At 44.4% G+C, this 57,671-nt stretch carries 54 protein-coding genes, 1 tRNA gene and 1 riboswitch (2 of these 56 only partly in view); of the genes, 20 read left to right on the forward strand and 35 right to left on the reverse strand.

Annotated elements, in window-relative coordinates; translation table 11 throughout:
* The 5 genes from GN277_RS23065 to GN277_RS23085 form a co-directional block, all read right to left on the reverse strand.
* Positions 1-649: the 5' portion of an ABC transporter permease gene (locus GN277_RS23065; RefSeq protein ID WP_244324994.1), read on the reverse strand. Its footprint begins 227 nt before the window's first position; only the first 649 of its 876 coding nucleotides appear in the window; its start codon is at positions 647-649; its stop codon lies off the left edge, out of view.
* Between the two features lie 335 nt (positions 650-984).
* A complete protein-coding gene (locus tag GN277_RS23070; RefSeq protein ID WP_159754319.1) occupies positions 985-2,514 on the reverse strand; it encodes a response regulator transcription factor in 1,530 nt (509 codons plus the stop codon).
* Between the two features lie 2 nt (positions 2,515-2,516).
* The gene (locus tag GN277_RS23075) at positions 2,517-4,337 is read right to left on the reverse strand and encodes a sensor histidine kinase (RefSeq protein WP_159754322.1); all 1,821 of its coding nucleotides are present in this window, start codon (positions 4,335-4,337) and stop codon (positions 2,517-2,519) included.
* Between the two features lie 104 nt (positions 4,338-4,441).
* Complete coding sequence (locus GN277_RS23080) at positions 4,442-5,107, reverse strand: DUF624 domain-containing protein (protein ID WP_159754325.1); 666 nt, start codon at positions 5,105-5,107, stop codon at positions 4,442-4,444.
* 39 nt (positions 5,108-5,146) lie between these two features.
* On the reverse strand, positions 5,147-8,305 hold the full coding sequence (locus GN277_RS23085) for an alpha-mannosidase (RefSeq protein WP_204162781.1): 3,159 nt from the start codon (positions 8,303-8,305) through the stop codon (positions 5,147-5,149).
* 208 nt (positions 8,306-8,513) lie between these two features.
* On the opposite strand from GN277_RS23085, the gene GN277_RS23090 reads away from it, so the two are divergent.
* The gene (locus GN277_RS23090; protein WP_159754328.1) at positions 8,514-8,870 is read left to right on the forward strand and encodes a molecular chaperone Hsp90; all 357 of its coding nucleotides are present in this window, start codon (positions 8,514-8,516) and stop codon (positions 8,868-8,870) included.
* A 43-nt stretch (positions 8,871-8,913) separates the two neighbouring features.
* Here the strand turns inward: GN277_RS23090 and GN277_RS23095 are convergent, their stop codons facing one another.
* Positions 8,914-10,044, reverse strand: a complete 1,131-nt coding sequence (locus GN277_RS23095; RefSeq protein ID WP_159754331.1) for a HipA domain-containing protein — start codon at positions 10,042-10,044, stop codon at positions 8,914-8,916.
* 171 nt (positions 10,045-10,215) lie between these two features.
* Here GN277_RS23095 and GN277_RS23100 point away from each other — a divergent pair, with 171 nt between their 5' ends.
* Positions 10,216-10,596, forward strand: coding sequence for a CidA/LrgA family protein (locus GN277_RS23100; protein WP_159754334.1), 381 nt, complete (start codon positions 10,216-10,218; stop codon positions 10,594-10,596).
* A complete protein-coding gene (locus GN277_RS23105; protein ID WP_159754337.1) occupies positions 10,577-11,269 on the forward strand; it encodes an LrgB family protein in 693 nt (230 codons plus the stop codon). Before GN277_RS23100 ends, GN277_RS23105 begins: the two co-directional genes overlap by 20 nt.
* Before the next feature lie 79 nt (positions 11,270-11,348).
* Here GN277_RS23105 and GN277_RS23110 read toward each other — a convergent pair whose 3' ends face one another.
* The 3 genes from GN277_RS23110 to GN277_RS23120 all read right to left on the reverse strand — a co-directional run bounded on the left by GN277_RS23110 (position 11,349) and on the right by GN277_RS23120 (position 13,962).
* Positions 11,349-11,615: a DUF2164 family protein gene (locus GN277_RS23110; protein ID WP_204162782.1), complete on the reverse strand. Its 267-nt coding sequence runs from the start codon at positions 11,613-11,615 to the stop codon at positions 11,349-11,351.
* Positions 11,616-11,628: 13 nt separating this feature from the next.
* Entirely contained in the window at positions 11,629-12,501 is an 873-nt protein-coding gene (locus tag GN277_RS23115) for a hypothetical protein (RefSeq protein WP_159754340.1), read from the reverse strand.
* A gap of 111 nt (positions 12,502-12,612) precedes the next feature.
* Positions 12,613-13,962: a hemerythrin domain-containing protein gene (locus tag GN277_RS23120; RefSeq protein ID WP_159754343.1), complete on the reverse strand. Its 1,350-nt coding sequence runs from the start codon at positions 13,960-13,962 to the stop codon at positions 12,613-12,615.
* 240 nt (positions 13,963-14,202) lie between these two features.
* On the opposite strand from GN277_RS23120, the gene GN277_RS23125 reads away from it, so the two are divergent.
* The 3 genes from GN277_RS23125 to GN277_RS23135 all read left to right on the forward strand — a co-directional run bounded on the left by GN277_RS23125 (position 14,203) and on the right by GN277_RS23135 (position 16,943).
* Positions 14,203-14,913 carry a LytR/AlgR family response regulator transcription factor gene (locus tag GN277_RS23125; protein WP_159754346.1) on the forward strand — a complete coding sequence of 237 codons (711 nt, stop codon included), beginning with the start codon at positions 14,203-14,205 and terminating at the stop codon, positions 14,911-14,913.
* Positions 14,910-16,235, forward strand: a complete 1,326-nt coding sequence (locus GN277_RS23130; RefSeq protein ID WP_244324862.1) for a sensor histidine kinase — start codon at positions 14,910-14,912, stop codon at positions 16,233-16,235. The genes GN277_RS23125 and GN277_RS23130 overlap by 4 nt, the downstream gene beginning before the upstream one ends.
* 96 nt (positions 16,236-16,331) lie before the next feature.
* Positions 16,332-16,943, forward strand: a complete 612-nt coding sequence (locus GN277_RS23135; protein WP_159754349.1) for a hypothetical protein — start codon at positions 16,332-16,334, stop codon at positions 16,941-16,943.
* A 62-nt stretch (positions 16,944-17,005) separates the two neighbouring features.
* On the opposite strand, the gene GN277_RS23140 is transcribed toward GN277_RS23135, so the two are convergent.
* From GN277_RS23140 to GN277_RS23150, 3 genes are read right to left on the reverse strand one after another with little or no spacing between them, the layout of a single operon-like run.
* Positions 17,006-18,376, reverse strand: a complete 1,371-nt coding sequence (locus GN277_RS23140; RefSeq protein WP_159754352.1) for an MATE family efflux transporter — start codon at positions 18,374-18,376, stop codon at positions 17,006-17,008.
* Between the two features lie 59 nt (positions 18,377-18,435).
* Positions 18,436-18,825: a DUF6483 family protein gene (locus GN277_RS23145; RefSeq protein WP_159754355.1), complete on the reverse strand. Its 390-nt coding sequence runs from the start codon at positions 18,823-18,825 to the stop codon at positions 18,436-18,438.
* A gap of 8 nt (positions 18,826-18,833) precedes the next feature.
* Positions 18,834-19,466 carry a GNAT family N-acetyltransferase gene (locus tag GN277_RS23150; RefSeq protein WP_159754358.1) on the reverse strand — a complete coding sequence of 211 codons (633 nt, stop codon included), beginning with the start codon at positions 19,464-19,466 and terminating at the stop codon, positions 18,834-18,836.
* 233 nt (positions 19,467-19,699) lie between these two features.
* On the opposite strand from GN277_RS23150, the gene GN277_RS23155 reads away from it, so the two are divergent.
* On the forward strand, positions 19,700-19,942 hold the full coding sequence (locus tag GN277_RS23155) for a PRC-barrel domain-containing protein (RefSeq protein ID WP_159754361.1): 243 nt from the start codon (positions 19,700-19,702) through the stop codon (positions 19,940-19,942).
* Positions 19,943-20,038: 96 nt separating this feature from the next.
* Here the strand turns inward: GN277_RS23155 and GN277_RS23160 are convergent, their stop codons facing one another.
* The 3 genes from GN277_RS23160 to GN277_RS23170 all read right to left on the reverse strand — a co-directional run bounded on the left by GN277_RS23160 (position 20,039) and on the right by GN277_RS23170 (position 21,891).
* Positions 20,039-20,224 carry a ferredoxin gene (locus GN277_RS23160; protein WP_159754364.1) on the reverse strand — a complete coding sequence of 62 codons (186 nt, stop codon included), beginning with the start codon at positions 20,222-20,224 and terminating at the stop codon, positions 20,039-20,041.
* 83 nt (positions 20,225-20,307) lie between these two features.
* Positions 20,308-21,246: a carbamate kinase gene (gene arcC / locus GN277_RS23165; protein WP_159754366.1), complete on the reverse strand. Its 939-nt coding sequence runs from the start codon at positions 21,244-21,246 to the stop codon at positions 20,308-20,310.
* A 27-nt stretch (positions 21,247-21,273) separates the two neighbouring features.
* Positions 21,274-21,891: a flavodoxin family protein gene (locus GN277_RS23170; RefSeq protein WP_159754369.1), complete on the reverse strand. Its 618-nt coding sequence runs from the start codon at positions 21,889-21,891 to the stop codon at positions 21,274-21,276.
* Between the two features lie 137 nt (positions 21,892-22,028).
* On the opposite strand from GN277_RS23170, the gene GN277_RS23175 reads away from it, so the two are divergent.
* The gene (locus tag GN277_RS23175; protein ID WP_204162783.1) at positions 22,029-22,709 is read left to right on the forward strand and encodes a PepSY domain-containing protein; all 681 of its coding nucleotides are present in this window, start codon (positions 22,029-22,031) and stop codon (positions 22,707-22,709) included.
* A 12-nt stretch (positions 22,710-22,721) separates the two neighbouring features.
* On the opposite strand, the gene GN277_RS23180 is transcribed toward GN277_RS23175, so the two are convergent.
* From GN277_RS23180 to GN277_RS23215, 7 genes are all read right to left on the reverse strand, one after another.
* Positions 22,722-23,324, reverse strand: coding sequence for a PilZ domain-containing protein (locus GN277_RS23180; protein WP_159754372.1), 603 nt, complete (start codon positions 23,322-23,324; stop codon positions 22,722-22,724).
* A gap of 15 nt (positions 23,325-23,339) precedes the next feature.
* The gene (locus GN277_RS23185; RefSeq protein ID WP_159754375.1) at positions 23,340-24,029 is read right to left on the reverse strand and encodes a metallophosphoesterase family protein; all 690 of its coding nucleotides are present in this window, start codon (positions 24,027-24,029) and stop codon (positions 23,340-23,342) included.
* A 221-nt stretch (positions 24,030-24,250) separates the two neighbouring features.
* The gene (locus tag GN277_RS23190) at positions 24,251-25,921 is read right to left on the reverse strand and encodes a methyl-accepting chemotaxis protein (protein ID WP_159754378.1); all 1,671 of its coding nucleotides are present in this window, start codon (positions 25,919-25,921) and stop codon (positions 24,251-24,253) included.
* Positions 25,922-26,119: 198 nt separating this feature from the next.
* Positions 26,120-26,761 (reverse strand): thiamine phosphate synthase, encoded by a 642-nt coding sequence (gene thiE, locus GN277_RS23200; RefSeq protein ID WP_159754381.1) that lies wholly within the window; start codon positions 26,759-26,761, stop codon positions 26,120-26,122.
* 3 nt (positions 26,762-26,764) lie between these two features.
* Positions 26,765-27,577, reverse strand: a complete 813-nt coding sequence (gene thiD, locus GN277_RS23205) for a bifunctional hydroxymethylpyrimidine kinase/phosphomethylpyrimidine kinase (RefSeq protein ID WP_159754384.1) — start codon at positions 27,575-27,577, stop codon at positions 26,765-26,767.
* Positions 27,578-27,689: 112 nt separating this feature from the next.
* Positions 27,690-28,349, reverse strand: coding sequence for a TenA family protein (locus GN277_RS23210; protein ID WP_159754387.1), 660 nt, complete (start codon positions 28,347-28,349; stop codon positions 27,690-27,692).
* A gap of 224 nt (positions 28,350-28,573) precedes the next feature.
* Positions 28,574-28,672, reverse strand: a riboswitch (TPP riboswitch).
* A gap of 153 nt (positions 28,673-28,825) precedes the next feature.
* Positions 28,826-28,900, reverse strand: a tRNA-Pro gene (locus GN277_RS23215).
* A gap of 114 nt (positions 28,901-29,014) precedes the next feature.
* On the opposite strand from GN277_RS23215, the gene dapB reads away from it, so the two are divergent.
* Both dapB and GN277_RS23225 read left to right on the forward strand, forming a co-directional pair.
* Positions 29,015-29,812: a 4-hydroxy-tetrahydrodipicolinate reductase gene (gene dapB, locus GN277_RS23220; protein ID WP_159754390.1), complete on the forward strand. Its 798-nt coding sequence runs from the start codon at positions 29,015-29,017 to the stop codon at positions 29,810-29,812.
* A gap of 80 nt (positions 29,813-29,892) precedes the next feature.
* Positions 29,893-30,207, forward strand: coding sequence for a YbjQ family protein (locus tag GN277_RS23225; RefSeq protein WP_159754393.1), 315 nt, complete (start codon positions 29,893-29,895; stop codon positions 30,205-30,207).
* Between the two features lie 97 nt (positions 30,208-30,304).
* Here GN277_RS23225 and GN277_RS23230 read toward each other — a convergent pair whose 3' ends face one another.
* The 8 genes from GN277_RS23230 to trxA form a co-directional block, all read right to left on the reverse strand.
* Entirely contained in the window at positions 30,305-31,882 is a 1,578-nt protein-coding gene (locus tag GN277_RS23230) for a DEAD/DEAH box helicase (RefSeq protein ID WP_159754396.1), read from the reverse strand.
* A 183-nt stretch (positions 31,883-32,065) separates the two neighbouring features.
* Positions 32,066-33,280 carry a MalY/PatB family protein gene (locus tag GN277_RS23235; protein WP_159754399.1) on the reverse strand — a complete coding sequence of 405 codons (1,215 nt, stop codon included), beginning with the start codon at positions 33,278-33,280 and terminating at the stop codon, positions 32,066-32,068.
* A gap of 17 nt (positions 33,281-33,297) precedes the next feature.
* On the reverse strand, positions 33,298-34,167 hold the full coding sequence (locus GN277_RS23240) for a C39 family peptidase (RefSeq protein ID WP_159754402.1): 870 nt from the start codon (positions 34,165-34,167) through the stop codon (positions 33,298-33,300).
* Between the two features lie 365 nt (positions 34,168-34,532).
* Positions 34,533-35,195 carry a hypothetical protein gene (locus tag GN277_RS23245; protein WP_159754405.1) on the reverse strand — a complete coding sequence of 221 codons (663 nt, stop codon included), beginning with the start codon at positions 35,193-35,195 and terminating at the stop codon, positions 34,533-34,535.
* A gap of 88 nt (positions 35,196-35,283) precedes the next feature.
* On the reverse strand, positions 35,284-36,099 hold the full coding sequence (gene srtB / locus GN277_RS23250; RefSeq protein ID WP_159754408.1) for a class B sortase: 816 nt from the start codon (positions 36,097-36,099) through the stop codon (positions 35,284-35,286).
* A 49-nt stretch (positions 36,100-36,148) separates the two neighbouring features.
* Positions 36,149-37,348 (reverse strand): LCP family protein, encoded by a 1,200-nt coding sequence (locus GN277_RS23255; protein ID WP_159754411.1) that lies wholly within the window; start codon positions 37,346-37,348, stop codon positions 36,149-36,151.
* A 256-nt stretch (positions 37,349-37,604) separates the two neighbouring features.
* Complete coding sequence (gene clpB / locus GN277_RS23260; protein WP_159754414.1) at positions 37,605-40,202, reverse strand: ATP-dependent chaperone ClpB; 2,598 nt, start codon at positions 40,200-40,202, stop codon at positions 37,605-37,607.
* Between the two features lie 111 nt (positions 40,203-40,313).
* Positions 40,314-40,622, reverse strand: coding sequence for a thioredoxin (gene trxA / locus GN277_RS23265; RefSeq protein ID WP_159754417.1), 309 nt, complete (start codon positions 40,620-40,622; stop codon positions 40,314-40,316).
* 251 nt (positions 40,623-40,873) lie between these two features.
* On the opposite strand from trxA, the gene GN277_RS23270 reads away from it, so the two are divergent.
* The 3 genes from GN277_RS23270 to GN277_RS23280 all read left to right on the forward strand — a co-directional run bounded on the left by GN277_RS23270 (position 40,874) and on the right by GN277_RS23280 (position 45,489).
* The gene (locus GN277_RS23270) at positions 40,874-41,371 is read left to right on the forward strand and encodes an RNA polymerase sigma factor (protein WP_159754420.1); all 498 of its coding nucleotides are present in this window, start codon (positions 40,874-40,876) and stop codon (positions 41,369-41,371) included.
* A 36-nt stretch (positions 41,372-41,407) separates the two neighbouring features.
* A complete protein-coding gene (locus tag GN277_RS23275; RefSeq protein ID WP_159754423.1) occupies positions 41,408-42,292 on the forward strand; it encodes a zf-HC2 domain-containing protein in 885 nt (294 codons plus the stop codon).
* A 284-nt stretch (positions 42,293-42,576) separates the two neighbouring features.
* The gene (locus GN277_RS23280) at positions 42,577-45,489 is read left to right on the forward strand and encodes an EAL domain-containing protein (protein ID WP_159754426.1); all 2,913 of its coding nucleotides are present in this window, start codon (positions 42,577-42,579) and stop codon (positions 45,487-45,489) included.
* A gap of 92 nt (positions 45,490-45,581) precedes the next feature.
* Here GN277_RS23280 and GN277_RS23285 read toward each other — a convergent pair whose 3' ends face one another.
* A complete protein-coding gene (locus tag GN277_RS23285; RefSeq protein WP_159754429.1) occupies positions 45,582-46,061 on the reverse strand; it encodes an NUDIX hydrolase in 480 nt (159 codons plus the stop codon).
* A 164-nt stretch (positions 46,062-46,225) separates the two neighbouring features.
* Here GN277_RS23285 and GN277_RS23290 point away from each other — a divergent pair, with 164 nt between their 5' ends.
* Positions 46,226-47,122, forward strand: a complete 897-nt coding sequence (locus tag GN277_RS23290; RefSeq protein WP_159754432.1) for an RluA family pseudouridine synthase — start codon at positions 46,226-46,228, stop codon at positions 47,120-47,122.
* A gap of 25 nt (positions 47,123-47,147) precedes the next feature.
* Here the strand turns inward: GN277_RS23290 and GN277_RS23295 are convergent, their stop codons facing one another.
* The 3 genes from GN277_RS23295 to ptsP all read right to left on the reverse strand — a co-directional run bounded on the left by GN277_RS23295 (position 47,148) and on the right by ptsP (position 51,306).
* Positions 47,148-49,226, reverse strand: coding sequence for a HelD family protein (locus GN277_RS23295; protein WP_159754435.1), 2,079 nt, complete (start codon positions 49,224-49,226; stop codon positions 47,148-47,150).
* 19 nt (positions 49,227-49,245) lie between these two features.
* Positions 49,246-49,605 (reverse strand): hypothetical protein, encoded by a 360-nt coding sequence (locus tag GN277_RS23300; protein WP_244324864.1) that lies wholly within the window; start codon positions 49,603-49,605, stop codon positions 49,246-49,248.
* 75 nt (positions 49,606-49,680) lie between these two features.
* Positions 49,681-51,306 carry a phosphoenolpyruvate--protein phosphotransferase gene (gene ptsP, locus GN277_RS23305; RefSeq protein WP_159754438.1) on the reverse strand — a complete coding sequence of 542 codons (1,626 nt, stop codon included), beginning with the start codon at positions 51,304-51,306 and terminating at the stop codon, positions 49,681-49,683.
* Between the two features lie 253 nt (positions 51,307-51,559).
* Here ptsP and GN277_RS23310 point away from each other — a divergent pair, with 253 nt between their 5' ends.
* The 6 genes from GN277_RS23310 (at position 51,560) to GN277_RS23335 (ending at position 57,135) form a co-directional block, all read left to right on the forward strand.
* Complete coding sequence (locus GN277_RS23310) at positions 51,560-52,261, forward strand: helix-turn-helix transcriptional regulator (protein WP_159754441.1); 702 nt, start codon at positions 51,560-51,562, stop codon at positions 52,259-52,261.
* Between the two features lie 201 nt (positions 52,262-52,462).
* Positions 52,463-53,251 (forward strand): ABC transporter ATP-binding protein, encoded by a 789-nt coding sequence (locus tag GN277_RS23315; protein ID WP_159754444.1) that lies wholly within the window; start codon positions 52,463-52,465, stop codon positions 53,249-53,251.
* Positions 53,211-54,080 (forward strand): ABC transporter permease, encoded by an 870-nt coding sequence (locus GN277_RS23320; RefSeq protein WP_322101268.1) that lies wholly within the window; start codon positions 53,211-53,213, stop codon positions 54,078-54,080. Before GN277_RS23315 ends, GN277_RS23320 begins: the two co-directional genes overlap by 41 nt.
* Positions 54,081-54,086: 6 nt before the next feature.
* Positions 54,087-54,884 carry an ABC transporter permease gene (locus tag GN277_RS23325; RefSeq protein ID WP_330587421.1) on the forward strand — a complete coding sequence of 266 codons (798 nt, stop codon included), beginning with the start codon at positions 54,087-54,089 and terminating at the stop codon, positions 54,882-54,884.
* Positions 54,885-55,047: 163 nt separating this feature from the next.
* A complete protein-coding gene (locus GN277_RS23330; protein ID WP_159757113.1) occupies positions 55,048-56,211 on the forward strand; it encodes a DUF819 family protein in 1,164 nt (387 codons plus the stop codon).
* A 282-nt stretch (positions 56,212-56,493) separates the two neighbouring features.
* Positions 56,494-57,135 carry a GntR family transcriptional regulator gene (locus GN277_RS23335; protein WP_159754447.1) on the forward strand — a complete coding sequence of 214 codons (642 nt, stop codon included), beginning with the start codon at positions 56,494-56,496 and terminating at the stop codon, positions 57,133-57,135.
* A 69-nt stretch (positions 57,136-57,204) separates the two neighbouring features.
* Here the strand turns inward: GN277_RS23335 and GN277_RS23340 are convergent, their stop codons facing one another.
* Positions 57,205-57,671, reverse strand: partial view of an asparaginase gene (locus GN277_RS23340; protein ID WP_159754450.1) — the 3' end only. 556 nt of this gene lie beyond the right edge of the window; the window shows 467 of its 1,023 coding nt (coding positions 557-1,023); its start codon lies beyond the right edge, outside the window; it ends in the stop codon at positions 57,205-57,207.

The raw sequence follows: 57,671 nt of genomic DNA on the forward strand, positions 1-57,671 counted from the left end.
TTCCGCCCACAGACATGATGAGAAGAATCGTGATTACAGGCTTCAAAAGCGGCAGCGTAATATATTTTATCTGCTGCCATTTCGTGGCTCCGTCCAAAACCGCCGCCTCATAGTAGGTCTTGTCAATCCCGCAGATGGACGCCAGATAGACTACGGTGTTATATCCCATTCCCTTCCACTGGCTCATGAAGATAATGATAAACGGCCAGTATTTCTTTTCTGTATACCATGAAACCGGCTCGCCGCCGAACTGCTGGATAATTGCATTAAAATATCCCTTTTCCGGATTCAAAAATGCAAACACACAATAACTTACGACTACCCATGACAGGAAATAGGGCAGGAACATAGAGCTCTGATAAATCTTCATCATTCCCTTATTCTTAATCTCATTTAACAACAGGGCCAGCACTACCGGCACCGCGACGCCTAATATAATAAACGTCAGGTTATAAAGCACAGTATTCCTCACAATAATCCACGCGTCGCCGCTGCTGAACAGGAACTTAAAATTGTCAAACCAGACCGTCTCGCTTGTAAACAGATTGTAGAAAAATCCGTCTCCAGACAACCTAAATTTCTTAAATGCTACCAAGATACCAAACAATGGCAGGTAAGCAAAAAACAGAAACCAGATTGCACCAGGCATACTCAAAATAAGCAGCTCCTTATTTGCCTTAAACCGGCTCAAAAAATTTCCCTTCGGCTTTCCGGCTTTTTTTGTATTCGCCTTCAACTCTTTACCTCCTCCTTTTCGATGACACTCCTTCCTCTCATTTTGCGGCCGCGCTTTCTGATTGGCTGTGGAATGTCCATACTGTCCGTCAACTTACCGGTTCGTTAAACTGCAGTATTTTTTATCTGTATCAACTATATCATTGTGCAGTTTGTATTGAAAGTTGAAAACTTTCAGGTTCATTGAACAAATTCTAGCATTAAAAAATCGTGAAATAATTTGTCCATCATTTCATGATTTTGTCCATTTTAATATTTTTTCATTTCCCGCATGGAAGCTGGCGACACCCCATAACTCTGCTTGAATTTCCGGTAAAAATAACTGGTATCTGGATACCCCACCTGTTTTGCGATCTCATTAATCTTCATGTTTGTGTTCAAAATTAACTCCTTGGCAATCCCATTCTTTGTATTGCTCAGATATTGTGCGAAAGAACACCCCACCTCTTTTTGGAAAAGCTGCCCCAGGTAAGATGCATTCATATGATACCGATGAGCCAATGTTTTCAGATTCATATCTTCTCTATAGTTCTTCTGTACCTCCCCAATAATCTGACGCACCACAGGAGTATACTGGGAATCCTCCTCGTGCATACACTCGATAATCTCAACAATCTCCGAGATAAACGCCGTCTTGATTCCATGAATATCGTCTGCACTGAAAATGGTTTCCATAAGCTCCGACACATCATGGAATCTTCCAGATTCCAGCTTATACTCTTTTTTCATATCCTGCAAAAGCATTGCCATTTTTACCGCCATCTGGTACAGAGAGCTTACGTCGGCATCCTTGCGTATATTATTAATAAACAAATCTTCTATATAATCAACCGCCGCTTCTTTTTCTTTTTTCAAAATAAATTTCCGAAGCTGTGTTTCATCCATACGGACTGACTCCGTTTTTCTATTCTGAATCTGGGGCAGGCTGATACAGTTTCCGTACCCTTCAATAATCAGATACTTTTGAAGCTTCTTTGCACTTCTGTAGGCTTCCGGAAGTTCTTCAAATCTCTGAAAAGATGCTCCTACGCAGATAAATGTCATAATATTAAACCTGCTCTCCATCTGGTTCTGAAGCTCTGAAAAATATTCCCGCACCTGTTCTTCACTCCTAGCCGCCTCGTCCATTCTGCCCCTGTCCAGTATCATAAGCAGGCTGTCAGGAGGAAGATGGACAATTCTCAAATGTTCTTCTTTCTTAAGCTCTACAATCATATTCGTAATCTTCTTCTCTTTGAGCCCATCTAAGTTCCATTTCATCACAGCCCCATGATAACTATGCCCCTCTGTGGCAAGACCTAACATTTCCGCAAACTTTTCTCCGTCGCTTTTCTCGGATTTTCCATTTAAGAAATGCATCCACTGTGTTTTCTCATCAATATATGTAAGCTTCTTTCTGTCCATCTCCTCAAGCTTCCTCACGGTTTCCCGAAGCTGACGTATAAGTTCTTCCTCGTCGATTGGCTTTAGTATATAGTTTTCCACATCTAACCGGACTGCTTCTCTTGCATAGGCAAATTCATCATATCCGGTCAGAATAATGAACCGCACCTGTTCCTCCTGATCCCGAAGCTTCCGAAGAAGGGTCAGACCGTCCATCTCCGGCATACTGATATCCGTCACCACAATCTGGACAGGCTCTTTTTCCCACATTTCAAGGGCCTCTGCCCCGTCGTGAGCCATATGCACCACTTTAAGCCCCAACTCCTCCCAATCCACGATATTACGAATTCCCTGAAGGATTAATTCCTCGTCCTCCACAAGCATCACTTTTTTCATACTCAATTTCCTCCCATAAATCTTAAAATGACTCGAAGTCCCCCCTGACTCCCTGTCTCTAAATGGATTCCACATTCCTTGCCATAAACAGCCTTAAGCCTTCGGTTGACATTCGCAATACCGATAGAAGAATGTTTCTCCATGGTATCATGTTCAAGCTCACGGTTCTTCGCCTCAATGGCCTCTTTTGTCATTCCTTTTCCGTTATCCTCAACGATAATACGATAACCTTCCTCACACATATCTGCTTCTTTATGACCAGCGCCCTCCCCATATCTTCTTTCTGCCTCCTTCTCAACAATGATTCTCACAAAATTGTCCGTTTCCTTCATCCGTATACCGTGGATAAAATAATTCTCAATCACAGGCTGCAAAACAAATTTAATAATCGGCACCTTAAGATACTCCTCCGGACATTCCACATTTGCCTGAAACTGGTTCTGATACCGGAATTCAAAAAGCTCCATATATTTCTTACAATAGTGCAGCTCCTGGGCCAGCGTTATGATATCCGCCTCCTTAATCTGCGCCCGAAAGGTGACCGCCAGACTGTAAAGCATCTTCCCCACCTCTCTGTCTCCGTTGCAGATTGCCTTCATGCGGACAGCCTCCAGCGTATTATACAGAAAATGTGGATTAATCTGACTCTGAAGTGCGTCCATCTCCGCATTCTTCTGCTCGATTTCCGCCAGATACTGCTTCTTAATATGCTTATCCAATTTGGCACACATTTCATTAAAATATCGGGCAATCACATCCAGTTCATCCTCCTTTTTATACCCAAGGGCACACCTGAATGCATGTCCTGCGGGCAGGCGTTCTTCGTCCAACAATGAATCAATGGGAATACGCACCGCCAAATCTCCGTCCATTACCTTCGTCATGCCGTCCAGAATCCGATTCAGCCTGTTGGCAAGCTTTTGCAGATAATATCTGACAAACAGCTCTCCCAAAGCCATCACTGCAATCCCCACCAGCACCAACATCACCACAATAGAAAATGGAACTGCCGATGCCCTGCCCTTCTCAATATAGCTTATGGTATGATACTGCCCATGCTGTGCCTGTTCCACATAGGCCCCAAGCAAAATCTCCAGCTCCCCCTTATTCTCCGCCTCCATAATGTCGGATATCTCATGCTCTTTTGAAGACGTGTATACAACCGTTTGGGAATCATGGTATACCATCAATTCTGCGCGGGAATAATACTGCCAGATTGACTCAAACTTCTTACTCCTAAACCCAAGCAGCATACAGCCCTTGCCCTGCATCGTTGACGGGTCGCGAATCTCCTTCAGATAAGCAAAGCAGCCTTCCTGCACTAGCTCGCCGTTTTCCAGCCGCTCTTTAAATTCCCCGTCTCCATCTCTCCTGTAGCTCTTTCCATCCCTTGTATACTCTGTAATCTCATCCCTTTCATAACTGAACAGCGTGATTTGACTTAGGCTTCCGTATGCCTGAAATGCATCCTGGAAAAATTCCTCAATTCCTTTATACCCATTGAGCTTATTTTCAATATAGGTATCCAGGCGGTATTTCTGATACTGATCCGGCTCATCCGTCATATAGTGAAGCACATCTTTTAACTCCATACCGGAATTGTACAAATCTTCATGAATATACTCTGCAATATCGGAGGAATCCTCCAGATAAGACAGGGCAGACTCGCTCATCATCTCCGTGTATCTTAAGCTCTGCTCCAGGAAACGTTTCCTGGTACTGTTAATGAAGAAAATGACCAACGCCGATATAACGCACACCAGAATCGCCGTATAAATAAAAAACAATTTATGGTATAGCTGCTTTGAACCCTTAATCTCCATCTTTAGATTCCCCTTCTTTCATAATGTAAACAACAACGCCAACAAGGAAATGCAGTATTTCCTGCATTTCCTTAGACTTGCTCACTCCCTAAAAGGGACTTTATTCACATATTTTCAAGCTGCCTCATGACAGTCTGATTCATAAACATTACCAGAAATCCATACGCACTCCCCATAAACAGTACCGTCGTCCCTGCCGAAATCTCAAAGGACGCAAGGATGAGAAAAAACGCCACAATGTTTCCAAGAGTAAATACTGGTTTCACAAACAAAAGTGTAACTGCAGTTTTTGCAATCTGTACTTTGCCCATTTCATAGCGGCTGGCCAGCATATAGAGATTCGGGGTGGCAAGGACTGATACCGCAAACAATAAGATAAACAGGACTGCAAGGGGGAGGCATCTTAACTGCACCGTAAAAAACTCTATGTTAGTCCAGCACATCAAAAGTACAAGCATCTGTCCTGCCCCAAGCTCTGCCTTTTGTAGAAAGTCCCTAACGTATCCCTTCTTATAATCACGCAGAGCATTTCCCTCCACTCCCTGTATCAGCCGGTTCATGGCATACATCACAGCCGACAGCGCCGGCGCCATTGGGATGAGGCACACAAGGAACAGCGGAAGACATTCCCTAATCTGCCCCGCACCCACAAACAGCAGAAACAGAAGCACTGGAATATTAGAAATGACAAACAGCACATTTACTATGAAAAAATAGCACACCTTCTCACAAAATCCTAACACCTTTTCTATGTTGAATAATTCTTCCATCCCTGAGTCCTTTCTCCAATAATTTTTATATTTTAAAGATTACACTTCAATCAATAGGGTCTTAATCTCATATGCATGAAGCTGCATCCGAATCTCGTCCCGACTAAATTCTGTGACTGGCCGTTCCCGCAAATCACATTTTGCCCATGCGTGGTAAGAGAAGCCTGGCTTCACAGTCACCTCCTGCTTTGACCCTGCAAATTCATGGAAGCGAACCACAATGTATTTCCCGTCCTCAGACTTCTTCACAGCGTCCAACTCCACCTGCTCATTGTCAAAGGAAAGAAAACTGTCGAAGGAAAGACTGCTCTGCCCTGCCACGGCCTGCATTGGCTCATTTAGCGCAAACGCCTCCTGCACAACCATTCCCTCCACAAAATCTCCCTTATGAGGAAGCAATGCATAGGTAAAGGTATGTATCCCCTGATCCTGCAGATGATCCGGATGGGTTCCTGCCCTTAACAGGGAAATCCGCAGTACATTATCCTTAATATCATGTCCGTATTTGCAGTCGTTTAAGATGCTTACTCCGTAATTTCTCTCAGACAAGTCCGCCCATCTGTGGGCTACCGTCTCGAATTTTGCCTGCTCCCAGCTTGTGTTCCAGTTGTTGGGACGGCGCACGTTTCCATACTGCACGTCGTATGTGCCATAGGTGGAGCGGATATCCACAGGGAACGCTGCTTTCAGGAGTTTGTGTTGTTCGTGGAAATCTACCTCGGTCTTAAAATCAATTCTCCTGTCATTGCTGTAAAGAAGCATGTCCTGTTTGATACAGGAGGATGGACCGTCAGACTTCTTCATACCAGGCGCAAAATCCCATTCCATATGAAGCCTCATGCGAAGCGGCCCTATTTCCGCAACCTCAAAAATGGTAAGGTCGGTGATTTCCCGCATCTTTTCCTGGTAAAAGATATCAATATCCCATGCATCGAAATCAAGCGGTTTGTCCTCAAATACCTGAAGCACATTGGCCCTCTCTCCCTCAGGAAGCACGTCGCGGGCATAGGTTTTATCATACAGCCTTGTAATCTGCCCATACTGATTCAGGGAAATCCGATAGTAAGGCGTCTCAATCTCCCTGTCCTCTATGGTAAAGGCCCCTGCTTTTTCTGAGGATTTTTCTGTCTGCCCTATTGAAATGACCTTCATCCCCATAGGCGGCACGTCCTTTACCTCTACATAGGTTACCCCCTGTCCTTTTTGGGAAATCAGTTCATTTCCGTCTTTGTCCTGGAAGCGCCCGTCTACATCGCCAGGAATCTCCACAATCTGATTCATGGTCCATCCGGAGGGGTTGATTACAGTATAGGTATGCTCTTTCTTCTCTGTGATATGTGCATACGCGCTTCTCTCCACTTCACGGGCTACCCCCTCGATATATGCATAATCTTTTCTGGAATCCTCGTAAACCTCATGAATCGAAGAACCTGGAATAATATCATGGAACTGGTCTGTCAAAATATGCTTCCAGCCCTTAGTCAACTCCTCCTGCTTGGCATCCGCCATATTGCCTGACTGTAACGCCTCCAGCACAGTAAGCCACTCGGCTCTGCGGTAAAGCAGCTCCATTTTCCGGTTCATGCGTTTATTGTATGCCTGGCTTGTGTAAGTGCCTCTGTGATATTCCAGATACAGCTCTCCGTCCCAGGTATGGACATACTCCTTTGTATGCTCTACGGTATCATGAAGCTTCCGGAAATACTCTCCTGCTGTGGACATCTTTACATTGGGAAGCCCAGGAATCTTATCAAGCCTTCTGGCACACTCAAGCATATCGCGGTTCACACCGCCGCCCCCGTCTCCGTAGCCAAAGGAAATTAGCAGGTCATGATTCATCTGCTTATCCCGATATGCGTCCCACACGCCTTTTACCGTTCTTGGAAGAAGATTTCCATTGTATGTATAGAACCATGAGTCCCTCTCTCTCCAAGGCTCAGGCGTGGTGATAAAGTGGGTCAGCACCTCGCTGCCGTCGATTCCCTTCCACATAAAGGTATCGTGGGGCATACGGTTATACTGATTCCAGCTAATCTTTGTAGTCATAAAGGTATGAATCCCTGACTTCTTTAAAATCTGGGGAATCGCCCAGGAATACCCGAACACATCCGGTAGCCACAGGTATTCTACATCTTTGCCGAACTCGTCCTTGATAAACTTACTGCCAATAAGAATCTGTCTTGTAAGGGATTCTCCGCTTGTCAGGTTACAGTCAGCCTCTACCCACATAGCGCCGTCAGCCTCCCAACGGCCCTCCTGAACCCTTTTCTTGATATTTTCAAAGATATCAGGAAATTCCTCCTTCATATACTCGTATAACTGAGGCTGTGTCTGTAAGAAAATGTATTCCGGATACATTTCCATCAGACGGAAAACGGTAGAAAAAGAACGAGAGCATTTTTCTCTGGTATGCTTCAGCCGCCACAGCCACGCCACATCAATATGGGTATGGCCTACGCAGTATACATTTACCATGGAATTCTTATCCATCCCGTCGATACTTTCATTTAACATATCATCAGCCCGATATACTGACTCATAGAATGCCTGGCTGCCTGGGCAAGTCCAGTCAATCAGACGAAACGCCTGCTCAAGCGCCTTGCGCAGTTCATGCTGAATTGGCTCAGAATCGGAAAGCTCATCCAATGTCTGGCGTACCATCAACGACATATAATAGAAATCATCCACCTTTTCATCCAGCCATGCCAGGTCGGCCCGCGCGATTCTGTGCTCTTGTTCTTTGGGGACGCCGCCTCCCTCTAAGCCTGACCACAGCCGGAAGGTAAGCTCTACGGTGGTCCCGCATAAATCCTCCTGTAAAATCAACTCTTTGTGATTCACATCCACGCCCTGATACATCTTTCCGTTCACGTATGCCATGGACTCAAATCCGGAGTTATTTCCTCCTCCTGTATTGCCAAAGTCGAATACGCCCACTACCTTTTTCCCTTTCCATTCTGCGGGAACGGCAATATCCTTATGTAACCATACGAAGCGGTCCCGTCCTTTCCATGTATCGCCTGTGTTTAATGTATACCACTTTTCTGTTCCCTGTTCATGGGAGGTTGGCAGCTTGGGATTCACTACCCCCTGTTCTTCCTCTGCTGCCGCAAAGGTCTTGAATTCAATGATATCCCGATAGCGATACTGCTCGATTTCCTCGATACGTCTCTCTAATTTTCTGTCTGTCAAAAACATAACATCCTCCTTAATGCTCGCCCTGTCTTATAGCATCATTTTATTATGGGACTTCAAATATTGCAATTCAGAAAATTCTAGTTTTGATGAACATTATCCATAAAAAGTTCTTTACCAAATTACTTCTATATAGTATAATCCATGATAATCTAAAACATTTTTATTGAATCCATCCGGTACAACAAACACGAAAGCGAGGAAAAGTAAAATGAATGTAGAAGTAAAAGACTTTGTAACCGAGAAAGTAAATGTGCTAATCCATGCAGCCACCTGCTGTGCTGAGGCAAAAGAAGCAGGAAAAAACTGGCTTGACGCTGTGGGAACAGACAAAGAAGGGGAGGCAGCGAAGAATCTGATTGCAGAACTTGAGGCGGATATTATGCCTATCGACGGGCTGATTGCTTTCGCAGGTTCAGAGGCAGGGGCCCAGGTGTTCGGCAAAGAGAAGGCGAAGAATGTGCTTGCCCACGCAGAGGAGCTGAAAACAGCAGGCGCGAAATACTGCGACTGCCCAGCCTGCGCGGCTTGTGAGGCCATTCTTGAGAAGAAAGGCGAACTTTTATAGTCTGTTTGGGGACTGTCCTTTTTGGCGGTCCCCTTTTACTGTGCTAATTTGGAAAATTTAAAATCTTCTGAATGTTTGTATGAATCAATTTCTCCAGAGCGTCAAGCCGCCATTCAGGCAGATTGTACTTCGTGTGTCTTTCAAAACGAAAATCTGATAACAGAATCAGATTCTTTCTGGTCTTAGCATCAAGGCACATTGCCGCGATCTTAATCCAGTCGTCTCCAATCCGCGGCCCTTTCCGCCTCAGATAGTCGCCGCCATATTCAAACTCACCTTCTTCTGCGTAAGGCAATAGTGAGATATTATGGTCAAACAGCGGCGCCATCCCCACGATTTCCTGCGTCCTGTTATCTACAATAAACCCAAAATTATTCTTATGCCTGTCCTCATTCAATATTACGGCGTCTATTACAAACATACGTTTCATCTTTTCTTCCAGACCAAATTCCTGCATTTTACGTAAAACGGACTCTACTGAAGAATTTCCCCTGTCAACCGCTGCATATGGAAGATACCCATACTCCTCGGATGTAAAAAGGTCGCACACCGAGCAGATTCTTCTGTTATGCATCCGCAAACCATAGGTCACAAACTCATCTGTGAAATTGCTCACTAACTGGCTTGCATAAAACTCTGAATAAGGTTCCAATCCGGCATTCCGCGCTCCCGAACTGCCGCGCTTCAGCATCCTAATACGTTCCCCCTCCCGAATCCAGCACTTGGCAAAAGACCCGTCCGTACCGTACTCCGGAGAAGTGGTGCTTAACTGCCTGCCATGCAGTCCTCCCTCGAAGGCAGTCTTGGCAATAACTTCATTAAAGGGATGTGTATACAAAGATACATTTTTCCATGCAAGTTCGCTATCTATACGCTTCACCCAAAATGTATCCACCAAAGACAATGCATGAGAAATATCCAAAAATCCCTGTAAAGTATCGCATCCGCTTAAACGCAGCAATTCTTCAATATTCTCCCTCTGCTTAGGCGCACGTCTGTTACGGATAAAATCCCCGATATTGTCAAACCAATATGGCAGTTCTACAAACTGTTCTATAATATTAATCGTATCAAATACTGTATCTACCTCAAATTCCGCAATCACCACATCTTTGTTTAGCAAAACATACTTTGCCGCCTGTTCCCCTGTAAAATGATTTCCTTCACCAGTCATACCCTTGTCCCCCATTTGATAAATTCTGTATCTGATATACTGTAAGTATAACAATTCTACCTGCAAAAAACAACGCTATTTTACTTTTTCTTGACACTGTAATAATTGTATTCTATGATGTACAGGTACTACCAGTTGTATATGCATTACCAGATAGGAGATGAAATCATTATGCTATACTTAAGACAATTCTGTATCATCCTGTTCGTTTCATTTCTAGGCGAGCTGCTTCATGTGATGATACCCCTTCCGATTCCCGCAAGCGTCTACGGATTAATCCTTATGCTTTCCGCGTTATGTACCGGAATCATCAAAATAAACCAGGTTAAGGAAGCCGCCGGCTTCTTAATCGAAATCATGCCGGTCATGTTTATACCTGCCGCAGTCGGCCTTCTAAAGTCCTGGTCATTCCTTAAGCCTGTCTGGATTCCAGTTATATTCATCACATTGATTTCTACGGTCATTGTAATGGCAGTAACGGGACAGGTAACACAGAAAATGATTCAAATAGATAAGACGATTGGAGAAAAAAATGAAAGAATTTCTGGTTGATTCCTTATTCTTCGGCGCTGTATTAAGCCTGGCGGCCTATGAGGCCGGACTTCTGTTAAAAAGGCGATTCAAGCTGGCAGTCTTTAACCCTCTGCTTATTGCCACCGTCGCCGTCATGGCTGTTCTGACCCTTCTTAAGATAGAATACAGACATTACAACGAGAGCGCTAAATATATCAGCTATCTGCTGACTCCTGCCACCGTATGTCTGGCAGTTCCCCTCTACCAACAGATGGAGCTGCTTAAAAAGAACCTGAAGGCCGTAGTAGGCGGTATCACCGCCGGAGTTCTCTCAAGCCTTCTGAGTATCTTCCTGCTGGCAAGATTATTTTCCCTGAACCATGAGCAGTACGTAACGCTGCTGCCCAAATCCATCACCACCGCCATCGGAATGGGGATTTCGGAGGAGCTGGGCGGGATTCAGACCATAACCGTGGCTGTCATCATTATCACCGGAATCTTTGGAAACGTTACGGCAGAAATAATCTGTAAAATCTTCCGGATTCATAATCCTGTTGCCAAAGGGCTTGCCATCGGAACTGCCTCCCATGCCATCGGAACTGCAAAAGCCATGGAGATGGGGGAGATTGAAGGCGCTATGAGCAGCCTTGCCATAGCCGTTGCCGGACTTCTGACCGTTATGGGGGCTTCCATTTTTGCTATGCTTATGTAACTAAAAAATAGAAAGATTGTAGGAAGACCCTCGTATACTTCGATGTTTATCTTCCTACAATCTTTTTTCGTTCAGCACCCTAAGTTCTTTCTTCTTTGTAAAGTGTATAATAATCGGATTCTACATTTTCCATCATCTGGCCAAACCATCTTTTCCCATCATCCAATGCCTTATTATAAATGATGGGCGCCAATTTTTCTTCAAACAGCTCTAATAACTGCATCTGTTCAATCATTCCGATTTCTTCGCCGCGTACATCCAAATAAAAAGATTTAATCTCGTCCTTCAGCTTTTCCTTCTGTACATCCGACAACTTTATCTGGGATAAAGACTGCCTTCTTCTCATATTCCTTCCCCTATCATGCCTTTGTATCAATCAGATTCACCGCCACTGGAATCCCACTCAGATTACTTATATCTACTCCGTAATCCGCCAGATTCTCCAGGTTATCAGTATCTACCGTCACCTCATCCCAACTCCACAGAAGGCCGTATGAACCGACTGCGTGCCCATAATCTTCTTTTGTCCGGTATTCGTACTCTGCAAGCTCTTTTCCCGTATACTCCTGGTATCTGTCCTTAAGCTCATCCCCAAGGCTGGCTAGCTGCTCCTTCGCCTTTGCAAGATACGCAAGTCCTTCCTCTATACCTCCGGCTTTTTTAAGTTCTTCTGAAATACTGCTAATCTTATCCGGTATATCCCCAAGCAGCCCTCGATATTCTTCGCTGAAGGGTTTCCCGTACACCGCTTCACAGTTGCGCAGGCTGTCGCCCAGAAGCTCTGCCGTATAGTCAAGCACGCCTGCCATATCCTGATATTCTGACGCTATCAGCTCTTTCATCTTCTCCGCATGCTTTTCGGAGCCATTTGCAGCAATCTTCTCATATTCAGACTGAAGATACAAAAGCCGCGTCTCCTTGTAGGTAATACTGTCCGCCAGAGAGCCTGTGGTCTGGTAATATGCCTCTATCTTCTGAGCCGCCTTCACAGGCACATCCTCTTTGGCCACTATAAAAGAAGACAGCGCCGCCGGTCCAGTATTCTCAAGCCCTGTATCTATCTTCTTCGTATCCCCTCCTCTTATAAGAGCCGCCGCTTTCTCCTGGATTGCTCTCTGCTTCTGTGCTTTCTGTGAATCCGCCGTTCTTGCCGCCCCTGGCAGAAATTGATTCAATGCCTTCTGACTGCCTGGCTTATTCATCCAGAACATATTCTGTGTATTAATCCGCATACTTCTCCTCCTCGTCTGCCCCACACAACTGTACTGCTGTTATTTAAATAATCGACCTTCGGGTAAAAATACTTAATGATTTATGCTGATAGTTTTCCGTCTGTCCTTTCATTAATTAATATTTTGCCTTTCAAAGTACTCATCTATCTTCTGCTTAATCTGCTCTGGCTTTAAATATTTTACCAGATACCCGTCTGGTTTTAAGGCAACCAGCTTCTTAACCGTCTCCGGATCAGCCCTCCCTGTCAAAAAAATAATCGGAATATCTGCAAATGTCTCCTCTGAGCGCATCATTTTCAATACCTGCTGTCCGTCACAAACCGGCATCTCATAATCTAAAAGAACCAGGTCCGGCTTATCCAGAATCATACACCGAAGCGCCGCTGTGCCAGACTGGGCAAGGGCCACATCATAATCCTCTGCCAGAAGATTTTTAATTCCCTGTCTCACCGTAACAGAATCATCCACTACAAGCACCTTCCATTTCCAATGACTTTCCCTCTGCATGATATATTTCTCAACCTCAGCCATTGCATTATCCATTCTTAGAGGCGCGACATTCCCTTTTTTTGATGGATGCCCTGCAGACGTACAGTATGAAAAGTATCCTTCACCAGTATCGAACAACAGACTTAACTGCAATCTTTCATTTTCAAACACATCCTGGAATTGCTCGTAAGTAAGGAGATTTTCTTCTTTTAACTCATACCCCTCCATATCCGACAGATGGTTCTTCACATGCTCTGCAAACTGACGCGCCATATACCTCGATGCATTCATCAACAAAGTATTAAGCTTATTCGTCTTTATACCCATAGATTTCCCAACCGTGTTAATCAGCAGCTTTTCTTCAAAAACTAAAAATATCTCGTATTTTTCCTCCTCCTTTTCTGTCCCATAGACCAGACGGTGGTATACCCCTTTTCCAAACTTTTCGCCTCCATAGGCGTCGCTGATTACATAAGATTCCAAATGAAACAAATCATACATCAACTGAAGAATAATCTTCTTCATTGCTTCCTGTTCCTTTTCCTGCAAAAGCCCTATCCATCTGCTTCTGCCCTTCCCCGTGATTGCGCGGTCCTCCATTAGTGTATGTCCGACCAGCCATCCGGCGCAGACTCCAAGGAAATGCTCCACAGAATCTGTACAATACTTTGTCTTTTCTAGTTCTTCTTCAAGTGCCGGAAGCGTCCTCTCACGAAACTCACTGTGAATATGTCTGTGTACTTTGAGCCTTTCATAGTTAATAGACGCCATATAATTTTCTTCCTCTGCAAAATGCTTTACCGCATGATCCTTGAAAAACTTGATTCCTTCCTGGCACGCCCACTGACTCTTACTTTTTTCGTCGCTGAATCGGAATAGTTTATTGATAATCTTAAAAAGTCTTTTGTGCTCTTGATCAATAATATCTACGCCAATATTATATTCGTCTTTCCATACAAGCTGACCATCCATTTTTGTAATCCTCCTTAAAATAAAATAGATGCATAAAATAGCCGTCTTTTGTGTATACTGTTATAGTATTCATCTAACAATATTTAGGTACTCTCACCGTTCACATCAAAAAACATCCCATTCAATCAATCTCCTTGTATCCAAATCTAATTTTTATTATAATACTCTCATCTACGTGCTTGCAGGCTAGATTTGGCCCCTTACATGCAATGCATAGTAACTATCTAAGGAGTGTGAAAATTGATTCGGATTGCAATTTGTGAGGATGAGCCGATTCTCCTGAACCAACTGGCAGATACAGTGAAAATGATATTTGACAAACATTCCCTTAGCCATACAATCGACCTTTTTACAAACGGCGGCGCCTTACTTGTCCGCGAGGCCTTCGACCTTTTGCTGCTTGATATTGCAATGGAGCCTTTAAGCGGGATGGACTTGGCAAGAAAACTGCGCACGCGGGGAGACGACAGCAAAATTATCTTCATTACCGCCCACCAGCAATACGCCATAGATGCATACGACGTACAGGCATCCCATTATCTGGTGAAGCCCGTAGATATCCCCAAGCTGGAAGCAGTTCTCTTAAAGCTCTGTTCTTCATTAAAGCTCCAGCATAAATGCGCTATTGCCATCCGCCAGGGTACGGCAGTCAGAAGAATTCCCTTTGATCAGGTATTCTATCTGGAGGTAATCAATCGAAAAATTCATCTCCACACAGAAAATGAGAGCCTTCCGTTCTACGGAAAACTAGAAGAACTAGAGCCTTCCCTGCCGGAAACATTTTTCCGGTGTCATAGAAGTTATATTGTGAATTTTGACCATGTACAGCGTTATGACAAAAAAGACGTGTGGCTTAACAATATGGAACGAATTCCCCTATCCAAACGCAGATATCAGGCGTTCGGGCTGGAATTCATGGGTTATCTGAAAGAAAGCGGGGATGTGTTTTGAGTGAGGCGGCAATCGGCTCTATGATCTGGGGGTTATTGGATACTTTTCTAAGATACCGTTTTTTTAATAAAATGCTCGGCAATAAATATCACTGTACCTTTGTATGGTATTATCTGGGTACTCTGCTCTATGGCCATTTAAATGTGCTTCTTGTGCTGGCCGGAACGCCATGGGGCAATCTCGTATACCTGTGCGGCTGTTCATTTATGCTTAATATGCTCTTGTTTCACGGAAGCATACTGAAAAAGGCCTTCTTTACCATATGGATATACTGTGTCCCTGAGACAGCCTACGGCATTTACTTCCCGCTGTTTTATAGTCTCGCCGTCTCAAGGGGGCAGACCGGCTATTCTGACACTATGCTTCAAATGGTCGAAATAGCCGCGTGTCTGACGCTGTATATCATGATGGAGGTGCTGTCTGGTAATCTCCATGTTCTCAGGCAGGATTTTGAGGACCGAGACGCCGTTTATCTGATATGCATTATTGTATTTATCTGTGCGGCGGTTGATATGATGCTGAATCTTTTTACCGGAATCAGCGGCTGGACTCCTAAAAGCCTGCTTATGACTGCCATTCCCTTAAGTCTGACTGCCCTGGGAGGCGAGATACTCTATATCTATTGTATTATCATGCTTAAGAGGCGGCTGACAGAACAACTGGCAAAACAGCAATATCAGATGCTTGGAAGACATCTTGAGGTCTCTAAAGAGCAGTACTGCCAACTGATAAAAATCCGCCATGACATCAAAAATCATGGCTTATGTCTCGCACAATTACTGGCAAACGGCAAATCAGAAGAAGCCGCCCATTATCTTCAACAGATGAATCTCCGGTTAGAGGAGGCGGACTCAATACAGACCGGTTCTGTTTTTGCAGACGCCCTGTTAAACCCCAAATATCATTATGCAAAAAACCTCGGTATTGACCTCACAATCCGGCTGTCGGTTCCTGATGAAGCTACAATCCTGCCGGTTGATCTGTGCTGTCTGCTGTCAAATGCATTAGACAACGCAGTTGAGGCATGCCAGAGGGGTATCGAAGCTGGAAATCCCCCAGGGTGGATACGGATTGTGTCTCATATGAATCCCAATTACTGGGTATTTGAAATCAGCAACAGTGTTCATTCACCTGTCAACTTAAACGGCGGGAAGCTTAAATCCTCCAAGGGGACGGCCATCTGCGGCGTGGGGCTTCAGAATATCAAGGCCGTGGTTGAACGGTACGGAGGCGTCCTTGACCTTCAAGGAGATACACAGTTTACTTTAAGCGTCATGCTGCCTTTGGCACCAAAAAAGAACCCGTCTGCGTCAAAGGAATAAATCAGCCAAATACACATGCCGATAATCTAGTGTACTCAAAGGGCATGGATTACACTGTGCCCTCCGGTATAATCAACAAGTATGGAGGTATGAAGGATGCGGATTAATTTTAACCAGACAAACCGATTTTTACAGACAGGGCCCGCGTGTCCCGGCTTCAGGCAGAACATTTCTTTAAAAGACCAGAAGAATGGCGTATTTGCACGCAATGACACGGCAGTTTTATCTCCCCAGGGGAAAGCCGCCAGCCGCCTTGCAAACCTCATGAGCCAGAAGGAATTAATCCAGATGAACAAGGATTCTCTGCTTAAGCAAGCCCTGGACGATGAGACAGGAGGAGGCAGCGCTGGTATGAAGGAGAAATTAGAGGAATACGATGAGCAACTGGATACGCTCAACGAACAGATTGCCACTGAGATGGCAAAACAAGCTGAGGATGAACAAGAAACAGAAAAGATTTACCAGAAACCGCAGAATACACCGTCTACGGAATCTGCGGACGACAGTATTGTCAGATTAACGGAATTGTCTGCGGATTTGGTCAAGGCCAAAATCTCCGGTCAGGCAAACGTCAGACGCGAGGGTGAGAAAAACGTGTGTAAAGCAGAGATTAAAATGGGTTCTACTGCGGCAAAACAAAAGCTTAACAAAATCAGCCAGATGGAGAGAACTACCGCTAATATGGCGCCGCTGTTTAAGAAAAGGTAATCGACTATAACAAGCTGTTGGGAAATAATGCTTCTATTTTCCGACAGCTTGTCAATGTAAAGCTAACCGTGTTGGGTAAGATTCTTCACCCATCCATACTTCTTATAATGTCGGTAAACCGCCGGCAGCTTCACAAACTCATCCAAATGCAGCCACAAATAAACCCACAAAACCGGAAGCTTCAGCCAGAAAGCCGCCAAAAATCCAGCAGGTATAATTACAACCCACATAGTAACAGCATCACAGCACATCCCGAATCTAGTGTCGCCTCCTGCACAGAATATCCCTGCGATTACAGTACAATTTATAGATTTCCCCACCAGATAATAGCTGCATACCCATAACATGACCTTAAGGTACTCCTGGGCCTGACTGGTTAAATTTCCTGCAAAAAAGACCATCATAGGCTTGCAGGCCGCCAGCAGTAGCAGGCCTGACAGCGCGCCTGCTGCCACGGCTGTCTGACATAATCTCCTCCCGTACTTTTTGGCCTGGTTTAGATTCCCGCATCCAAGCTCATTTCCAATCATGATTCCGCTTCCCGTCCCAAGCCCAAGGCAGAAGCAGGCAATCACATTTTTTAAAATATTGGATATGGAATTGGCGGCCACCGCATCGCTTCCCAGATGTCCCATGATAACTGAGAACATGGTAAATCCGCAGCCCCATGCCAATTCATTTGCCAGCACAGGACTCGTATAATAGAAATAATCCTTCTGAAGCTTGGCCTTTGGACTTCTAAGGTACTTCAAACGGATACGCACCACCTCCTGCCGCCTGTTCTCCCACAGAACCAGCAAAAGTTCTACAACACGGGCAATCAGCGTCGCCAAAGCCGCGCCCTTAATCCCCATCTTCGGAAATCCCATGGCTCCAAATATTAGAATAAAATTTAAAAGCAGATTGAGCAAAACGGCGACAGAACCGTAAACAGTACTTTTCAGGGTTCTCCCACTGTTTTTCATGATGCACAGATAAACCTGGGAGACTCCCATACAAAGAAAGGAGCCGCTTACAATACGCAGATAAGAAGCGCCGTAAGTAATCAATTCCGACGAATTTGTAAATATTCTCATAAGAGTCTTAGGACAAAAATATGCTGCCAGAAAAAAAAGAAACGTTATCAAAACGGAAATCCTTAATGTTACGGCCAGAATTTCTTCAACGGCCTTTGCATCACCTTTGCCCCAATACTGAGCCGCCAGCACAGTGGCGCCAATGGTCAGTGCCGCTAAAAACAGATTCAATACAAACTGAACCTGGGTCGCGAGAGAGACTGCCGAAAGCGCCGTCTGCCCCTGCATACCCAACATTAACGCATCGCTCGCACTGACCACAGCAGTCATAAAATTCTGCGCTGCAATAGGAAGCACCAGAGAAAATAATTTCCTGTAAAATTCCTTGTCAGCCTTTATTCCTTCTTTTGTCCACATACTCTTACTCCTTACGCCTTCCATAATACGGTTACATACTAATATAATACCGTAAAGCATCATATTTCGAGCATACTAACGATATCGCCGTAACCTGCCCTTCTTGCCAACTGCTTCATACCGTCAGCTACTTCTTCCTTGGAATAATTATTCTGCGATAAAAAATCTTCGTCTTTCTCACTCAGATATTGGTAAATAAGAGCAGCAGCGGCAACATCATTCTTACTGCTATAATCAATGCCGGTGAGCAGAATATCCTCCGCCTCATTTATATTCCCCTTATCAATCATTGCGAACAGATCCTCCAGTTTTTTTCCGGATATCTCACATTTATTCCGAATCTCCTGCTTGACAGACACATACTGCTTTCCGAACATCAGGGAGAATAATATTCTGACGGTTTCCTTGATAAGCCTCATAATATAATCTTTTTCGTCTTCAAAATTCATACGAAATATCATCCTTTCATCACTAACATCTCATCCACTGTGACAGGCTTAAAATCTGCCAAAGCCTTATGATTTGTCAGGGTCTTTACAATCCTCCAGCCGTCGTGGCTATGGACGGCGTTCTTAGGGATTGGCCGAAATCCAAAGTCAAGATATATCTTACATGCAAGCCATGTTGTCGTCTGTGTCGGAATCTTCGCATGTGTATATCCCAGGCCCTGCATAATCTCCAGAACGTATGAAATCAGAGGTTTGGCAAGCCCTTTTCCCTGATATTCCCGGCACACGGCAACCCAGTGAAGCCATCCGTCCCCTGACTGGTCAATCCCTCTGATATCATAATACGCTGTTGCCGTCGCAACCTTTGTGCCTTCTTTGTTTTCAATAAAAACCATCCTTTTTGTCAGTTCATGGTCTTTACCGCCGAAAAATTTATTCCACACCTCCACACCCTGTTCATAACTTGTCAATTCCTTTGCAGACCTTTCAATATTAATCCATTGCTCACGATCTCCCTTCTGAAAGAACACAAACCTGTATCCGTCTGGAAGCGGGAACCGCGGCAGATTCTTGAGATTTCTTTCCAGCATCAGTTCATAAAATTTAATCCGTTCATCATGGTTATCAAATTGTATCTCCATTTCTCTCCCTCCATAAACATTTCTTTTTGTGCCCTCTGGGTATTCACAAGGTTACACCCTGCCCATTATACCTAAAGGCGCACCGCAATACAAGCCCTTATCTCCAAGAGGGTTGGGATATTGTAACAGTTCAGCCTTCCGGCTTCACTGTTACGGGATATTCACTGACGGATAAACAAAACCAATAAAATATGCATATACTATTATAGAACCGATAATAAGGCGGTGTAGATATGAGGCTGTGCGAACTAGAGGACAAAGAAGTCATTAACGCCTGTGACTGCAAGAAGTTAGGTTATATCGTGGATTTGATTATAGATGAATGTAATGGATGTATTGAGGCGCTTGTGATTCCGAAAGCAGGAAAATTATGCGGATTTTTCTGTGACGGTTCAGAATACATTATTCCGTTCAAATGTATCAAGAAGATTGGGGCTGATATTATCCTGGTGGAAATACATGAAGAAAAAAGATAATTGTCAGAAGAATCTGGATTTTAAGTTATCCCCGCAGGGCTTGTATTACAAGTATACCCTGCCCTGCGGAGAAACTTTTTTATTCCTTGTGTACTGTTATTCATCAATATCAATTACGGAAACAGGACAATCATCTCTTGCCTCTTTTGCCGTACTTTCGTATTCCGGCGCTACGTCTGCATAGGCTTCAGCAACACCATCGTCGTTAAACCGGAACACCTCCGGACATGTGGCAACACATGCGCCGCATGAGATGCATCCATCGTTTACTCTGGCCTTCATGGGTCTTCCTCCTTGCATTTTTTAATATTTCTGAGAAATATTTTTAGTAGTATACCCAATCTTCTGCCAATTATTCATCCCTGTCACCCATTTGATCTGATATGCGTCCCTGTCCTGCCCTTCAAGGCATCCTTTAACTTATCAAAGGATGTGATTAAAGCGCTTCTGCCCGCTCTTTTCTCAATAAAGGCTACGGATGCACTAAATTTGGGAAGCATGTTATATTCTCCAAAATGTCCCTCCTCCATATACTGCTTTGCCTGTGTGAGATTAATCTCTCCAAGCTCGTCTTCATCGGGTCTTCCCATATTAATCTTTACTTTTTCTACGCTGGTAAGAATAATCAACTGGTCTGCATCGATGTCCTCCGCCATCCTGCCTGCCGTCAAATCCTTTTCAATCACAGCGCTGGCGCCCCGCAGATGGTGCTCCTGCTCTAGTACTGGAATTCCTCCTCCTCCGCATGCAACCACAATCTGGTCTGCGTCCAAGAGCGCGCGAATGGCGTCAATCTCTACAATACTGACCGGATTTGGGGCGGAAACGATACGCCGATAACCTTTGCCTGGTTCCTCGACAATATAGTTTCCTTTTTTACGTTCTTCATTGGCCTCCTCCACATTCATATACCGCCCCAGTATCTTGGTGGGCGTATAGAATGCCTCGTCATAGGGGTCTACGATTACCTGTGTCAGAATCGTGCTGACCGTCCGGTAGACGCCCCTCTCCAACAGCTCCTCGCGGATGCCGTTCTGAAGGTCATATCCAATATATCCCTGACTCATTGCCGAACATACGGACATGGGCGCAGGCGTATAGTCCTGATGCGCCTTACCGAATTCATTCATCGCCGTATGAATCATACCCACCTGGGGCGCGTTGCTGTGAGTAATTGCTACCTGATAATCTGCTTCGATTAAGTCTGCGATTACCTTTGCCGTCTTACTGACTGCAACCTTCTGCTCCGGCAGCGTGGTTCCAAGCGCCCTGTGTCCCAATGCGACTACAACTCTTTTTTTCATTGTCTCTACCTCTTTGTATTTTGTCGTCTATCGAATAAAATTGGTCCATTCCTTTTCTTCCTTTTCTGGAAGTCCATACTCCTTCTTGCCAAGGGCGATACTCTTCATCAGAAAGGACATATTCCCTGCAAGGGTACGCATAACCTGAAGCCCCTCTCTGTCCTTCAGAGCCTCGTCAGCGTTATTTCCATGGATACTGTTCCAATACTGGCTGGACGCCACTGGCATACCGCTAATGGTAAAATATTTGTTCAGCTCGTCAAACGTGGCCGACAGTCCCCCACGTCTGGCTGAAACAACACTGGCGCCTACCTTCATGGTCTTATCAAAATGAGCGCTGTAGAAAAGCCGGTCCAAGAACGCAATCACAGTTGCATTTGCCGAAGCATAGTAAACCGGACTTCCCACCACAAGTCCGTCACACTCCTTAAACTTCCCTGCCGTCTCGTTCACCAGATCATCGAAGGCGCATTTCCCTGTTTTTTTGCAGGAGCCGCAGGCAATACAGCCTCGGATATTCTGGTTACCCACATGAATCAGCTCTGTCTCAATTCCGTTTTCAGCAAAAATCTTCTCCATCTCGTTTAATGCGGTATATGTACTGCCCTTGGCGTGAGGGCTTCCGTTGATTAATAATACTTTCATAATCTTCTCTCCTCTTTTTAATAATTTTCCTCCATTGTATCATTCATGGAACCATTCAGCAATTTTCTTTTGATTTTTTTTCCTGAAAGTATTATACTAATGTGTATAAGGATATTTTTATAAGAAAGGATAGTACTATGAAAAGAATTGTTGTAGCAGTACTTATTTCCATGACACTTTTCGCAGCCATAACCGGATGCGGCAAAGGCGCGGACATCGGCAAAGAGAAAGCCACAGACATTGCCTTAGGGGATGCACAGCTCTCAGAATCGGATGTTACCCGTCTTCGGGTATCCAAGGAGAGAGACGACGGCCAGAGTATCTACGAAGTGAACTTTACCTGCGGGACTACTGAGTATGAATATGAAATACTGGCGTCTAACGGAGATATCCTCAGCACTGACTATGATGAATCCACTAACCGGAGCCAACAGTCTCCAAGTGGACAGCAAGGGCAGACAAATCAACAGGCTCAAGACGGGCAGCAAGGACAGACAGACCCGCAGTCTCCAAATGGACAGCAAGGGCAGACGAATCAACAGGCTCAGGATGGGCAGCACAGGAACGGAGATCACGGACCTTCCGGCAATGCACAGAATACACAGGCTAATGTACAGCTTACGCTGGATGACGCCTCCAAGCTGGCACTTGACCGTGTTCCTGGGGCTTCTGCACAGGATCTGAAGATCGAGCTGGATTATGATGACGACGGCTACTACAAATATGAAGGTGATATAATCTATAACCAGAAGGAATATGAATTCGAGATTGATGCGAATACCGGAGATTTTCTGGAATGGAAGGAGGAGAGGCGATAGCCTCTCTTTTTATTACCATATCCGACCGTTCTGCCGCCTGAATACGTATTGCTGAATATCTCTTTTGGATCCTTTAGGAAGCTCCGTAAACTGACATCCATATCCGTAACGCCCGTCACGAAAATCCTCTTCTCTCAAAACCATGGCATTTAATCGATATTCTTTTTCTACAAATGTATAATCGAATTCTATCGTATCGTCGCAGCCAAGTCTTGTCTTAGTGATAAAGTACAGACCACCCTCGCTGATATTCTGGATGTCGCCCCTTAATTCCCCCTGTTTAAAAGATGTTATCAAAACCTCATCCTCCGTATTGGTCCTCAGATACCTTCGTCCCTGCACGATATCGATAACTTCAAGCACCTCGCAGTCTGCAATCCAAGGCTCAGAGACAGCTGGATCATAGTTCCTTCGGACAATGGCTTCACAGTATGTTCTGACACATCCAATCTGTCCGTCAAAAAAATCTATCCGAATCCTCTCCGAATCGGATAACTCATTTTCCCGTTTCATATATAATGTAATCTGTTCTCCATCACATTTTACACGAAGTCTCCTTTGATGGGTCTCTTTTGCTTCGTAGACAGTACATACAGTACAGTTATTTAAAACCATAGGCTATGCATCTCCTTATTTTCTCTGTATTTCATTTACCTCAATCTTATCCATGAGCCCATCGGATGTTACACCAGGATGGGTCACACGGATACGGCAGATTTCTTCCACAAAATCATAATCTAACTTCAATTCGCTGCTGATTTTCCTGATATGCTGCCCCTTATCCATTCTTTTCATAATATCTTGGATTACCCCCGACAGGTTATCTTGTGAGGGTGACATTTTTGCTGCTTTTACATCTTCATGGAAAAGCTCAAGCCTGTCCACAGATATATTTCCATTTTCCAAATGAAGGACAGCCATTGTAAGATCGAGTCGAAATCTCCTTCTTCCGCAGCTTCCTGAATTCAAATAAAGTCTTCCGTCTTTTCGTTCTTCTGTGAAGCGATGAGAATGACCAAAAATGACTATCTGAACATCATGTAAATTCTCTGGAAGCTCCTTCTTGTCATGGACTACATAGAACTTCACGCTGTCTAAGGTAAATTCCAGATGAGCTGGCAAATGGGCCGCCCATCTGCCGTCATTATTCCCTCTTACCATAAATACAGGATTATCTGGCTGTACAGCGTTTCTAATCTCGTTATAAACCTCCTGCGTGTGAAAATCTCCGCTGTGGATGACTGCGTCGCAATTTCCAAGCATTTCCTTTACTTCGGGGCGTAGTAATCCATGAGTATCTGATATCACCAAAACTTTCATGGGAATCCCCCTCCTAATATGTTTTCTATAACCATTGTATCATTGCTCTTTTCTAAATACAATATACTCTGCTTCCCTTATCCTGCATCTATAACAAAAAAGGGCGAACAATTATACAATTCAAACCTCTTGATACAACGAAAAGAGGCTTGACCTCATAGATTTAAGTATCAAGCCTCTTAACTTATTGGAGTAACAGGATCTAAACACCTTTGCTTGGTTCAAATACCTTGCAAATCACGATCATTTCTTGTGCGGAACCTTTGAACCAGACTTTCCAATATTTTTGCCTGCTCAGACAACTCCCTGGATGCGGCAGAATTTTCTTCAGCAGCCGCTGCGTTGGCATGTACAACTCCGCTAATCTGGGAAACCGAATCCACCATCTGCATAAATGCATCTGCCTGCTCGTTCGTAGATTGATCGATATCCCCTAAAAGTTCCGCCATAGTCTGTACATTGTCTCCCACCTGCTTCATGGATTGCACCGTTGCGTCAGCAACCTGAATCCCATGTTCTACTGCTGATGCAGACTTCTCAATCATTTCTGCAGTGGCGCTGGCAGCTTCTGCACTCTTACTTGCAAGATTGCGCACTTCATCTGCAACAACCGCAAAGCCTTTGCCTGTTTCGCCGGCACGCGCGGCCTCTACCGCTGCATTGAGTGCAAGTATATTTGTCTGGAAAGCAATATCCTCAATAATTTTAATGACTTTTGCAATCTCTTGTGAGGATGAGCCAATATCACCCATCGCCTGAACCATATCATCCATCTGGCGGTTGCTTTGAACAACAACCTCCCACGCTTGCCCTGAAATCTGCTTAACATGGGCAGCATTTTCCCCATCCTGCCGAGTCAAGGCTGCCACCTTATCTAATGACATCTTAAAAGCTTCCACTGCAGCGGTCTGTTCAGTGGAGCCCTGTGCCAGTACCTGGGAATTAGATGCAAGATTTTCCGAGCCTGCCCTAACTTGCATACAACAGCGGTTAATCTGTCCGATCGTATCATTTAAAGAATTCAGGATCTGGTTGAGGGAATTCTTGATTTCCCCAAAATCTCCAATGTATTCTCGTTCGATTTCCATTGAAATATTGCCGTTGGAAATACCGCCCAGCACATAAGAAATATCCTCCACATACTGTCGAATATTGTACATCGTCTCATTTAACTGGCGGGAGAGTATCCCAAGCTCGTCCTGTCCAAAACTGCCAAAATCAATTTCCAGCTGCCCTTCTGAAACATGCTGCATTCCTTGGGACAATTTTTTAAGCGGAACAGTGATGATTACAGACATTTTATAAGAAATCAGCAGCGCGGCAATCACAATCACAGCAAATAATATATCCTGAACTATGACGCTTCGGTTGGTCTGTGAAACAGCCTGGTTTTTAAAATTTTCTGCTTTTGCTTGGGAATCAATGGAAATCTCCTGTGCAATCGCCGTTGTATCGGCAATCAATGCTTCAAACTGTTTCACCTCATCCTGTACCTGTTCTTGTTCGGATAATAAACGACTAATCTCAGCATACGTAGCCTCCAATGCGGACAACTTTTCCTCAAAAGCCTTTATCTTCGCAGTATCGATTACGCCGGCCTCCCTAAGCGCAGTCAATTCTGCCTGAGCATTTTTACAGGCATTCTCGTACTCATCCGTCAGTTGAGTACCTCCTGTCAGCACCATATAATTGGCTGCGTTTTCTATTCTGCAAACATCTTTAAGCAGCGCAACAGAAGAAATCGCGCTCATATGCGGACCTGTATACAAATCTACAGAAAGGTTTGAAACACCGCGTAAGTTAGTGAGCGAAAATGCATTTAATGCAACCAAAATAATCAGCAGAAACCCAAAGCCTATTGTCAGTTTCCCCCGAATTTTTAAGTATCTCATGACTATACTCCTTATGTATTTTTAAAATCTTCTAATCTACTCAAAGTACAGCTGTAAATGTGTATGTGATTCGTATTATAACATAAGGTATTTGTTTTTTCCAGATATAATTTGGAACTCTCCAAAAAGGAAATATCTATTTGTTCCCATAAATCCATTGAATTGTGAAGCGTACCGTCCAGATCAAAAATTGCTGCTTCAAAGTTCATTCATAGGTTCCTTTCCCAAAAATAATGATCTCAATGTGGATGCCGATTTCTTTATGTCTGATTCGGCAATTACTGCGGAAACAACTGCCAGCCCGTCAATCCCCATAGACTTAAATAGCATTGCATTTTCCCTGTTAATGCCCCCGATCACGACAATCGGTATATCAACTGCCCTGCGGATTTCTCTAAGCTCCTCCATAGATACATATTTCGCATCCGGCTTAGTCTCCGTTGGGAACATAGCGCCCACGCCCAGATAATCAGCTTTGGCTTCCACCGCCTTCACGGCTTCTGCTACGGAACCGGCTGAAACACCGAGCAGCTTATCTTTACCAATAACCTTTCGGACAATATCCGCAGGAATATCTTTTTGCCCGATATGTACCCCGGCTGCTCCTACTGCCATAGCAATGTCGATACGGTCATTTATGATAAGCGGTATGCCGTATCCGTCAGTAATCTTTTTTATTTCCAACGCCAACATATAAAAATCTAATGCCGAAATCTCTTTTTCTCTAAGTTGTACCATCGTGCAGCCGCCAGCGACTGCCTGCACTACTGCCTCTCCCAAAGTCCTGGTACTCATCATCTTACGATCTGTCACAAGGTATAAAGAATAATCAGGTTTCATTTCCTACCCCTCCCTTTCTTCCCTCAGCCCATATTGGTAGAGGTGCCAAAAATGGTGTGTTGGGCCGCAGCCTTTCCCGATGTCAAGGGAATGGCTGAGCGCCATTGTCACATAATCCTTTGCTTTTTGGACTGCCTCCCGTAACCCCATGCCCCTTGCAAGCTGTGAAGCAACAGCAGCGGAAAACGTGCAGCCTGTCCCATGCGTATTTTTCGTATCAATTCGGGCAGTGTCAAAATGCCAAACCTCTTTGCCGTCAAACAGGACATCCAACGCATTCCCTGCTGCATGGCCGCCCTTGATAACGACTGCCTTACATCCAATTGTATGGATTGCTCTTGCAGCTTTTTCCATTTCTTCAACTGAATTGATCCTGCTTCCCGTTATTTTTTCCGCTTCCGGAATATTCGGTGTCAGTACGTCAGCAAGAGGGATAACTGTTCCAATCAGCGTTTTGATTGCCGCAGGCTCCATAAGCGGACATCCGTTCTTCGCATACATCACAGGGTCAATTACAATATTTTCCGGATGGTAATATTTCAGTTTTTCGACAACTTCTTCCATACAGTCCGGTGCGGAAAGCATACCGACTTTCACTGCATCAACCTCAATATCTTCAAAAACAGCATCAATCTGTTTGCCGATCATATCCGGACTAACATCCTGAATACCGAGCACCCTGCCTGTGTTTTCTGCCACAACAGATACAATGACGCTCATGCCATATACACCATGTACGGAAAATGTCTTTAAGTCTGCCTGTATGCCCGCACCGCCGCTACAGTCAGACCCTGCAATGCTTAATACTTTTTTCATTGTATAATCCTCTCCTTTGCTTCTTTTGGGAAAACAATAAACTAAGTTATGCCACTCACTGATATACTGCTTTCCCTGCCTGTAAATTCGTTGTTTACCCCAATTCCATCTCTCATGCCTTTTTCCTCTGGTAAGCCATATTCCAGAAATCAAGTTCCAGATAACCCGCTCTTTCAAAAATACTTTCCAGCTTTTTCTGCTCTGCTTCAGAAAGACTCCCACACTTCTTATCTGCAAAGTCACACCATTCCTTACAGCTATCAGCATATCGATCATCGGCATAATCCGAAATGAAATCCCAATATCTTGATTTCAGACTTTCCGGTTCCTCTGCAAGTTTCCGGAATATGTAACTGTAACTCAACATACACGGAAGTACCGCCATAAGTATTTCACATCCATTTCCACGCTTTGCAGTTTCAAACAGGAAATCAATATAATTCTGGTTTTCCGGCAATGGTGCAATAAACTCTATGTCATCATCCGTCATGCCAAACTGCCTCAGATAGTTCAGGCGAATCGCCGATTCCGTATCTGTAACAAAGCTCAGGATAGAATAATAAAGCTGGATTTCCCTTAGTGTCTCCGCATGGTATATTGCCTTTCCATACACACGGGCATAATTTTTCAGATAGATGCTGTCCTGTACCATGTATTCCTTAAAATCCTCAATGGGAAGTTTTCCCTCCTTCATCTCCTGTACAAACGTAGTGGCGATACACTTGTCCCAGACAGGCTTATTCTGTTTCAAAATACCCTCCATAAATGACATTTCCTTTGCCTCCTTGCGGTAAAAAAATAGAGCTTCCAAATATTTAGAAGCTCTTTCAGACGCAGTACGGCGTAAGAAATTGCTTCCCTACGCCGGTATTAGCCAACAGGTCAAGAGGTCAGGTCTTACCTTTTTCAACTTGTTCAGTTCCCTCGCAAACACATATCACTCTTATTCAGTTAAAAAAAGACATTCCATGCGCAGGGAATATCCTAAAAAATACGGTATCGTATTATTCAGCTCCCTACGTTGGTATTAGCCAACAGGTTCAAAGGGTCAGGTTTTGCCTTCTCAACTACACTGTAGTCCCCCTGCTCAGATAATAGTATAGATGATATGGGATTGAAAGTCAATAGAATTATTCAACAGGTCAAGCCCACCTTTTCATGGATAGATTTCTCCTCAAATTCCAGCACTTCTATATATAAACAAAAAGAGACGTTTCCTCATCTTTCGGAATTACGCCTCTTACTAAATCGGGGTAACAGGATTCGAACCTGCGACCTCACGGCCCCCAGCCGTGCGCTCTAACCAAACTGAGCCATACCCCGTTAGTATTATTTTAACGAATCTTGCCCAATAATGCAAGCATTATTTTCAATTCTGTGTTAAAATATAATAAAATCTATATAACCAATCTAAAAAACAAGAAAGGAGTTTAATAAATGAAAGTAATCGTAATCGGTCCCCATGGCAAAATGGGCAGGCTAATTACAATGGCTGCCGCCTCCCGCAACGATATGGAGTTGGTTGCCGGCGTCGCACCCAAAGGGCGCAGCTACATCGGACAAGATCTTGGAGCTGTCGCCATGATTGGTTCTGAACTTGGCGTTTCGGTAACGGATGACTTGGAAAGCGTAATCGAGCTTGGTGACGTTATCATCGATTTCTCCACAAAGGAGATGGCGATGGAGGTTTTAGAGCTTGCTATTGCTCACAAGAAGGCTCTGGTATGTGGAACCACCGGCTTCCATCCAGAAGAAATGCAGAAGTTCCAAAACGCGGCCAAAGAAATTCCTATGCTCTATGCCGCCAATACCTCTAAGCTGGTCAATATAATGAACCGGCTGCTGGAGCTGGTAACTTCGACTCTGAAAGACGAGATCGACATCGAGATTCTTGAGATGCATGACCAGTGGAAAAAAGACGCACCCAGCGGAACCTCGAAAGAGATGGGCGAAATCATGGCACATGCCCTTGGAAAAGAGTTGGACGAGATTGCAGTCTACGGACGGGAAGGCGCTTCTCCACGCAAGTCTGGAACCATTGGCTACCATTCTCTACGGGCAGGGAATATTCCAAGCAGTCACACGGTATTTTTCGGCGGCATGGGAGAACGTTTGGAGATTACCCACCATTCCTATAACTGGGAATGCTTTGCAAGGGGAGCGTGCGACTGTGCCGCCTTCCTTGCAAACCAAGGGCCTGGCTTTTACACCATCAAGGATGTTTTGAATCTGTAGACCAAAATCCAGCATTATCAATGATGTCATCAGTCTAAATGCCACCCTCAAATCTAACGCACAAATCAGGAGGAAAGAACATGTTATTAGTAAATACAGATTATATCACAGGAAAAAAACTTGAGATGATTGGCATGGTGCGCGGCACCATGATTCAATCCGTACACTTGGGCAAAGACATTATGAACAGCTTCCGTACCTTGGTAGGGGGAGAACTTACCTCCTACACAGATATGATGAATGAGGCAAGGGCAATCGCAACTAAGCGCATGGCCGAGGATGCCCAGGCAATGGGCGCAGACGCAGTAGTCAATATTCGCTACGCCTCCAGCTCTATCGTTCAGGGAGCCGCCGAGGTCCTTGCTTACGGAACTGCAGTTAAATTTATCGACTAATTTATTGGGGAAATGTTATCTCTCTGTCATCTATACTGCGAGACTATATCACTCGTATCTGCATATGACAGGAAATAACATTTCCCCATATTACGTTTTATTTCTGGTTCGCCGGTTCTACCGCCACGGATTTGCCCTTAATCTTCGTATGGTTCACGGAATTAATAATCTCCCTTGCATACTCTGTAGGAACTTCAACAAACGTATATTTGTCATACATATCGATGGTTCCCACCACTTTTCCAGGAATGCCGCTTTCTCCCGCCAGTGCCCCTAAGATATCTCCTGGCTTCGCCTTGTCCTTCTTTCCGATATTGATAAACAGTCTGACCATTCCTGGCTCCTCAGCGCCAGTATCTGCAAATGTCTCCGAAGCCTCTTCTTTTCCTCCTGCACACAGTTTGAGCAGCGCCGCCGCAATATCCATACTGGTATAATCGGAATCATTGACCTCAGACTGAATTAACTGCAGATACGTGGTCAAATCTTCTTCCTCAATCATCCTATTCACGGTATCCATCAGCTTCTCAATCTTAGTATTCGCTACGTCGTTCAGTGAAGGAACCTTCTGAGCATAAATCTTTGTCTTGCAGTACCGTTGTATCTCCTTAAGCTTATAAACCTCCCTGCCGGATACAAAGGAGAAGGAACGTCCCACACGCCCTGCCCTTCCGGTTCTTCCGATTCGATGTACATAATATTCATCATCCTGTGGAAGATCATAGTTAAATACCGCTTCCACTTCGTCCACGTCTATTCCCCGCGCCGCAACATCTGTGGCAACGAGGATATCCGTCTTTCCTTTACGGAAGCCCTCCATAACTCTATCCCTCTGAGCCTGCTTCATATCCCCGTGAAGTCCTGCGGCAAAATATCCCCTGCCAAGGAGTCCATTTACCAGAAGATCCACCTGCTTTTTTGTATTGCAGAATACAACGGACAGCTTTGGATTATAAATATCAAGAATCCTTGATAAAACCTCTTCTTTTTTCTTCGGCTTTACCTCATAGTAAAACTGCTCAATATTCGGAACCGTCAGCTCACGCTTCGTCACTTTAATTATTTCCGCATGATTCTGGTATTTCTTCGTAATCTCAAGGATTGGCTTTGGCATGGTCGCAGAAAACAGCACTGTTTGGCGTTCTGCCGGAACCTCCTCTAGTATAGTCTCAATGTCCTCCCGAAATCCCATATTCAGCATTTCGTCCGCCTCGTCCAGCACGACCGTATGGAGATTCTCCATCTTTATAGTTCTTCGCCGCATATGATCCATCACCCGACCTGGCGTTCCTATAATCAGTTGAACCCCGCCCTTCAAAGAACGGATCTGCTTCACAATCTCCTGACCGCCATAAATGGGAAGCACTTTAATCCCATGCATATAATAGGCGAGATGGCGTATTTCCTCTGCCACCTGAATTGCAAGCTCTCTGGTGGGACAAAGAACGATTGCCTGCAGCTTCTTATTCTTAGGCTCAATCTTCTCTAAAAGGGGAATCCCAAATGCCGCCGTCTTTCCTGTTCCTGTCTGTGCCTGTCCAATCAAGTCGCATCCTGACATCATCACAGGAATTGCCTTGGCCTGTATTGGCGACGCCTCTTCAAATCCCATCTTTTTAACCGCCCTCATAATCTCTGGGCGAAGCCCTAAATCTTCAAACCTTACTTCTTCCATATTAACATCCTTCCTCATCTATGATTATGCGCTTTAAGCTTCTGTAATAGAAAAATACCCTCTACCTGATACCAAGTAAAGAGTATTCACAAAGTCTCAATATATATCATAACATATGGCCTTCCCGCTTGTCCAGTATAACATTACCTATACAGACAAAAGAAGGGCCTCTCTAACTAAATTCTATTCGCAAAACACATATTTCTCTAATCTATCAAATGCCTTCTGAATCATGGAAAGAGGAGATGCCAGGTTCATTCGGATATTCCACTCTCCATGAAACTCCTTCCCGTTCTGCCAGAACACGCCAGCTTCAAATCCGGCTCTTAACAACTCCTCCAATGTTCTGCCATGCTTCCGGCACCATTCTTCGCAATCAATAAACAGCATGTATGTACCCTGAGGACGGGACACGGACACACCTTCAAAATGCTGATCAATATAATCACAAGCATATTTTACGTTGCCGCCAATCACCTCCCGAAGCTCGCCCAGCCACTCGCGTCCTTCTGAACAATAAGCGCCTATCAGCGCATGCATGGACAATACATTTATAGAATTATAATGTCCAAGGGACGACTCTCTCCTGATTCTCTCCCGAAGCCAATTATTATAAATAATATGGTAGCTTCCAGTCAGCCCTGCCAGATTAAATGTCTTGGAAGGGGCGTAAAGAGCAACCGTCCGGTTTCTGGCATCCTCTGATATGGACTGGGTCGGAATGTGCTGATTGCCATAGAGAAGAATATCAGACCAAATCTCGTCAGAGAGCACGTAAACTTCATGCTTTTTATAAATCTCCATTGCCTTCTCAATTTCCCATCTTTCCCAGACACGCCCTGTAGGATTGTGCGGAGAACAAAAGATTGCACAGTGAATCTTATTCTTTGCAATTTTTTCCTCCATATCCTCAAAATCCATTCTCCAGACGCCTTTATCATCCTTCTGTAACGGACTGTGTACAATATTGTATCCGTTATTCGTCAATGTTTTGGTAAACCCGACATATGTGGGCGCGTGTACCAGAATGGGCTCTCCCTGAGAACATAGAGTATGGAGTGCGCTTGCCACTCCACCCAGAACTCCGTTCTCATAACCTATATGCTCATCTTTAAGTCCATCCACTTGATTCTGCCGTGTCTGCCATTCTATAATGCTGTCATAATATTCGTCGGAGATATCAAAGTATCCATAAGTCGGATGCTTTGCCCGCCGAATGATTGCCTCCGTAACCGTCGGCACCGTTGGGAAATTCATGTCTGCAATCCACATAGGAATATAATCCAGTCCATCCCTCACCTTAATATTTTCCCCTATTCCAAAAGAATAAGGAAGAAGATCCACAGCAAGCGCATCTTTGCCTTTTCTGTCAATAATAGTCGTAAAATCGTATTTCATTGTAAACTCCTTCAACCCTATTGCTTTATACTATATACCCACATTCCACGAATCTGGCTCACAATATCAGCATACACCCATCTCTTGTCGCTGTTCTTCTTACTAAAGGGGTCGTTGACTCGGATTTTTCCGTCCTCATACCCAGTTAATACGATAAAATGTCCATTCTGTGTGAAATCTCCCGGACTCATGCTGCAGATAATGGGTTTCCCCTGAGTCAATTCATCTCTGACCTGTTCCTCGGTCAACTGTTGTGTGTCATAACAAGACAGGTTCCAGTTCTCTCCTGCTTCCTTCATGAAAGCCCAATAGGTATCGTTATTCTCATCCACATAATAATTCTCAGTCCCATATGCGGCAACCTTCGCAGGAGTGATGGAAGCATCACCGGTAAGCCCTGATGCAACCATAGCCATACAGGTGGGCCCGCAGCCGCTAATCGCTACAATACTTGTCCCATAGGGCGCATACCCCCATCTCTCATCATACTGATACAGATTCGGAATCTCCCCTGCCGTAAAATCATCGCCTATGGTATCTGCGCTTGGCTCATCCTTCTTTTCCCCATAATGCTCCACAAAACTCGCGGTCTCCACATTTTTATCCAATAATTCGATCACAGATTCCGGATAGCCTTGCTTTACTGCTTCTTTCTTCACCCTTTTTACCTTCTGTTCGTCCGTCTCAATCTCTACTGTAATCTGATCCATCTTTTTTGAGCTCTCGGCCTTTACAACCTGCTTTGCAGCCAACTCATCCTCTTTCTTCTGGGCATGGCAGCAAAATAATACCACAATCAAAAAAATCAAGAGCCAGCTCATCAGCATTATCTGCCGTTGAACCTGCCTTCTTCTCTTGCGTGCCCTTATCCTTCTACTTGCATCCATGAGTCATTCATCCCCTTGCTCCATACATGTATCGACTTATGCACTCCCCACTTTGCATTTACCGACAAAATATTCTACTCTCCATATGGTTCATTATACTCCATGACTCAACACCAAGCAACTTAAACTATTCTTAATTTTCTTTTAACGCTTTCCTTCTTTTTATCTCATAATTAGACATGAAAAAAACCATCCCGCAACCGCAGAATGGTCTCTTTCTATCACACACAATAACAGTTATGTCATATCACTTATTTTTTTTAACGTAGGGTTAAGCTCCCTACAAACTTACAGCCTAATCTGTATACCAGCAGAAGACAATGCTCCCACTTGGAAATACAGATTCATGCCGTATTAACTTCTAATTACTCACCTGTCCTTGGAGATGTCCTAACAGTTGTTCTGGATCCAGTTGATGTTGTAGAAGATACTACCTCACCATTGCTATTGAAAGCAATAACATCACCATTCTGCATTACTTCAACGAATGCGATTGGAGATAAGCTATCCATTGTTACTGTAGCGTAGAAGATTCCAGCTGCTGCATCCCACTTAACTGTAGCGCGCTTTACTTCCCATGTCAGCTTTCCATTAACCCATGTAGCATGAACTAATGTAACCTGATCGCCAGCACGTAACTGCTGCTTACCATTAGCAACATTCTCTAACCTAGAAAGGTTAAAGTTGATCTCTGTACCTGGTGCAATCTGTCCACCATTAAGACCTGTATACTCATCTACTCCGAGTACAACAACTTCAGAATCCTTTGGTAACTCATATCCAAGGTTCTTAAGTGTGGTTGCTGCTTCCTCAGGTGTAGCAAAATGAGCTGCAGCCTCCTTATACTGTGCCTTCTGTGCATCTGACATTTCATCCCAGCTTGGGATTTCAACGACTTTGTTTCCATTTGCATCTGTACCAGCTACTATGTCATCATCTGTAACACTGCCTGCTGCAAATGCTGTCACGCTCATGCCTAAGCAAAGAACACCTGCTGTAAGCATGGCAACTAATTTCTTCATTTTCATCTTTTTTACTCCTTCCTTATTCTGTTACTTTGTGTGATTATATATTAAAGCCTTTATATGCCTTAATATCCATCTTATGTTTATTCGGTTAATCTTCCCTTGTCGCATTCACCAACCATCTCTGATTCGGCGAATCAGCAATACAAGTAGAAAGGGTTAGAATTCCTGTCTCAAACGTAACGTTGACATCCATATTCACATGTCCGTCAATACTACTTCTAAGTTCGTCCAAATATTTCTGGAAATAAGAGGGTTCGTAAAAATTGTAGTTACCCATCAGATAACGATCATCAAAAGCAATAGCCGCAAACACCCGATATTTTAATGTTCTGTCCGGAAGATAAATATATATATAGGGATTGTTGTTAAAGAACTCCTGATCCTCATACTTGTGAAGATCTGCAAACATACTTCCATTCTTCATATCATGTCCATATACAATATTCACCGGATCATTGAAATCCGTCTTATTGTATTTCTCTGTATAGATTGTCCCCGGCAGCCCCTCTTTCCTCTCAATCGTATGATTCAAGTAATATTCATCAGGCTCTGTTGCACTCTGCAGTATCGGATAGTCTACATTCGTACCCGGAATCCAAATCCATGCATACACATCCGGATTCGTTCCCTGTGCAGCGGCAAAATCAATCTTGCGGTACATTGGATCATTGGGGTCTACATCTGCAGAAACTTCCTCTTTTAACTTATCATACTGCTCCTGTGTCTTCTCCGGATCGGCTGTCTTCTCTTTTTCAGCGGCAACCTCTGCCTGTTTATTGGAATGCATATAAAATCCAACACCGCCGCCCGCAGCCAGTACTAATACGACTGCAAGAATAATAATCAGCTTTCCGTTTCCAGATTTTTTCTTTTTTCTGTCCTGCTCAAAATTATCTTGATCCATTGGTATCTCCTCCCTAACCTTCTCTTTCATTATCTCACATTTCCATCTATTATGGAATCTCTTTGTAGAAATTATTAATCACAATTTCTTTCAACTGGTCAGCATTAACATGATATTCCTCATGGTCACCTGGCTGGATAATTTCACCTGGAACCACCGTCATATCTTCTCCTGTCAAATTCACATCCAACAGCTTTGGAACCAGATAAGCGATATCTTCCACAGTAATGTTGGTACACATCTTTCCCTGTAGGTTTTGGTAAATCGTAACAGGTAATGTCATATTACTCTTCACAACTTCCTTAGCTGTCGCAAAATAGTTGCTAATATACTGCTTCTGCCGTTCCAGTCTCCCCATACTGCTGCCAAAAACATTCGTATCCCGATGCCGTACATACTCTAATGTCTGGTCACCCTGCAGGTGAATCATCTCTCCCTGTTGATATGTCTTAGAACCAATTTTAATTTCTTCTAATGCCTGTACATCAACGCCGCCAATCGCATCATTCAAAATTGGAATTGCCTCAAAATTAACGGAACAATAACGTTGAATTGGAAGTTGAAAAAGCAAATTAGAAACTGTATCGACCATCAATTCACAGCTCGCTGTAGCCGACTGTCCATATGCATACTGTAATGTAAGCTGCTGATTCTCATTTTTCACGAAATATCCAGCCGAATCAACTACCTTCACCGGCACAATCGTATCTCTCGGAATTGCCAGCAATTTAATTTTCCCAGTCTCCACATTGATACTGATTAATATGTTCGCATCTGACAAGCCTTCGCTTCCAGTCGCTCTCTTTTCCTCAATGGGAAGATCCTTGTCTATCCCCATACATAGAAAATTAATTACATTCTCATCATACTGGTACTTCTTACCGTTATATGTAACAAAGAGTCCCTCTGGCGCCTCTGCTGAATCCGCTGCATCCGGAACCTCTGTCTTAAGATTCTTTTCACCTTGAGCGCGCAAATAGAAGAAGCCGCCCGTCAGTCCTGCAATACCGACCACTATAATCGCTACCAGACCTAACATAACCTTCTTCCATCTCTTTAGAGAATGACGTCTCTTATGCTTTTCATGCCTATGTCTATGCCTGCGCTTATGCCCATGCTCGTCATCCCAAGAGTTATCGTCATCAAGAGGCCTGTCGTCGAAAGAATCCTCATAAAGGACTTCGATTGAAAAATCCGAGGAATCCCCTGAACTATCCACTTCGGGGAAAAGGTCGTTATTTTTTTTCATCTTTGCCTCCACATATCAGTCAACTGCCAAAAACAAATAATTGCTTTCTACTAAGAATTATACTTTATTTCTTATGAATGTCAAGTAAAAAGAAAAGTTTTATTTGAAATAAATGACAAAATTAAGTTATAGCGGGTGATGTTCTCCTGCTATATTAACCAAAACCCGCGATTATTTAAGGAGAGGCGACACTCCCCCTCTCCTTTTTAATCACTTGCTGACCGCGGCTTTTCCGACAATACTTTGCAGAAAAATTTCACAGACAAGCCTTTTGATTTGTATACGCCGCAAGCCTTCCATCCTCTACATCCAACACAATCGTATCCTGGGCTCCTACGTTCCCCTGCAGCATAAGCCTTGCTGCCATTGTCTCCACATTCTTCTGAAGGAAACGCTTTAAGGGCCTTGCGCCATAGGTCGGGTCATATCCTCCCTCAACTACGAAATTCTTCGCCCCTTCTGTCAACGTAATGGATATCTCCCTGTCAGCCAGACGTTTATTGACGTCTGCCACCAACAAGTCAATAATATGATAAATATCTTCTTTCGTCAATGGTTTAAACAGTATCGTCTCGTCCAGACGGTTTAGGAATTCTGGTCTAAAATGGGCGCCCAGGTCGTCCATTACCATTTTTTGGCTTTCCTCACTAATGTTTCCCTGTGAGTCAATCCCTTCTAATAAATAAGAAGAACCGATATTAGAGGTCATAATCAGGATTGTATTCTTGAAATCCACGGTACGTCCCTGAGAATCCGTAATCCTTCCGTCATCCAACACCTGCAGCAGCACGTTAAACACATCCGGATGGGCCTTCTCCACCTCGTCGAAAAGCACCACAGAATAAGGCTTCCTGCGGACGGCCTCTGTCAACTGACCGCCCTCGTCATACCCTACATATCCCGGAGGCGCCCCAATAAGCCTGGATACAGAGTATTTCTCCATATACTCGCTCATATCAATCCGCACCATATTACCCTCGTCGTCGAACAGACTCTCGGCAAGGGCCTTGGCAAGCTCGGTCTTTCCCACTCCCGTGGGCCCCAGGAATAAAAATGAGCCAATGGGCTTCGTAGGGTCTTTAATTCCTGCCTTAGAACGGATAATTGCCTCTGTCACCAGCTCCACACCTTCATCCTGTCCAATCACACGCTTATTAAGCTCCTCCGCCAGATGAAGTGTCTTGCTGCGTTCGCTCTCGTTTAACTTTGCAACCGGAATTCCTGTCCAACGGGACACGATTTTCCCAATCTCCTCGTCCGTCACACTCTCATGCACCAGAGATTTATCGTCATCCTTTACCTTTGCTTCCTCCGTCTCTAACTGCTTCTGAAGCTGAGGCAGCCTTCCATACTGAAGCTCCGCTGCCTTATTCAAGTCATAAGACTGCTGCGCCTTCTCAATCTCCTTATTCACCTGCTCGATTTCTTCACGCAGCTTTCTCACACGCTCTACATCTACCTTCTCATTATCCCACTGTGCTTTCTTTCCTGCAAAATCTTCCCTAAGCTCTGCCAACTCCTGCTGTAAATGCTCCAGGCGCTCACGGCTTAACCTGTCGTCCTCCTTCTTAAGAGCCGCCTCCTCAATCTCCATCTGCATAATCTTTCGCTTAAGCTCGTCAAGCTCGGTGGGCATAGAGTCAAGCTCGGTTTTAATCAGCGCGCACGCCTCGTCTACCAGGTCAATGGCCTTGTCCGGCAGGAAGCGGTCGGAAATATATCTCTCTGACAGAGTGGCCGCCGCCACAAGAGCGCTGTCTGTTATCTTAACTCCATGGAATACCTCGTAGCGTTCTTTCAGCCCCCGAAGAATCGAAATTGCATCCTCCACCGTTGGTTCCTCCACCATCACCGGTTGGAAACGGCGTTCCAGGGCGGCGTCCTTCTCAATATACTGCCGGTATTCATCCAAGGTCGTCGCACCGATACAATGGAGTTCCCCCCTTGCCAGCATTGGCTTTAACATATTGCCTGCATCCATGGCGCCGTCCGTCTTGCCCGCTCCCACAATAGTGTGCAGCTCGTCGATGAACAGAATGATTCTTCCGTCGCTGTTCTTCACATCCTCCAATACCGCTTTCAGACGCTCCTCAAACTCTCCCCTGTATTTCGCACCCGCCACCAGCGCGCCCATATCCAATGAAAAAATAGTCTTATCCTTCAAGCCTTCCGGAACATCGCCCCTGACGATTCTCTGAGCCAGTCCTTCAACAACCGCCGTCTTACCCACGCCTGGCTCTCCGATCAATACGGGATTGTTCTTGGTCTTTCGGGAAAGGATACGAATTACATTGCGTATCTCCGAATCACGCCCGATTACCGGATCTAATCTCTGCTCTCTGGCCCGCTCTACAAGGTCTGAACCATACTTATTCAGGGTATCATAGGTGTCCTCTGGATTATCGCTGGTCACACGCTGATTCCCCCTGACTGTTGACAGGGCTTTCAAAAAATCGTCTCTCTTGATACCCATTTCCCTGAAAATGGACTTAAGCTCTCTGTTGGGATATCTCAAAAGTGACAGAAAAATGTGCTCGACGGATACATATTCGTCTCCCATCTGCCTTGCTTCATCTTCTGCGTGAATCAAAGCTTTGTTTAGGTCCTGGCCAATATATTGCTGACCGCCCTGCACCTTGGTACGTTTCCTAAGCGCCTCCTTCGTCCGGTTAAGCATTATATCTTTGTCGATTCCCATCTTCTCCATGAGCTTGAGAATCAGACTGTCCTCCTGAATCAGCAATGCATAGAGAAGATGCTCCTGCTCAATCTCCTGATTGCCATATTCCAGCGCTGCACGCTCACAGCCATTAACTGCCTGCATGGACTTCTGCGTAAACTTATTTATATTCATAGTACAGCCTCCTTTTTCATACTAAATGTTGGTGTTCTATTTACAATATAACATTAACGCATTTTGTCAGCACTGTCAAGAGTCGAGTGCTAATTTGTTTTGATATTTTTTCTATTTCAGCATATCAAGAATTTCATCCTTAGGCTTTGCTCCAACCTCTCTCTTTACAGCCTCCCCATTCTTGAACACCATCAGCGTCGGAATAGACATTACCCGATACTCTTTCGCCAATTCAGGATTCGCGTCCACATCCACTTTACAGATTTTAGCATCCGTAACCTCATTGCCGATTTCTTCAATCACAGGCCCCACCATCTGGCATGGGCCGCACCATGTCGCCCAGAAGTCCACCAGCACCGGTACGTTAGCGTCCAATACCTCCTCCTTAAAATTATCCTTTGTCAAATGTAATACTGCCATCTTTTATCATCCTTTCTTTCATTAAAATGTATTCCACTGTTTATTATAACCCATTTACGTATACATTTTTAGCCATAATATCCATTTTATGAAATTTTTCTAATTTAAGCTGTCCTTAAACGTTATTCTAATCATTTCCAAAATTACCATTCTACTCGTCTACTCGAAAAATAAAAAATATTATATAATCTTTGTAACGAATTGGTACGTCATGCGTCTAATAGGCAGATCACAGATAAGGGGGTGAGGGAATGAAGATTGATTTTGAGGAGCTCTACGAACGTTTTTTCAAGGACGTGTATCTGTTTGTCCTGGCAATGAGTAAGGATCCGCACATTGCCGAAGATATTACTCAAGAGACCTTTTTCAAAGCTCTAAAAGAGATAAAGCATTTCCGTGGTAATTGCTCGGTTAAGTCCTGGCTCTGCCAGATTGCCAAGAATCTCTACATCTCCGACACCCGCAGGAAAAAGCCCATTCATTCCGATACCCTTGAAGCTCTGCCCGATGCTTCAAATGTGGAGAATATCTGTATCCGAAAGGATGAGGCTCTTTCTATCTACAAAGTACTTCACTGTCTAAACGAGCCTTATAAAGAAGTCTTTACCCTTCGGGTACTGGGAGATTTAAGCTTTAAAGAGATTGCAGAAATCTTTGAAAAACAGGAGAATTGGGCGAGAGTCACCTACCATCGGGCAAGACTTAAGATACGTGAGCATATATCGACTTCAAACGCCCATAAGCAATAAATGCCGCTGTTTCCACGCGGCGGAAAGGAGATTATTATGAACAAAATACCCTGCGATATCATTAAAGACCTGCTGCCACTGTATAAGGACCATGTATGCAGCGAAAAAACAATGGAGCTGGTTGAAAACCATCTGCCGGAATGCGAGAGCTGCCGTGAATATCTGGAAGCGATGGAGGCTGAGCTTCCGCCTGTTACTCTGCCTCCCTGCAGTACAGAGCAGTCAGACGGCCATACTTCAGCCTCTTTAGCCCTTGAAGATATAGAAGTATTCCAAAAAATTGCCCAAAAGCTAAACTGGATGAAGGTTACCATCAGCTTTTTTGCGGTAATCATTACGATTATGGTGATCTCTCTCATCAACACCATATCCGGCGAATACATTACGAAGCTGCCCATATTTGACAAACGTGTAGCAGCAAAAGACGTCAGTGTCACAGAGCTTTACCAACTGAAAAATGGGGATTTCTATATTACGTTAGAAAGCGATTTTCCCTGCGATATTCTTTCATACGGTTCCATATCTTCACCAGATGGCAAGTCTTATATGGAATCTTATGACAACGGCCAGAGCCGTTTATCCTTTGAGAAAACTTCCATATGGGGCAAGTTTTTCCTAAACCATTTATCTTATAAGAGTTTCTCCTTTGTAATTCCTTATCAGGAGATTCTTAATTTGGATGAAACGGATGGATACCAAAGCCAGGGTTCATCTGCTATTGTTCACACCACCGCTCTAATCTACTATGAGGGAAAAGGAAATGAACAGCTTACCATCTGGAAGGAGGGACAAAAAATTGCGGCGGCGCCTGAGATGATTGAGCAAAGAGTCCTGCATCAACAGCGCCGACAGGAAACGGGAATTGATGAGCAGCAGGAAATATCATCTAAATATGCGGATAATATTCTGGTTTTATATTAATCATTATTTATTTGGGCTGTTTTATTGAGGAAACAGCCCTCGTTTTTCGGAAATAATAAAAAACTTCCTATTATATGGAATCTTTCATCACCCTCTCTGTCTTCTGACAAGCTCACAGAAATTTATCGTCTAAATTACGAATCCCTGGTATTTTTTTTACCGGAAGTATAGTCATAGGGACGCTGATTTGGTATAATGATAACATTAGAATTGCTTCGGTAATTTAAGAAACCCCGTATGAACTCGACGGTTGGGGGACATTCAGTTTGCGGGAATAGAAAGGGATGTTAGCAGTAATGAAAAACAGAAGATTGAAACGGGGGCTGTCTTTTTTTCTATGCCTGATTATAGCAGTATGCATATCTGCCGGAATAATGCCGCATACCGTCCGCGCCGAGGAAAAACGTACGGTAAAGGTTGCATTTTTCCCAATGAACGGATACCACATGATGGCGGGAAAGGGCATCTATACTGGTATGGATGTAGAGTACTTGGAAGCGCTGTGCAATTATACCAACTGGGACATAGAATATGTGGAGTGTGAGGACTGGGATGCGGCGCTTAAACTGGTGGCTGACCATAAAGCGGACCTTGTGGGAAGCGCCCAGTATTCGGCCGAACGGGCGGCATCCTACCAATATGCAGACCTGTCCAGCGGATATACCTTCGGTATCATAGCCACTAACCCGAACAGCAGTCTGGCATATGAAGACTTTGACGCAATGAAGGAAATCACCTTTGGTATGGTTCGTACCTATGTACGCAGAGAGGAATTCCTAGGTTATCTCTCCGACAACGGTATTGCGTCTCCCAAGATCAGAGAGTATGATTCCACCTCTGATCTGCAGAACGCACTGGACGAAGGCGAGGTGGATGCGCTGGTACATACTTTTATGGAGATTAAGGAAGGGCAGCGACTGATTGGACGTTTCGCCCCAAGACCCTTTTACTACATCACCTATGAGGGAAATGACGACGTTATGCGTGATCTGAACAACGCCATTGCCGACCTGAAGATGAATGAACCTGAATTGGAAACACAGTTGATGAACCGTTTCTATCAAAGCAAGTTGGACAAGACAGTTGTTTTTACATTGGATGAGAAGGAATATCTTGCTGAAAAAAATACAATCAGGGTTGGATATTTGGACAGTTATTACCCATTTGTCTATGAGGAGGACGGAGAATGTAAGGGACTCACAAAAGAAATGCTGGAGGGGATTGCAGCCCTTACCGGTCTTACCATTTCCTGGCAGAAAGTAGAAAACCCTCAGGAGGCGCGTACCGCCCTAGGAAACGACGAGCTTGACGTTATGTCTTACTGCGTACACGCTGAAGGCAGTTCACACGACCACCAGCTTTCCAGGATAAAAGACTATGTGCAGGTTCCTCTGGTATTCGTCACGAAAGAAAAAACTGAGCTGGAATCAATAGAAACTCTGGCAACCGTTGATTACTTGTCTGATAAAGCCACAGAGCTGATTGGTTCCACAGATATAAAAGTTCAGACATATGATACTCCTCAGGACTGCCTGGATGCAGTGAAGGACGAAAAAGCGGATGCAGTAATGTGCGACGGCTATCTGACAGAATATCTGCTTAGCTCCCAGATGCGGTATTATGACCTGGCGATTGAGAGTGTGTTAAGCGACGGTTTGGGAATCTCAATGACAGTCTCCGGCAGCAATCCTGAACTTGCAGGAATACTGAATAAGACTCTGCTGACTATAGATGCAAGGGCAATCAGCGATTATATGTTGGAGAGCAACGTATACTCCCTGGCAAGCGTAGGCATTTTCATAGAAGATCACAGCGTAGTTATTATCCTGATTCTAATTATGATTATGCTAATCATCCTATTGGTTGCTCTGCATATCATCCGAGACGCCAAGAAGATACAGCATTTAATGTATAAGGATGTGGAGATTGATATCGGGAATCTAAATTACCTAATTTATACCGGAAAGAAAAATATTCTGCCGGAGCGTTCCGCACAGCAGTATGCGGTTGTCTATCTTAATATTTCACAGTTCCAGCGTTATAAGGTAATCTACGGATGGAACAACGGGCAGAAACTCTTATCCTTGATTGCAGACGCCCTATCTCAGTGCATTAAGGGGAAGAACGAGGTCTGCGCAAAGGCAGATGGGGACCATTTTGTTTTCCTCATGTCTGATGAAAATGGCCCTATTCCGGAACGGGTTCGGAAGATACGCTATTTCATGGAAGAACGCATTTTTGAGGAAATCGGAAGCCGGATTGAGGTTCAGATGGGCATCTATTTTATACCTCCCAACAGCGACGATCTGCGAAGTGCCATTGACTGCGCAAGTCAGGCCATTGACTTTATCCAGAATGACAATCCAGATAATATCCAGATCTACGATGATGATCTTGAGAAGGCAATCCGTGAACGGCATGAACGGGAGAAGCTGCTGGATTCTGTAGATATTGACGAGAATTTTGTCACCTATTACCAGGCCAAGGTAGACGTCAACACAGAAGAAATCGTAGGCGCCGAGGCATTGGTACGTTTTCTGGATCCAACGGCATCAGGTGCAGTGCGTTCCCCTTGGTTCTTTATCCCTTACTATGAACAGACCGGAAAAGTAACTGATATTGATTTCTTTGTACTGCGGTGTGCATGTAAGATGCTTCGCAGACGGCTGGACAGCGGTGAGAAGGTTGTAACGATTTCCTGTAACTTTTCCAGGATACATTTTGTCAAGCCTGATTTTGCCATACGGTTTGAGCAGGTGTTGAATGAATACAGAATCCCCAAGGAGTTAATTGAAGTGGAGATTACCGAAACCCTTGTCATGGAGGAGATGCAGGAGAATCTCGCCAAACAAACATTAGACGACCTCCATGCAAAGGGAGTGCGGCTTTCCATTGATGACTTCGGCGCAGGATATTCTTCCCTTGGAGTTATAGAGAAGATTCCGGCCTCTGTTATCAAGCTGGACCGATCCTTCCTGCTGAACCAGAAGGATCGGGAACGCCAGGTGAAGATTATGAAAAGCATTGTAGAGCTTGCAGATAATCTTGGCTCACAGATTGTATGTGAAGGCGTGGAGACGGATGCTGACGTAGAGTTAATGCGGGAGATTGGGGCTCGCGTTGCACAAGGATACCGCTATGCTAAGCCTGTGTCAGAGATGGCCTTTGAGGAAAGGTTGTCCCAGAGCGTGGAATAATAATTACAATTCAAAAAGAGATGTTTCAGAAAGAAAAGATAATTTCTTTCTGAGACATCTCCTTTTTATAAAATACACCAAATGAGAAGCCTCTATGGCAATTCCATCTTCTTCCCGTCAAGCGCCGCCGAAACCAGCCCGTCATGTCCGTCATACACAAGCTTCAGAGAAAAAAAGTCCCGTCTCTCCTTAAGCAGCCTGAAAAAAATCTTATCCCCCTCCCAGATGTTCAATTCCTGCACCTTATCAATGTCCACCCATTCCAATTCTCCTTCATCACAGGGAAGCAGCTCTCCTTCAAACCCATCCGCCGTAAACAGTGACATGTACTCTGTAACCCCATTTCCTGATATAAAGGTTACAATTCCTCGGTACTGGTAGGAGGTCAGCGTATATCCTGTCTCCTCCTTCACCTCGCGCAACAGACATTCCTCAGGGCTTTCATCCTCCTCAAAATGTCCCCCAACACCAATCCATTTATCCTTATTCACATCATTCTTTTTCACAGTCCTGTGCAGCATCAGATATTGATGACCACGCTTAATATAGCACAGAGTACTTAACTTTGCCATATTCCTGCCTCATCCTTTCTATATATATTTCAAATCCTATTGGATTAAATTAATCATATCATCCCCTGTACCTTTTTACAATTTCTTTTCGCCTGAATCTGCGCCCTTCCTTTGACAAATGTGATATACTAAAATTATCTTTTTAGAACCAAAGGAGACAAGCCATGAACCGAGCGATTGATTATATCATAGATTCCACAAGCGACGGCCTGCGTATAGAGCAATACTTAAGGCGGCGCGGCTATTCCGCCCAAAATCTGGCAGAGATAAAGCGCATGCCCGAAAGCATCCTTGTAAATGGAATCCATTACTATATGCGCCAACAGCTTAAGGCAGGGGACCGCCTCTTGGTACGCATCTGTGAAACCAAATGCTCAAGGAAGATTCTGCCTGTAAATCTGCCTCTTGATATCGTATTTGAGGATGAAGACATTATCGTTGTCAATAAACCTGCTGGTATGCCTATCCATCCGTCCCTGAAGCATTACACTAATTCCATGGCAAATGCACTGGCCTGGTATTATCAGGAGCAGGAAAAGCCTTTCATCTTTCGCTGCTGCAACCGGCTAGACCGCGATACCTCCGGTCTTACTGTTGTGGCCAAGCATCTGGTCAGCGCAAATATCCTATCCGATCTGGGACGCAATCATAAGATATGCAGAGAATATCTTGCCATTACACGAGGCACGGTTTCTCCAACGTCTGGCACCATCGATGTGCCTCTTGGCCGCAAGCCTGGGACCATTATTGAACGGACGGTGGATTTTGAACAGGGTGAGCAGGCAATCACACATTACAGTGTTGTGGACGAAAAAAATGGACACAGCCTGGTTTCACTTCGACTGGAAACAGGCCGCACCCATCAGATTAGAATACATATGAAATATCTTGGTTTTCCCCTAATCGGAGATTATCTGTATAATCCGGATATGGAAAACATAGGAAGACAGGCGCTGCACTCCCACCGGCTTACCTTCACTCATCCCATTACAGGGGAAGCTCTTAAGTTTCATGCGCCTCTGCCAGAAGATATGCAGTCTGTTCTAAATGGAAAGCCATGATATTGGAAAGCCCTGCCTCAATAACCTAAGGACCATACCGCAGCACATACAGCTCATGGAGCGCCCGCGTTGCACAGATATACATAAACTGTGGGAAGAAGGGACTGCCCTCATCCCCTCCCGCCACAAATACCTGATCAAATTCCAGCCCTTTCGCCATATAAAAGGTCGTGACCGTAATTCCTTTCTGAAAACATTCGCTGTCCCTGTCTATATAGGATACGTCGCTGCGCCTCCTTCGGACATCTTCATAGATTGCCCGCGCCTCCTGCTGTGTCATCACAAGTATTGCGGCAGTCTCATATCCATCCTCACCAAGCCTCACACGTTCAAGGCTTCTGTCTATTGCCTCCACGTAAGAAATACACTGGATTTCCTCCACGTTTCGACCATGACGCTTCATATATTGAATTCCCTGTATTTTGGCGATTCCATTGGCATATTCTGCAATCTCCCATGTGTTTCGATAGCTCCGGTTCAACTCAAGCTTTCGCACCTTCTTCCCCAATATATCCGGCAGAAATGTAAGGACATCCTGAACCTCAGCATCCACCGTCTGAGCCCGATCCCCAAGAATCGTCATATTACAGGAAAACATGCGCTCAAGAATCACGTATTGAAGATAAGAGTAATCCTGCATCTCATCAATAACCAGATGTCGGATATTCCTGTGGTCTGCCACAGGAAGCAGACGATATTTAAGATACAGCAATGGATATACATCCTCATAGGCCAGTATCCTCTCCTCCCGCGGCAGATTAAGAAGGGGCTTTTGTCCTGTTTCCTCCAACAGCCAGTTGTAGATCTCATAGATATCTGTAGTCACGTACATGCTCCCAAACTGCTCTTTCACTGACTCCAGTTCTTCCTCTGCAAGATTTCGTCCCCACAAAGTCTCACATTCATCCACAAAATACTCCATCACGGCATCCATACGGGAGAGCAAGGGAATATTCTGGAATCGAAAGTAAAACATATGAAGAATATCTTCCGCTTTCTTCACCATTTTTCCATACTGAATATCCTTAAAATCTACCAGTCGATCCTCTAACTCTACCAGAAATCCTTCGACTGCCGCTACATACTCTTTAGACTGCTTCCACTGATAAGACTTATCCTGTTCAGTATCAGCGATATTTTTTCTGTCAAAGCCTCCTTCGCCTTCAGATGCCTTTTGAGAAGCCCTTTGCATCTGCTTTTCAATCTGGTCCCACCGGTCCTCGCAGTCCTTTGCAACCTCCTTAAGCTGCCTGTATGCAAAAAGGTCAAAGCTCATCTCCTGTATATTCTCCTCCCCCAACTCCGGCAGGATATGAGATATATAATCAGAAAATACACTGTTAGGCGACAGAATCAAAATGTTGGAGGAATTAAAGCTCCCCCTGTTATGGTACAAAAGATATGCGATTCGATGCAGGGCGATGGATGTCTTTCCACTGCCTGCCGCACCCTGAATAATTAAGACTTTATCCTTCGTATTGCGGATGATTGCATTTTGCTCCCGCTGAATCGTACGGACAATATTCTTAAGCTGTGTATCACTGTTGGCGCTCAGCTCTTGCTTTAGAATATCGTCGTCAATCTTCATATCACTCTCGAATTCATAAAGCATTCTTCCGCCGCGAATCTTGTACTGCCACTTTGACAGTATCTCCCCCTCCATCTCTCCGGCTGGCGCCTGATAGGACGCGGCTCCCTTGTCAAAATCATAGAACAGGCCGCTGACCGGCGCCCTCCAGTCATAGATTAACGGCACGCCGCCCCTCTCCCTGGCAAAATTGCCGATTCCGATATAAAAGCTTTCCGGCTCCTCCTCACCGTCATAGAGAAAATCCACGCTTCCAAAGAAGGGAGAATCAAGCATCTTTCTATAGCGGCTTCTCTGCCTCTGGTGCTCCTGGCTTACACTTACCTGACCGAAAAGAGCCTGCTGGTTATCGTAATTTTCGTAACCATACTGGTCCATCTCTGTATAATTCTCCCAGTAATATTTGTTCATCTTTGCAATATCCTTCTGAACCTCACAGATTGTCTCGTCAAGCGTTTGAAGCCTGATTTTCAACTGACTGATTACATATTTTAAAAAATCCGAACCTCTGCTCATTCTATTTTTGCCTTTCTTTCTAAAAATATTTATAATCGGCACGAGCCTCTATAATTACACCGATTTCCCGAAAGACCGGATAAAGGTAACTTGCCCCAAAGGTTCCCAACTTTTTCGGCCCTGTTACAATCCTCCCAAGCTCCAACGCTTTATGGAACGCCATCATGACGCTGGCTCTGGTGATGGACTTATCCTTTCGGGTCACAAACATCTCATTTCCTTTGATTATATAGAAAAACTCCAGATTCTTCGCCGTATGGAAGGGATACCTCTGGAACTTCACCAGCGTATCCCAGAGCAGGTCATCAGGCCATGGTACATCCGTTTCTTTTAATTGGTCCTGTAAAATTTTAACTGCCTTTCTCTGCTCTTTCGTCATAATTATATCCTTTTTCTGTGAATTTTTATCCTTTGAATGTTCCAATTCACATCATAGCATATCTGACATTACCTTTCAATCATCTTTCAACTCCCGAACAATTTTCCTGAGCTTTAGAACCATGGAGGGAACCACAGACAATTCGTCGATTCCCATACGAACGAATTCCTCCGTAAGACTTGTATCCGCCCCCAGTTCCCCACAGATCCCCACCTTTTTCCCATATTTATGCGCATGCTCCGTCACAATCCTAATCATCCTCATAATCGCCTTATGGTGTGGGTCGTAAAAATCACAAAGTTTTTCGTTCTGCCTGTCAACGGCAAGGGTATACTGGGTCAGGTCGTTTGTTCCAATACTAAAAAAATCCACCAGCCTTGCCAGCTCATCACTGACCATAACAGCCGCCGGTGTCTCAATCATGACTCCCTGTCTGGGATACCTGTATGGAATCCGTTTGCTCTCAAGTTCTTCCCTGACCTCCTGTGCAATCTCAAAAATACGTTTAACCTCCTCCACGGAAATAATCATAGGGTAAATGACAGAGATATTGCCATATACTGCCGCTCGAAGCAGCGCACGCAGTTGTGTCTTCAAGATCTCAGGCTGCTTAAGACAGATACGAATCGCCCGAAATCCCATAGCCGGATTTTCTTCCCTTCCAAGACCAAAATACTCAGCCTGCTTATCAGCCCCCATATCCAGGGTCCGGATTATGACCTCCTTTCCAGCCATCTGCTGCGCCGCCTGGCGGTATGCCTGAAACTGTTCTTCCTCCGTCGGGAAATCCTTTCGTCCGAGATACAAAAATTCACTTCGGAACAGCCCTATCCCTTCGGCATCATTTTCCAGCGCACGCTCTACGTCTCTGACGCTTCCGATATTGGCGCAGATTAAAATCCTCTTTCCGCCTGGCGTTATGCTTTCTTTCCCCTTCAGCTTCTGAAAAAGACAGAGCTTCTCCTGCTCATCCTCCATTCTCTCATTTGCCTTCCTGTATACATCCTCGTCCGGCTCAAAAGTAACCATGCCTTCAAATCCATCCACGAAAGCTCTTATTCCGTCTTGAATCTCCCCCAAGTCCACAGGCACTCCTACCAGAGCAGGAATATTCATAAGCCGTGCCAGAATAGCTGTGTGAGAGTTTGTCGAGCCGCGCACCGTCACGAATGCAAGCACCTTCTCCCTGCAAAATCCCATGGTTTCGCTGGGGCTTAAGTCATCTGCAACGATAATGGCCGGCTCATCTAAGCTTCTCCTTGTATCCTCCCTGCCGTTAAGCACCCGAAGCAGACGGTCGGAAACATCCTTTATGTCCATTGCCCTGGCCCGCATATAGTCGTCCTTCATACGGAAAAACATATCTCCATATCTTTCACTGGTAAATTCCACCGCATATTCTGCGTTTACCATCTCTGTCTGAATCGTATGACGGACAGCCTTCAGATATTCTTCATCCTCCAGTATCATCCTGTGTACTTGAAAAATCTCGCCGCCGGAAATACCGATCTCCTGGGAAGCCCTCTCATACAATGACTGTAGCTCCTTTCTGGCACATTCCACCGCACTGTTTACCCTCTCAAGCTCGGCTTTTACATCCCAAATCTTGTCATGCCTTATGTGCTGCTTTGGGCTTCTCAGAACTGTCACAGGCCCGTATGCCATACCTTTGCATACGGATTTGCCTGAAAACTGCTGCATTTCCTCACCTCCTCACTCCATACATCCATTATGCCATAACTCTCCTTCTTTCACAATCCAGAACTATTCTAAAAGTTCCTTGTTGCATTGCATTTTTATTATAATAATAATATTTTTTGTTAAATATTGTGGAATATGTCAAGTATTTTCATGATATTGACTGAATTTTGTATTGAATTTTGTCAGACAACGTGAGATAATAAAACTAATAAGAAACTTTAAATTTAGCTACAGATTGAAACGGAGTAATACTATGGGATTTAACAAACTTCAGCAATACGTTACTATTGTTGAATTTCTTGGAAAGACTCTCGGCCCGGATTATGAGATTGTACTGCAGGATCTAAACCCGGAGCATCAAGCTATTGTCGCAATCGTAAACGGTCACATCAGCGGACGTCGTGTAGGCGGTCCTTTGACCGATGCCTCACTTCAAATGCTTTCGTCCAGGGCCTACGAGTCAAATGATTTTTTATGTAACTATAGAGGCATTGCCGGAAATGGGCGTGTCCTCCGCTCATCTACACTGTTTATCAAGGACGATGAAGGCAATCCGATAGGGTTTCTATGCATTAATTTTGATGACAGCCGATTTGCGGAATTGAATAGTAAGCTGCTTAATACTATACATCCTGAATTTTTCCTTGCACAGCATGGTCCGGTTGAGCGCTTCGACAGCCAGGAACCTCCAAAGAACACCTTTTCTTCTTCGGATTCGACCACGGAAAGCTTTTCTATGGATATTTCATCTCTGATGCAGAAGATGTTTGACGATGCTACTATGTCGCTGACAACGCCTATTGACCGTTTGAACCAGCACGAGCGCAAGGAGATTATCGAACGGCTGCAGGAGCAAGGCTTGTTCCAGCTTAAAGGAGCGATTTCCTTTGTTGCGAAGAAATTTTCCTGTTCAACCGCTACCATATACCGGTATCTAAGCGAAATCAGCGATTAGCAATAATAACCACCAGCCTGGTGCTGCCGGACTGATGGTTATTGTATCCTTTGATGGGAAGCCTATTCTGTTGTTATCTATCCACTTTACCCCTCATTCGTTCCGTGATATAATCAACCTATTGACAAATAATATATTGGCAAAATCCAACAAAACCGGCTTGGCAAGATATGCAGATATAACTACCAGGAGGAAGCAAGAATGATAACGATGGAACACGTATGCAAATCGTACAAGATTGCAAAAAGAGACGCAGGCATAAAAGCCGCCTTAAAATCCCTTTTCTACAGGGAATACGAGAGCATCCATGCCCTGAATGATGTAACCTTCACCATAGGCGACGGCGAAATGGTTGGCTACATCGGTCCCAACGGCGCGGGAAAAAGCTCTACAATCAAAATTCTAAGCGGAATATTAACCCCTGACAGCGGAACCGTCCTTGTAAACGGACGAATTCCTTATAAGGACCGAATCAGACACGTCCGTGACATTGGCGTCGTGTTTGGTCAGCGTTCTCAGTTATGGTGGGATGTTCCCGTCATAGATTCCTTTGAATTATTAAAGGATATCTATACCATTCCAGAACCGCAATATAGACAGAGCCTTGAAGAACTGACTGAATTATTGAATCTAAAGGAGCTTTTGCGTTCCCCCACAAGACAGCTATCCCTTGGACAGAGGATGCGCTGTGAGATAGCGGCCTCCCTGCTGCACCGCCCCCGTATCCTGTTCCTGGACGAGCCTACCATCGGGCTGGACGCCGTGTCTAAACTCGCAGTCCGCAACTTCATTATACGGCAGAATAACATCCATAAAACTACCGTAATCCTTACCACCCATGATATGCAGGACATTGAAGCCCTGGCAAGCCGTATCATCCTAATTGGCAAGGGACAGGTTCTTTTGGACGGTACTTTAGACGATATCAGAAAGGGCGGAAGCAATATCGATGAAACAGTGGCCAAGCTGTACCGCACCTATGAGATTTGACATTGATATTTCAGAGGACTTTAAAATGAAAAAATATCTATCCTTCTTTCGGTTAAAATTTTTAATGGGACTGCAATATCGGGCAGCCGCCCTTGGCGGGATTGCAACTCAGTTTGCATGGGGCTTCATGGAGATCATGATATTTCGGGCATTTTACCGCGCAGACCCAGCCGCCTTCCCCATGAGCTTATATGCCACAGCGTCTTACATATGGCTTCAGCAGGCATTTCTCGCCCTGTTTGCAACATGGATGATGGAAAAAGACGTCTTTGATTCTATTGTAAATGGCAATATTGCATATGAACTCTGCAGACCTGTCAGCATATACAACATGTGGTTTTCCAGAAGTATGGCAACACGGCTATCAAGAGCAGTCTTAAGATGCTTCCCTATATTGGCTATTGCCATATTTGTACCCCAACCTTACGGAATTGCCCCGCCCGCAAGCCCCTGGCACTTTATTGTTTTTCTTGCGACTTTATTTTTGGGACTGGCAATGACAGTATCCCTGTGCGTTCTGGTCTACATATTGGCTTTTTTCACCATATCCCCTCAAGGGCTTCAGATGATATTCATTACAATGACAGATTTCTTCGCCGGCGCGCTGATTCCCCTGCCCTTTTTTCCGGCGAAAATGCAGAGCATCATGGAGCTTCTTCCCTTTGCGGCTATGCAGAACGTTCCCCTTCGCGTCTATAGCGGAAGCATGACGGTGTATGAGATGCAAAGAGCAATCGTCCTTCAAATCTTCTGGCTTTTCGTCACCACGGCTGCGGGGAAGCTGCTCTGTAAACTGGCACAGAAACGGGTTATCGTACAAGGAGGTTAAAATACATTGCAAGAATTACATCAATCCATCCGTCTTTATTTTCATTATGTATCCATTAATATCCGCTGTATGCTGCAGTATAAGGCATCCTTTTTCCTGACAGCCCTCGGCCAATTCTTGGTGTCTTTTACCGTTTTTCTGGGTATCTTCTTCATGTTCCAAAGATTTTCCAAAGTAGAAGGCTTCACTTACAGCGAAGTACTGTTATGTTTTGGGATAATGCTGATGGAATACTCCATTGCGGAAATGTTTGCCAGAGGGTTCGACATGTTTCACCATATGGTGAAAAACGGAGAATTTGACAGAGTTTTGGTTCGCCCGCAAAATGAAATCATCCAGGTATTGGGAAGCAAGTTTGAGCTTACACGAATCGGAAGGATCGCGCAGGCAATTGTGATGTTTATCTATGGAATTGTTAAAAATGAGGTTGCATGGAATTTTTCCAAGGTACTTACCGTCGTCTTTATGCTGATTGGCGGAACCGCAGTATTTTCTGCTCTGTTTCTAATTTACGCTGCCCTGTGCTTCTTTACGCTGGACGGGCTGGAATTCATGAATATATTTACGGACGGCGCCAGAGAGTTTGGCAAATATCCAGTGGGCGTGTATGGGAAGGAGTTTCTCATATTTACTACATTTTTTGTCCCCTATGCGTTGATACAATATTATCCCCTTCTGTATATACTGGGACGAAGAACGGATGTATTCCTTATGTTTCTGCCGCTTCTTGCCTGCTTGTTTTTGGTTCCTGCCATTCTTCTGTGGCGGTTTGGAGTGAGGCATTATAAATCCAGCGGGTCTTAAAAAGGGTTGTTTCTGGTTAGATTATAGTTGCATTCAATAAGTAAATATGTTATATTGATAAAACAAAGTATATTGTAAACAATCTACAATCAACAAAATACGTAGTCAATTCATAAAACTACACAAATTTATGAATTGGCACAAAGGAATGAAAGGAGAAATGATGGGAACTCTTATATCAAGTACGCAAGGATTATTATTTGTTGTTTTTCTGATGGTAGCATTTTCCCTCTGGCTTCAGAAGTACAAAGTTTTTAAATCATTAGGTCCTGTGCTTACGGTCGTTGTTATTGGTATCATTCTTTCAAATACCCATATCGTACCAATTTCACATGAACTGTATGATTCAATCTCTACATACTGCGTACAGGCAGGTATCTCAATCTGTCTGCTCAGTATGAATGTAACAGAGCTTAAGAAGCTCAACAAGGAGCCGGTAATCGCCCTGGTTTCCGCGATTGCATCCGTATGTCTTATTGCAATCGTCCTTGGAATCATCTTCGCACCGAAGATTACAGAAGGCTGGAAAGTAGCTGGTATGTTTGTAGGAACTTATACGGGAGGTACACCGAACTTAACAGCTATCGCAACTGGAGTTGACTGTTCAAGAGAGACTCTGGCAGCAGCGAACGCGGCAGACTATGTTGTATCCACACCTCTTATGGTTGCAATGTTTGCGGCTCCGGCATTCTTTAAGGCGTCTAAGAAATGGAACAAGTTATGGCCTTACTCCTTCAAACCGGAGGAGCTGGACGATGCAGACTCAGAGCCTTTGATGGCTGATAAGAAGTGGGCAATCAAAGATATTGCATGGCTTCTGACCATTGGTTTCGGCGTAGCATTTTTCACAACAATGATTGCTCAGCGAATCTTCCCAGATACATTCTGGAAGGCAGGAAGACTTCTTATGGTAACAACAGTTTCAATCTGTCTGGCACAGTTAAAGCCGATTAAGAAGCTTCGTGGTAACCTTGACCTTGGATTGTTCATCTCACTGTGCTTCCTGTCAACAATCGGATTCGCAGTTGACCTTCAGCAGTTCATCGGTTCCGCCTTCTTGATGACGCTGTATGTATTCTTCATGCTGATTGGATGTACGGTACTTCATTTCCTCATCTGCCGTCTCTTCAAGATTAAGTATGAGTACGTGCTTCTCTCTATGGTGGGATGTATCGTAGACGGACCGACGGCGTCTCTGACTGCTGCCGGTGGAAACTGGAAGTCACTGATTAACGTAGGTTTGATTATGGGGGTTATCGCCGGAGCATGCGGTAACTATGTCGGTATCTTCGTCGCCTACGCCGTAAAAGCAATCTGCGGCCTGTAGTTAAAGACACTAATATTGTAGAATTGAGAACCTGCAAATAGCTAAAGCCTCAGAACCACCTATTTGCAGAACAATGTACAAACAGATAAAGCACTATAAAACAGCCTTCCATATCAAACAGTATGGAAGGTTGTTTTGTATTAGGCTAAATTTTTGTATAAATTTTTGTAAATTTGCAAGAAACATTTCCGATATGGATGTTACTGTGTTAAAATGGAAAAGCATTAATACAGTTGAAGCCATATTGGAGATACAGAGCAAAGGAGGGGCGAAAAGCTGCTTATGGGAAAATTGACATTCAAAACTTTACGTGAAAAGGTAGCAGAGGAAATCCGTCTTAAAATTCTCAATCAAGAGCTGACTCCGGGAATGCATATCATTGAGCAAGAGCTTTCTGATGAATTAGGCGTCAGCAGAGGTCCGATACGGGAGGCTCTACGTCAGTTAGAGCAGGAGGGAATGGTTGAATATACGCGGAATGTCGGTTGCTCTGTGCGGGAAGTTACCACACAGGACGTCTATGAGACTTATCTCCTTCGTTCCAGTTATGAGATTCTTGCCGTACGCCTCTATGAAGCTAAGTTTACAGATGAAGATATCGCCAAAATGGAGGAAGCGGTGGAGCTGATGAAGACTCTAACCATTGAGAGCTACAGTAATGTTATCTCTTATGGCAGTATGCTTCACGGCGTCATCATTGAAAAGGCGGGGCTTGCACGTCTTACGAAAGCATGGGCCGATTTAGAATATTGTGAGATTATGAGCTGCAACGCAGGATATACTGATAAACATTCCGTTATACAGAGACAATACCCGATTCACCAAAAGTTAGTTGATATCTGTAAGACACGGGATGTAGAAACAATCTGTGACGCAATCTCGGATCATTATATGATGACAATCAAACGTCTTAAAAATAAGTGAAAAAAACGCACAAAGGGCGGTTTAAAACGTCCCTTGTGCGGTAGTATCTGTAATTACCAAATTCTTAATCTATCCCTCTCTTTCCAACCTTTTCGTAAATAAAATATCGTGGTTAATCTCAGTATAGAAGTCCTCCTTCATCCTCTCATAAGCTGCCCTTCCCTTACCCATTAGCCACATCATTTTTGTAATCACAGCCTCAAGAGTCATATCATAAGCTTCTAAGAGTTTAAAGTCCTGCTTCACACGCTTCCCCACCTCGTAGACCGTCATATTGCTCCCCTCGTTAGCTACCTGGGTTGTCATCACCACATATTTTCCCTTGCCTTCCCATTCCTTCATCTCTCGGTAAAACTCCTGTACCAGCGTATTGGGAATCCCGCCGACCCCAAAGCTTTCAATTACGATACAGTCGTAATGTTCAAACAAATAGGGCAGAATGCTGGCATGCATTCCTGGAATCAGCTTGAGTACATAAACACTGTCCTTCATATCATAGCTGAAGCCAACCGGCGCAGCGCAGGGCGGCTCCTTAA

It is taken from the genome of Sporofaciens musculi (genome assembly GCF_009830285.1).
GTDB classification, from domain to species: Bacteria; Bacillota; Clostridia; order Lachnospirales; family Lachnospiraceae; genus Sporofaciens; species Sporofaciens musculi.

Coding starts and splice junctions, on each gene's coding strand:
- GN277_RS23070 (WP_159754319.1), bottom strand. CDS start 2,514: ATGAAAAAAGTGATGCTTGTGGAGGACGAGGAATTAATCCTTCAGGGA.
- GN277_RS23075 (WP_159754322.1), bottom strand. CDS start 4,337: ATGGAGATTAAGGGTTCAAAGCAGCTATACCATAAATTGTTTTTTATT.
- GN277_RS23080 (WP_159754325.1), bottom strand. CDS start 5,107: ATGGAAGAATTATTCAACATAGAAAAGGTGTTAGGATTTTGTGAGAAG.
- GN277_RS23085 (WP_204162781.1), bottom strand. CDS start 8,305: ATGTTTTTGACAGACAGAAAATTAGAGAGACGTATCGAGGAAATCGAG.
- GN277_RS23090 (WP_159754328.1), top strand. CDS start 8,514: ATGAATGTAGAAGTAAAAGACTTTGTAACCGAGAAAGTAAATGTGCTA.
- GN277_RS23095 (WP_159754331.1), bottom strand. CDS start 10,044: ATGACTGGTGAAGGAAATCATTTTACAGGGGAACAGGCGGCAAAGTAT.
- GN277_RS23100 (WP_159754334.1), top strand. CDS start 10,216: ATGCTATACTTAAGACAATTCTGTATCATCCTGTTCGTTTCATTTCTA.
- GN277_RS23105 (WP_159754337.1), top strand. CDS start 10,577: ATGAAAGAATTTCTGGTTGATTCCTTATTCTTCGGCGCTGTATTAAGC.
- GN277_RS23110 (WP_204162782.1), bottom strand. CDS start 11,615: ATGAGAAGAAGGCAGTCTTTATCCCAGATAAAGTTGTCGGATGTACAG.
- GN277_RS23115 (WP_159754340.1), bottom strand. CDS start 12,501: ATGCGGATTAATACACAGAATATGTTCTGGATGAATAAGCCAGGCAGT.
- GN277_RS23120 (WP_159754343.1), bottom strand. CDS start 13,962: ATGGATGGTCAGCTTGTATGGAAAGACGAATATAATATTGGCGTAGAT.
- GN277_RS23135 (WP_159754349.1), top strand. CDS start 16,332: ATGCGGATTAATTTTAACCAGACAAACCGATTTTTACAGACAGGGCCC.
- GN277_RS23140 (WP_159754352.1), bottom strand. CDS start 18,376: ATGTGGACAAAAGAAGGAATAAAGGCTGACAAGGAATTTTACAGGAAA.
- GN277_RS23145 (WP_159754355.1), bottom strand. CDS start 18,825: ATGAATTTTGAAGACGAAAAAGATTATATTATGAGGCTTATCAAGGAA.
- GN277_RS23150 (WP_159754358.1), bottom strand. CDS start 19,466: ATGGAGATACAATTTGATAACCATGATGAACGGATTAAATTTTATGAA.
- GN277_RS23155 (WP_159754361.1), top strand. CDS start 19,700: ATGAGGCTGTGCGAACTAGAGGACAAAGAAGTCATTAACGCCTGTGAC.
- GN277_RS23160 (WP_159754364.1), bottom strand. CDS start 20,224: ATGAAGGCCAGAGTAAACGATGGATGCATCTCATGCGGCGCATGTGTT.
- arcC (WP_159754366.1), bottom strand. CDS start 21,246: ATGAAAAAAAGAGTTGTAGTCGCATTGGGACACAGGGCGCTTGGAACC.
- GN277_RS23170 (WP_159754369.1), bottom strand. CDS start 21,891: ATGAAAGTATTATTAATCAACGGAAGCCCTCACGCCAAGGGCAGTACA.
- GN277_RS23175 (WP_204162783.1), top strand. CDS start 22,029: ATGAAAAGAATTGTTGTAGCAGTACTTATTTCCATGACACTTTTCGCA.
- GN277_RS23180 (WP_159754372.1), bottom strand. CDS start 23,324: ATGGTTTTAAATAACTGTACTGTATGTACTGTCTACGAAGCAAAAGAG.
- GN277_RS23185 (WP_159754375.1), bottom strand. CDS start 24,029: ATGAAAGTTTTGGTGATATCAGATACTCATGGATTACTACGCCCCGAA.
- GN277_RS23190 (WP_159754378.1), bottom strand. CDS start 25,921: ATGAGATACTTAAAAATTCGGGGGAAACTGACAATAGGCTTTGGGTTT.
- thiE (WP_159754381.1), bottom strand. CDS start 26,761: ATGAAACCTGATTATTCTTTATACCTTGTGACAGATCGTAAGATGATG.
- thiD (WP_159754384.1), bottom strand. CDS start 27,577: ATGAAAAAAGTATTAAGCATTGCAGGGTCTGACTGTAGCGGCGGTGCG.
- GN277_RS23210 (WP_159754387.1), bottom strand. CDS start 28,349: ATGTCATTTATGGAGGGTATTTTGAAACAGAATAAGCCTGTCTGGGAC.
- dapB (WP_159754390.1), top strand. CDS start 29,015: ATGAAAGTAATCGTAATCGGTCCCCATGGCAAAATGGGCAGGCTAATT.
- GN277_RS23225 (WP_159754393.1), top strand. CDS start 29,893: ATGTTATTAGTAAATACAGATTATATCACAGGAAAAAAACTTGAGATG.
- GN277_RS23230 (WP_159754396.1), bottom strand. CDS start 31,882: ATGGAAGAAGTAAGGTTTGAAGATTTAGGGCTTCGCCCAGAGATTATG.
- GN277_RS23235 (WP_159754399.1), bottom strand. CDS start 33,280: ATGAAATACGATTTTACGACTATTATTGACAGAAAAGGCAAAGATGCG.
- GN277_RS23240 (WP_159754402.1), bottom strand. CDS start 34,167: ATGGATGCAAGTAGAAGGATAAGGGCACGCAAGAGAAGAAGGCAGGTT.
- GN277_RS23245 (WP_159754405.1), bottom strand. CDS start 35,195: ATGAAAATGAAGAAATTAGTTGCCATGCTTACAGCAGGTGTTCTTTGC.
- srtB (WP_159754408.1), bottom strand. CDS start 36,099: ATGGATCAAGATAATTTTGAGCAGGACAGAAAAAAGAAAAAATCTGGA.
- GN277_RS23255 (WP_159754411.1), bottom strand. CDS start 37,348: ATGAAAAAAAATAACGACCTTTTCCCCGAAGTGGATAGTTCAGGGGAT.
- clpB (WP_159754414.1), bottom strand. CDS start 40,202: ATGAATATAAATAAGTTTACGCAGAAGTCCATGCAGGCAGTTAATGGC.
- trxA (WP_159754417.1), bottom strand. CDS start 40,622: ATGGCAGTATTACATTTGACAAAGGATAATTTTAAGGAGGAGGTATTG.
- GN277_RS23270 (WP_159754420.1), top strand. CDS start 40,874: ATGAAGATTGATTTTGAGGAGCTCTACGAACGTTTTTTCAAGGACGTG.
- GN277_RS23275 (WP_159754423.1), top strand. CDS start 41,408: ATGAACAAAATACCCTGCGATATCATTAAAGACCTGCTGCCACTGTAT.
- GN277_RS23280 (WP_159754426.1), top strand. CDS start 42,577: ATGTTAGCAGTAATGAAAAACAGAAGATTGAAACGGGGGCTGTCTTTT.
- GN277_RS23285 (WP_159754429.1), bottom strand. CDS start 46,061: ATGGCAAAGTTAAGTACTCTGTGCTATATTAAGCGTGGTCATCAATAT.
- GN277_RS23290 (WP_159754432.1), top strand. CDS start 46,226: ATGAACCGAGCGATTGATTATATCATAGATTCCACAAGCGACGGCCTG.
- GN277_RS23295 (WP_159754435.1), bottom strand. CDS start 49,226: ATGAGCAGAGGTTCGGATTTTTTAAAATATGTAATCAGTCAGTTGAAA.
- GN277_RS23300 (WP_244324864.1), bottom strand. CDS start 49,605: ATGACGAAAGAGCAGAGAAAGGCAGTTAAAATTTTACAGGACCAATTA.
- ptsP (WP_159754438.1), bottom strand. CDS start 51,306: ATGCAGCAGTTTTCAGGCAAATCCGTATGCAAAGGTATGGCATACGGG.
- GN277_RS23310 (WP_159754441.1), top strand. CDS start 51,560: ATGGGATTTAACAAACTTCAGCAATACGTTACTATTGTTGAATTTCTT.
- GN277_RS23315 (WP_159754444.1), top strand. CDS start 52,463: ATGATAACGATGGAACACGTATGCAAATCGTACAAGATTGCAAAAAGA.
- GN277_RS23320 (WP_322101268.1), top strand. CDS start 53,211: ATGAAACAGTGGCCAAGCTGTACCGCACCTATGAGATTTGACATTGAT.
- GN277_RS23330 (WP_159757113.1), top strand. CDS start 55,048: ATGGGAACTCTTATATCAAGTACGCAAGGATTATTATTTGTTGTTTTT.
- GN277_RS23335 (WP_159754447.1), top strand. CDS start 56,494: ATGGGAAAATTGACATTCAAAACTTTACGTGAAAAGGTAGCAGAGGAA.